This window comes from Arthrobacter sp. efr-133-TYG-104 (assembly GCF_030208915.1).
Lineage (GTDB): Bacteria > Actinomycetota > Actinomycetes > Actinomycetales > Micrococcaceae > Arthrobacter.
In genome coordinates this window covers 230,687-288,357 of sequence record NZ_JARVTA010000002.1, presented here as the reverse complement: position 1 = coordinate 288,357, position 57,671 = coordinate 230,687, and the positions used below count along the sequence as shown (strand labels likewise).

General features: G+C 62.1%; 49 protein-coding genes (2 of these 49 running past the window's edge). 30 read left to right on the top strand and 19 right to left on the bottom strand.

From position 1 onward, the window contains the following. The 3 genes from polA to rpsA all read left to right on the top strand — a co-directional run. Positions 1-1,964: the 3' portion of a DNA polymerase I gene (gene polA / locus QRN04_RS03520; RefSeq protein ID WP_284974873.1), read on the top strand. 679 nt of this gene lie to the left of the window's left edge; only the last 1,964 of its 2,643 coding nucleotides appear in the window; its start codon lies beyond the left edge, outside the window; the stop codon is at positions 1,962-1,964. Between the two features lie 165 nt (positions 1,965-2,129). Then, on the top strand, positions 2,130-3,434 hold the full coding sequence (locus QRN04_RS03515; protein ID WP_502868755.1) for a GNAT family N-acetyltransferase: 1,305 nt from the start codon (positions 2,130-2,132) through the stop codon (positions 3,432-3,434). Positions 3,435-3,635: 201 nt separating this feature from the next. Next, positions 3,636-5,117: a 30S ribosomal protein S1 gene (gene rpsA, locus QRN04_RS03510; protein ID WP_167266766.1), complete on the top strand. Its 1,482-nt coding sequence runs from the start codon at positions 3,636-3,638 to the stop codon at positions 5,115-5,117. A 129-nt stretch (positions 5,118-5,246) separates the two neighbouring features. On the opposite strand, the gene QRN04_RS03505 is transcribed toward rpsA, so the two are convergent. Continuing rightward, positions 5,247-5,723, bottom strand: coding sequence for a GNAT family N-acetyltransferase (locus QRN04_RS03505; RefSeq protein ID WP_284974763.1), 477 nt, complete (start codon positions 5,721-5,723; stop codon positions 5,247-5,249). Continuing rightward, positions 5,707-6,420, bottom strand: a complete 714-nt coding sequence (locus tag QRN04_RS03500) for an IMPACT family protein (protein ID WP_284974762.1) — start codon at positions 6,418-6,420, stop codon at positions 5,707-5,709. The genes QRN04_RS03505 and QRN04_RS03500 overlap by 17 nt, the downstream gene beginning before the upstream one ends. Positions 6,421-6,442: 22 nt before the next feature. On the opposite strand from QRN04_RS03500, the gene coaE reads away from it, so the two are divergent. From coaE to QRN04_RS03485, 3 genes are all read left to right on the top strand, one after another. Continuing rightward, the gene (gene coaE, locus QRN04_RS03495) at positions 6,443-7,681 is read left to right on the top strand and encodes a dephospho-CoA kinase (RefSeq protein WP_284974761.1); all 1,239 of its coding nucleotides are present in this window, start codon (positions 6,443-6,445) and stop codon (positions 7,679-7,681) included. 29 nt (positions 7,682-7,710) lie between these two features. After that, positions 7,711-9,810 (top strand): excinuclease ABC subunit UvrB, encoded by a 2,100-nt coding sequence (gene uvrB / locus QRN04_RS03490; RefSeq protein WP_284974760.1) that lies wholly within the window; start codon positions 7,711-7,713, stop codon positions 9,808-9,810. Positions 9,811-9,975: 165 nt separating this feature from the next. After that, the gene (locus tag QRN04_RS03485; protein ID WP_284974759.1) at positions 9,976-11,004 is read left to right on the top strand and encodes a TerC family protein; all 1,029 of its coding nucleotides are present in this window, start codon (positions 9,976-9,978) and stop codon (positions 11,002-11,004) included. A 60-nt stretch (positions 11,005-11,064) separates the two neighbouring features. Here QRN04_RS03485 and QRN04_RS03480 read toward each other — a convergent pair whose 3' ends face one another. The 4 genes from QRN04_RS03480 to QRN04_RS03465 are packed head-to-tail and all read right to left on the bottom strand — an operon-like array spanning position 11,065 to position 16,904. Then, complete coding sequence (locus QRN04_RS03480) at positions 11,065-12,423, bottom strand: alpha/beta fold hydrolase (protein WP_284974758.1); 1,359 nt, start codon at positions 12,421-12,423, stop codon at positions 11,065-11,067. Next, positions 12,416-12,943 (bottom strand): GNAT family N-acetyltransferase, encoded by a 528-nt coding sequence (locus tag QRN04_RS03475; protein WP_284974757.1) that lies wholly within the window; start codon positions 12,941-12,943, stop codon positions 12,416-12,418. Before QRN04_RS03475 ends, QRN04_RS03480 begins: the two co-directional genes overlap by 8 nt. A 48-nt stretch (positions 12,944-12,991) precedes the next feature. Then, positions 12,992-14,359, bottom strand: coding sequence for a CoA transferase (locus QRN04_RS03470; RefSeq protein ID WP_284974756.1), 1,368 nt, complete (start codon positions 14,357-14,359; stop codon positions 12,992-12,994). Positions 14,360-14,369: 10 nt separating this feature from the next. After that, positions 14,370-16,904 (bottom strand): DEAD/DEAH box helicase, encoded by a 2,535-nt coding sequence (locus tag QRN04_RS03465; RefSeq protein ID WP_284974755.1) that lies wholly within the window; start codon positions 16,902-16,904, stop codon positions 14,370-14,372. A 69-nt stretch (positions 16,905-16,973) separates the two neighbouring features. On the opposite strand from QRN04_RS03465, the gene QRN04_RS03460 reads away from it, so the two are divergent. The 14 genes from QRN04_RS03460 to secG all read left to right on the top strand — a co-directional run bounded on the left by QRN04_RS03460 (position 16,974) and on the right by secG (position 32,355). Next, the gene (locus QRN04_RS03460) at positions 16,974-17,753 is read left to right on the top strand and encodes a trans-aconitate 2-methyltransferase (protein ID WP_284974754.1); all 780 of its coding nucleotides are present in this window, start codon (positions 16,974-16,976) and stop codon (positions 17,751-17,753) included. Positions 17,754-17,892: 139 nt separating this feature from the next. Next, complete coding sequence (locus QRN04_RS03455) at positions 17,893-18,273, top strand: GntR family transcriptional regulator (protein ID WP_284974753.1); 381 nt, start codon at positions 17,893-17,895, stop codon at positions 18,271-18,273. A gap of 85 nt (positions 18,274-18,358) precedes the next feature. After that, entirely contained in the window at positions 18,359-21,286 is a 2,928-nt protein-coding gene (gene uvrA, locus QRN04_RS03450) for an excinuclease ABC subunit UvrA (protein ID WP_284974752.1), read from the top strand. Between the two features lie 112 nt (positions 21,287-21,398). Next, entirely contained in the window at positions 21,399-22,115 is a 717-nt protein-coding gene (locus QRN04_RS03445; RefSeq protein WP_284974751.1) for an HAD hydrolase-like protein, read from the top strand. Then, positions 22,102-22,770 carry a lysophospholipid acyltransferase family protein gene (locus QRN04_RS03440; RefSeq protein ID WP_284974750.1) on the top strand — a complete coding sequence of 223 codons (669 nt, stop codon included), beginning with the start codon at positions 22,102-22,104 and terminating at the stop codon, positions 22,768-22,770. Before QRN04_RS03445 ends, QRN04_RS03440 begins: the two co-directional genes overlap by 14 nt. Before the next feature lie 32 nt (positions 22,771-22,802). Beyond that, the gene (gene uvrC / locus QRN04_RS03435; protein WP_284974749.1) at positions 22,803-24,818 is read left to right on the top strand and encodes an excinuclease ABC subunit UvrC; all 2,016 of its coding nucleotides are present in this window, start codon (positions 22,803-22,805) and stop codon (positions 24,816-24,818) included. Between the two features lie 106 nt (positions 24,819-24,924). Continuing rightward, positions 24,925-25,848, top strand: a complete 924-nt coding sequence (rapZ, locus tag QRN04_RS03430) for an RNase adapter RapZ (RefSeq protein WP_284974748.1) — start codon at positions 24,925-24,927, stop codon at positions 25,846-25,848. Beyond that, positions 25,848-26,864, top strand: coding sequence for a gluconeogenesis factor YvcK family protein (locus QRN04_RS03425; protein ID WP_284974747.1), 1,017 nt, complete (start codon positions 25,848-25,850; stop codon positions 26,862-26,864). The genes rapZ and QRN04_RS03425 overlap by 1 nt, the downstream gene beginning before the upstream one ends. 9 nt (positions 26,865-26,873) lie before the next feature. Further along, positions 26,874-27,854 carry a DNA-binding protein WhiA gene (gene whiA, locus QRN04_RS03420; RefSeq protein ID WP_284974746.1) on the top strand — a complete coding sequence of 327 codons (981 nt, stop codon included), beginning with the start codon at positions 26,874-26,876 and terminating at the stop codon, positions 27,852-27,854. A 173-nt stretch (positions 27,855-28,027) separates the two neighbouring features. Continuing rightward, on the top strand, positions 28,028-28,651 hold the full coding sequence (locus QRN04_RS03415; RefSeq protein ID WP_284974745.1) for a superoxide dismutase: 624 nt from the start codon (positions 28,028-28,030) through the stop codon (positions 28,649-28,651). 270 nt (positions 28,652-28,921) lie between these two features. Continuing rightward, entirely contained in the window at positions 28,922-29,932 is a 1,011-nt protein-coding gene (gene gap, locus QRN04_RS03410; protein ID WP_284974744.1) for a type I glyceraldehyde-3-phosphate dehydrogenase, read from the top strand. Between the two features lie 9 nt (positions 29,933-29,941). Further along, positions 29,942-31,168 (top strand): phosphoglycerate kinase, encoded by a 1,227-nt coding sequence (locus QRN04_RS03405; protein ID WP_284974743.1) that lies wholly within the window; start codon positions 29,942-29,944, stop codon positions 31,166-31,168. A gap of 77 nt (positions 31,169-31,245) precedes the next feature. Further along, a complete protein-coding gene (gene tpiA, locus QRN04_RS03400) occupies positions 31,246-32,061 on the top strand; it encodes a triose-phosphate isomerase (protein WP_284974742.1) in 816 nt (271 codons plus the stop codon). A 36-nt stretch (positions 32,062-32,097) separates the two neighbouring features. Beyond that, on the top strand, positions 32,098-32,355 hold the full coding sequence (secG, locus tag QRN04_RS03395; protein WP_284974741.1) for a preprotein translocase subunit SecG: 258 nt from the start codon (positions 32,098-32,100) through the stop codon (positions 32,353-32,355). A gap of 118 nt (positions 32,356-32,473) precedes the next feature. Here the strand turns inward: secG and pgl are convergent, their stop codons facing one another. Genes pgl through tkt form a run of 6 tightly spaced genes read right to left on the bottom strand, consistent with a single transcriptional unit; the run spans position 32,474 to position 40,688 of the window. Next, positions 32,474-33,292, bottom strand: coding sequence for a 6-phosphogluconolactonase (pgl, locus tag QRN04_RS03390; RefSeq protein WP_284974740.1), 819 nt, complete (start codon positions 33,290-33,292; stop codon positions 32,474-32,476). After that, the gene (locus QRN04_RS03385) at positions 33,282-34,223 is read right to left on the bottom strand and encodes a glucose-6-phosphate dehydrogenase assembly protein OpcA (RefSeq protein WP_284974739.1); all 942 of its coding nucleotides are present in this window, start codon (positions 34,221-34,223) and stop codon (positions 33,282-33,284) included. The genes pgl and QRN04_RS03385 overlap by 11 nt, the downstream gene beginning before the upstream one ends. Further along, the gene (gene zwf, locus QRN04_RS03380) at positions 34,220-35,776 is read right to left on the bottom strand and encodes a glucose-6-phosphate dehydrogenase (RefSeq protein WP_284974738.1); all 1,557 of its coding nucleotides are present in this window, start codon (positions 35,774-35,776) and stop codon (positions 34,220-34,222) included. The genes QRN04_RS03385 and zwf overlap by 4 nt, the downstream gene beginning before the upstream one ends. A 15-nt stretch (positions 35,777-35,791) precedes the next feature. Continuing rightward, positions 35,792-37,423 (bottom strand): glucose-6-phosphate isomerase, encoded by a 1,632-nt coding sequence (locus tag QRN04_RS03375; RefSeq protein WP_284974737.1) that lies wholly within the window; start codon positions 37,421-37,423, stop codon positions 35,792-35,794. 6 nt (positions 37,424-37,429) lie between these two features. Beyond that, entirely contained in the window at positions 37,430-38,548 is a 1,119-nt protein-coding gene (gene tal / locus QRN04_RS03370) for a transaldolase (protein ID WP_284974736.1), read from the bottom strand. A gap of 22 nt (positions 38,549-38,570) precedes the next feature. Beyond that, the gene (tkt, locus tag QRN04_RS03365) at positions 38,571-40,688 is read right to left on the bottom strand and encodes a transketolase (RefSeq protein ID WP_284974872.1); all 2,118 of its coding nucleotides are present in this window, start codon (positions 40,686-40,688) and stop codon (positions 38,571-38,573) included. A 425-nt stretch (positions 40,689-41,113) separates the two neighbouring features. Here tkt and QRN04_RS03360 point away from each other — a divergent pair, with 425 nt between their 5' ends. Then, positions 41,114-42,076 (top strand): heme o synthase, encoded by a 963-nt coding sequence (locus tag QRN04_RS03360; protein WP_284974735.1) that lies wholly within the window; start codon positions 41,114-41,116, stop codon positions 42,074-42,076. A gap of 336 nt (positions 42,077-42,412) precedes the next feature. Here QRN04_RS03360 and QRN04_RS03355 read toward each other — a convergent pair whose 3' ends face one another. From QRN04_RS03355 to QRN04_RS03345, 3 genes are read right to left on the bottom strand one after another with little or no spacing between them, the layout of a single operon-like run. After that, positions 42,413-43,357 (bottom strand): COX15/CtaA family protein, encoded by a 945-nt coding sequence (locus QRN04_RS03355; protein ID WP_284974734.1) that lies wholly within the window; start codon positions 43,355-43,357, stop codon positions 42,413-42,415. 22 nt (positions 43,358-43,379) lie between these two features. Continuing rightward, positions 43,380-44,144 (bottom strand): ABC transporter permease, encoded by a 765-nt coding sequence (locus QRN04_RS03350; protein ID WP_284974733.1) that lies wholly within the window; start codon positions 44,142-44,144, stop codon positions 43,380-43,382. Further along, the gene (locus QRN04_RS03345; RefSeq protein ID WP_284974732.1) at positions 44,141-45,106 is read right to left on the bottom strand and encodes an ABC transporter ATP-binding protein; all 966 of its coding nucleotides are present in this window, start codon (positions 45,104-45,106) and stop codon (positions 44,141-44,143) included. The genes QRN04_RS03350 and QRN04_RS03345 overlap by 4 nt, the downstream gene beginning before the upstream one ends. A gap of 121 nt (positions 45,107-45,227) precedes the next feature. On the opposite strand from QRN04_RS03345, the gene QRN04_RS03340 reads away from it, so the two are divergent. Genes QRN04_RS03340 through QRN04_RS03315 form a run of 6 tightly spaced genes read left to right on the top strand, consistent with a single transcriptional unit; the run spans position 45,228 to position 50,391 of the window. Next, complete coding sequence (locus QRN04_RS03340; protein WP_284974731.1) at positions 45,228-46,049, top strand: helix-turn-helix transcriptional regulator; 822 nt, start codon at positions 45,228-45,230, stop codon at positions 46,047-46,049. Beyond that, positions 46,049-47,524, top strand: a complete 1,476-nt coding sequence (sufB, locus tag QRN04_RS03335; protein ID WP_284974730.1) for a Fe-S cluster assembly protein SufB — start codon at positions 46,049-46,051, stop codon at positions 47,522-47,524. Before QRN04_RS03340 ends, sufB begins: the two co-directional genes overlap by 1 nt. A 2-nt stretch (positions 47,525-47,526) precedes the next feature. Then, positions 47,527-48,840: a Fe-S cluster assembly protein SufD gene (sufD, locus tag QRN04_RS03330; RefSeq protein ID WP_284974729.1), complete on the top strand. Its 1,314-nt coding sequence runs from the start codon at positions 47,527-47,529 to the stop codon at positions 48,838-48,840. 20 nt (positions 48,841-48,860) lie between these two features. Continuing rightward, complete coding sequence (locus QRN04_RS03325) at positions 48,861-49,217, top strand: non-heme iron oxygenase ferredoxin subunit (protein ID WP_284974728.1); 357 nt, start codon at positions 48,861-48,863, stop codon at positions 49,215-49,217. 42 nt (positions 49,218-49,259) lie between these two features. Continuing rightward, the gene (gene sufC / locus QRN04_RS03320; protein ID WP_284974727.1) at positions 49,260-50,045 is read left to right on the top strand and encodes a Fe-S cluster assembly ATPase SufC; all 786 of its coding nucleotides are present in this window, start codon (positions 49,260-49,262) and stop codon (positions 50,043-50,045) included. Between the two features lie 13 nt (positions 50,046-50,058). Beyond that, positions 50,059-50,391, top strand: a complete 333-nt coding sequence (locus QRN04_RS03315) for a metal-sulfur cluster assembly factor (protein ID WP_284974726.1) — start codon at positions 50,059-50,061, stop codon at positions 50,389-50,391. A gap of 63 nt (positions 50,392-50,454) precedes the next feature. Here QRN04_RS03315 and ypfJ read toward each other — a convergent pair whose 3' ends face one another. Then, positions 50,455-51,360, bottom strand: coding sequence for a KPN_02809 family neutral zinc metallopeptidase (ypfJ, locus tag QRN04_RS03310; RefSeq protein ID WP_284974725.1), 906 nt, complete (start codon positions 51,358-51,360; stop codon positions 50,455-50,457). A 61-nt stretch (positions 51,361-51,421) separates the two neighbouring features. On the opposite strand from ypfJ, the gene QRN04_RS03305 reads away from it, so the two are divergent. The 3 genes from QRN04_RS03305 to QRN04_RS03295 all read left to right on the top strand — a co-directional run bounded on the left by QRN04_RS03305 (position 51,422) and on the right by QRN04_RS03295 (position 55,900). Further along, the gene (locus tag QRN04_RS03305) at positions 51,422-52,852 is read left to right on the top strand and encodes a class I adenylate-forming enzyme family protein (RefSeq protein ID WP_284974724.1); all 1,431 of its coding nucleotides are present in this window, start codon (positions 51,422-51,424) and stop codon (positions 52,850-52,852) included. Then, positions 52,836-54,053, top strand: a complete 1,218-nt coding sequence (locus QRN04_RS03300; protein ID WP_284974871.1) for a thiolase family protein — start codon at positions 52,836-52,838, stop codon at positions 54,051-54,053. The genes QRN04_RS03305 and QRN04_RS03300 overlap by 17 nt, the downstream gene beginning before the upstream one ends. Before the next feature lie 335 nt (positions 54,054-54,388). Beyond that, positions 54,389-55,900, top strand: a complete 1,512-nt coding sequence (locus QRN04_RS03295; RefSeq protein WP_284974723.1) for a right-handed parallel beta-helix repeat-containing protein — start codon at positions 54,389-54,391, stop codon at positions 55,898-55,900. Between the two features lie 109 nt (positions 55,901-56,009). On the opposite strand, the gene QRN04_RS03290 is transcribed toward QRN04_RS03295, so the two are convergent. The 3 genes in view from QRN04_RS03290 to QRN04_RS03280 are tightly spaced (at most 18 nt apart) and all read right to left on the bottom strand, a layout consistent with a single transcriptional unit that may run on beyond the window. Further along, entirely contained in the window at positions 56,010-56,639 is a 630-nt protein-coding gene (locus QRN04_RS03290; protein WP_284974722.1) for an energy-coupling factor transporter transmembrane component T family protein, read from the bottom strand. Continuing rightward, positions 56,639-57,373, bottom strand: coding sequence for an energy-coupling factor ABC transporter ATP-binding protein (locus QRN04_RS03285; RefSeq protein ID WP_284974721.1), 735 nt, complete (start codon positions 57,371-57,373; stop codon positions 56,639-56,641). The genes QRN04_RS03290 and QRN04_RS03285 overlap by 1 nt, the downstream gene beginning before the upstream one ends. 18 nt (positions 57,374-57,391) lie before the next feature. Then, a protein-coding gene (locus QRN04_RS03280; RefSeq protein ID WP_284974720.1) for a biotin transporter BioY crosses the window boundary here: on the bottom strand, positions 57,392-57,671 show its 3' end. Its footprint extends 353 nt past the window's final position; only the last 280 of its 633 coding nucleotides appear in the window; the start codon falls outside the window, past its right edge; the stop codon is at positions 57,392-57,394.

Here is a 57,671-nt window from a genome sequence, read left to right as displayed (position 1 = left end):
TCAAGCGCAACCGCAGGCTCAACCGACTACTCACAGACCTTGAACTGCCAGTGACCCTGGAAGATCTTTACCAGCCACGCCCGGACCGGCAAGCGATCGAGGAGCTTTTCGAAGAACTCGAATTCCGTACCCTCCGCGCACGGCTCTTCGACCTCTACGGTGATGACACAGCCGGTGAAGCACCTGACACCATCGCTGTTCCGGAGTTCTCTACGCTTTCGGACGCCGATGCCTTGGCGGACTTCTTCACGGCCGGTGCGGGCGTCCGCTCGGCGCTGGCGGTTCAGCTCCTTCCCGGCCGGATCGGTGACGACGCGACCGCGCTGGCGGTCGTTCGCGCGAACGGGGCCGGGCACATCGACCTCACAGGACTGGACGCCGCCGCTGAGTCGGTCTTGGCGCGATGGCTGCAGGACCCGGAGGAAGCAAAAGTCCTCCACGAATTCAAGTCTGCGCTCAAAGCCCTGCATAACCGCGGATTTGGGCTGGAAGGCGTCGTGGATGACACGTCGATCTCCGGCTACCTCATCCAGCCGGACCGCAGAAGCTACGACCTGGCCGAACTCGCCCAGGTCCACTTGAAAATCAGCGTGGCTTCAGCCTCGGCCCAGTCGGGGCAACTGGAACTCGATCTCTCCGGCGGCACTGACCTTGCCGCCGCCACCGCGCTCGTCCAGCAGGCCGCCGTCGTCCACGCACTCAGCAAGCACTTCGAGAAGGAACTGGCCGATATCAAGGCCGACGCCCTCCTGACCACGCTGGAATTGCCGGTGGCGCGCGTGTTGGCCCTCATGGAGCTCACAGGCATCTACGTGTCTCAGGAGCGGATGAACGAGCAACTCGCGGACCTCACCAAGGTGATCGAGAATGCCCAGGAACAGGCATTCGCGGCCATCGGGCATGAGGTCAACCTCGGTTCACCAAAGCAGCTGCAAACCGTCCTCTTCGAGGAATTGGGGCTGCCTAAGACCAAGAAAATCAAGTCCGGTTACACCACGGACGCAGCGTCCTTGAAGACCCTGCTGGAGAAGACCGGTCACGAATTCCTGGTCCAATTGATGGCCCACCGTGAGTCCTCCAAGTTGGCGCAAATGGTCGAAACGCTCAAGAAAGCCGTGGCCGATGATGCCCGGATCCACACCACATACGCCCAAAATATCGCTGCCACGGGTCGTATTTCTTCGAACAATCCCAACCTGCAGAACATCCCGGTGCGTAGCGAGGAAGGGCGCAGGGTCCGCGGCATCTTCATGGTCAGCGAGGGCTATGAGTGCTTGTTGTCGGCGGATTATTCACAGATTGAAATGCGCATCATGGCCCACCTCTCCGGTGATGAGGCCCTGATCCAGGCCTACCGCGACGGCGAGGACCTGCACCGTTTTGTGGGCTCACGCATTTTCAACGTGACTCCGGCCGAGGTAACCAGTGCCATGCGCTCCAAGGTCAAAGCCATGTCCTACGGGTTGGCGTACGGATTGACGTCCTTCGGCCTGTCCAAGCAGTTGGAGATCTCGGTGGACGAGGCCCGGACGCTCATGAAGGACTACTTCGACCGCTTCGGCGGCGTCCGGGATTATCTCCGCGGCGTGGTGGACCAGGCGCGCGTGGACGGGTTCACGGCTACCATCGAGGGCCGCCGTCGTTACCTGCCTGACTTGACCAGCACCAACCGCCAAGCGCGTGAGGCGGCCGAGCGCATCGCATTGAACTCACCAATCCAAGGCTCCGCGGCGGACATCATCAAGCGGGCCATGCTGGGAGTTGCCGCCGAACTGGCAGGGCAGGGATTGAAGTCCCGCATGTTGCTGCAGGTCCATGATGAACTCGTTCTCGAGGTGGCTCCCGGAGAGCGCGAAACAGTGGAGAAGCTTGTGGTGGAGCAGATGGGTGCCGCTGCCCAACTTTCGGTCCCGCTCGATGTCCAGATCGGCGTCGGTTCAAGCTGGTATGAAGCTGGCCACTAGAATCCTATGACCGTTTTCCGCCGGTCTGCCTCCGCGCGACAATAGGGGCTAAGGGCGCGCCGCCGCATGGTGGCGCGCCTTGCTGCTTCTGGCTAGGCTCGGGACGTGGCTGATCCCAAGGTAGAACTCATCTCGCACGTAACGCCGGATAACGTCCCTGTAGAGATTCCGGACCCATCCGTCCACGCCGAATACACTGTGCGGCAATTTAGGGCCGCTGGCCCGGACGGCCCCGGGTACCGCCGTTGCGCGGACTGGATGCATGCGGTCTCCCACGGATTCCACGAGCAGCGGCGCACCGATGACCATGTGGCCAGGGCTTTAGCCAGCTACAAGGTAGACGGCCGCGAATTTACCGGCGTCTACGTCAGCGGCAACGTTCCTCAACACGCCCTTGGTGCCGAGGTGCCGGTTGCCACGTACGCCACCATGCGCAAGAGCCTCAACGTTGGCTTCGGCCGGCTCGTGAAAGCCCACTTGGTAACTGCCGTGACGGTCCGGGGGACCCATCGCCGCAAAGGGATTCTCCGCGGACTGATCACGGCGGACCTTGAGGGCGCCAAGGATGAGGGTTTGGCCATCGCGGCGTTGACAGTGTCCGAGGGGTCCATTTATGGCAGGTTCGGGTTCGGCGTCGCCACGTTCGAACGCTCCATAGCGGTGGACACCGGCCCGCGTTTCCGGCTCAGGGGAGAGCCGACGGGTCGAATGGAAGTCTCCGATCCCGCTGCGCTGTTGGAGGTGGCACCTGAGGTATTCCGACGCCTCCACCAAGTGACCCCCGGGTCGGTGGACCGGCAGGAGTATTACCGGCTTACTGCTTCCGGCCAGCTCGGCGGCGACGGAAAGCCCGACGCCGGTATTCGCAGCGCCCTGCATTATGACGCTGCGGGAGCCGTGGACGGCTACGTTTCCTATCGCTTCAAGGGATGGGAGGCCAAGCCGTTCACCATGGAAATCGTGGACCTCATTGCCGCCACCGATGCGGCGTACGTGGACATTTGGCGCTTCCTCGGAAGCCTTGACCTCATAGACCAAGTGACGTGGACCGAAGCGCCCGTGGATGACCCGTTAACATGGGCGCTGGAAGATCCACGCTGTGTCGCCTCCTCCGACGTGCGCGACATGCTGTGGCTGAGGGTTCTTGATGTGAAGGCCGCCCTGGAGGCCAGGACACTTTCTGCGTCGGGAAGATTGGTGGTGGAGGTGACAGACGCGTTGGGTCTTGCCAGCGGCACCTGGGTAGTTGAGTCCGACGCCGGTGCTCCCGCCGTCGTGGAGGAAGCGTCGGGTCAGTCTCCGGAACTGACAATGGACGTAGCCGATCTTGCATCCATCTACGTGGGTGCGGTGTCGCCAGTTACCTTGGCAGCCGCGGGGCGGATCCAAGAACACAGTGCAGGCTCGGTTTTCCGGGCCCAGCAGCTGTTTGCCGTGGAGCGACCGTCACGGTGCGTCACGCACTTCTAACAGTCCAGTTTCCGTTCGCACTGCTTTTGACCCCGCTTTGCCAATGCGACTAGAATAAACGGGCGTGTACTACGTGCATGCATCCATTTGTATTAATCCACAAATCAGGATGACCCGGCGCTTTGCCGTGTTCTGCCGTCCGGACCCGGGCGGCAGCGGTTTGCCTGACCGACTTACTATCCACAACGGAGCCCCTACTACATGACCATCACCTCCACCGAGAAGCCCGGTACCCCCGTAGTCGCCATTAACGACATCGGTACCGCTGAGGACTTCCTCGCAGCTGTCGACGCGACCATCAAGTACTTCAACGACGGTGACCTCGTCGAAGGTACCGTCGTCAAGGTCGACCGCGACGAAGTTCTGCTCGACATCGGTTACAAGACCGAAGGTGTCATCCCTTCCCGCGAGCTTTCCATCAAGCACGATGTTGATCCCGGTGACGTTGTCGCCGTTGGCGATCAGGTCGAAGCTTTGGTTCTCACCAAGGAAGACAAAGAAGGCCGTCTGATCCTCTCCAAGAAGCGTGCTCAGTACGAGCGTGCCTGGGGCGACATCGAGAAGGTCAAGGAAGAAGACGGTGTCGTTACCGGTACCGTCATCGAGGTTGTCAAGGGTGGCCTCATCCTGGACATCGGCCTGCGCGGCTTCCTGCCCGCATCCCTCGTCGAGATGCGTCGTGTCCGCGACCTGGCTCCGTACATCGGTCAGCAGATCGAAGCCAAGATCATCGAGCTGGACAAGAACCGCAACAACGTTGTGCTGTCCCGCCGTGCATGGCTCGAGCAGACCCAGTCCGAGGTTCGCTCCACGTTCCTCAACAAGCTGGAAAAGGGCCAGGTTCGTCCCGGCGTCGTCTCCTCCATCGTCAACTTCGGTGCCTTCGTGGACCTGGGTGGCGTGGACGGCCTCGTTCACGTTTCCGAGCTGTCCTGGAAGCACATCGACCACCCGTCCGAGGTTGTCGAGGTTGGCCAGGAAGTCACCGTCGAGGTCCTCGAAGTGGATCTGGACCGCGAGCGTGTCTCCCTGTCGCTCAAGGCTACGCAGGAAGATCCGTGGCAGACCTTCGCCCGCACCCACGCCCTGGGCCAGGTCGTTCCGGGTAAGGTCACCAAGCTGGTTCCGTTCGGTGCGTTCGTTCGCGTCGAAGACGGCATCGAAGGCCTCGTGCACATCTCCGAGCTGGCAGTCCGCCACGTTGAGCTCGCCGAGCAGGTTGTCTCCGTTGGCGACGAACTGTTCGTCAAGGTCATCGACATCGACCTCGAGCGTCGCCGCATCTCCCTCTCCCTCAAGCAGGCTAACGAGGGCGTTGACGCTGACAGCACCGAGTTCGATCCCGCTCTGTACGGCATGGCCGCTGAGTACGACGAAGAGGGCAACTACAAGTACCCTGAGGGCTTCGACCCCGAGTCGAACGAATGGCTCGAAGGCTACGAGAACCAGCGTGCAGCTTGGGAGCAGCAGTACGCTGACGCCCAGACGCGCTGGGAAGCCCACAAGAAGCAGGTTGCCCAGCACGCTGCTGACGACGCTGCTGCTGCCACGTCCGGTGAGTCCGATTCCGGCACCACCAGCTACTCCTCGGAGCCGGCTGCTGCTGAGTCCAACACTGGCGGCGGCACCCTGGCATCTGACGAGGCGCTTGCCGCACTGCGTGAGAAGCTGACCGGCAACTAATTCCGCCCGCCCTCACGGGATGTGCTGAAAGCCGACAGAGGACCCTCGCCTTCGGGCGGGGGTCCTCTGCTTTAACCCGAGTCCGCGTCAAGGCAGGCCGTGCCTCCTCTACGGCAAACTGGGCCCGCGCTACCCAAGCATCAGCCGGGCCGTTACCTGGGTACCATTGCGGTGAAATTCGGCGCCGAGCGAGAGCAATAATGATTGAGCACCGGTATTTGACATACTGGTGGAGGCTTCCAGCACAGTGGCACCATACCCGGCTGCTTTCGCCACCACCTGCTGCGGGGCCTGGCCACCGAGACCTCGGTTTCGGAATGACCGCCCCAGCCAGATACCTGATTCGACGGCGTTGGGGCCGGTACGCTTCAATCGCACGGAGCCGGCAATTGTGCCATCGACTATGACAGCCCATGTCTTCTCTCGCGCCGGACCGTCGATTCGCGTCGCGGCGGAGTGATAAGCGGTGAACCACGCGATCCGCTCAGCATTCCACCCCGGCGCTTCACCCATCAGCGGCGTCACTTCATTGGCATCCGCATCAGCCTTTGCAAAGGCCAATAGCTGGTTCATCACGGAGCCATCCACGTCAATCAAAGTTAACATCGACCCACTCAGCTCCTTCGGGCTGGAGTTCGACCATGCCAGCAGTCAAGGACGAAACACGAGCGTGTGCGTCAGCAAGGTCCCGCGCGTCGTCGGGGAGGGCCACACGAAGGACCGCGTGGCTCGGAAGATACTCCGTTGGTGCCATCACCAAACCGGCGGCCCGCAGTTCATTTTCCAGGCGGCCGGCATCAGAATGGCGGATCTCCATGGCAGAGAGCCGCAACCGGCGGCGCCTCACCAGCGGCGCGAGATCCAAGGCGCTGGAAACTGACTCGGAGTACGCGCGAACAAGCCCGCCTGCGCCCAACAGGATGCCGCCGAAATAGCGCACCACGACGGCGGCAACGTCACTGAGGTGGCCGCCGTCGTTGGCTTCCTGGGTCCCACGGACGGCGGTTTCACGGCGAATGAGTGCCTCCAACATGGGCACGCCTGCGGTGCCGGAGGGCTCCCCGTCGTCGCTGGAGCGTTGGATCATCCGGTCAGGGCCTATGACGAATGCCGAGCAGTGATGCCGGGCGTCATGGAATTCGCGGCGCAGCTCGGCCACCAGGGAGCGGGCGCTTTCTTCAGTGGGGGAGCGCCGGAGGACCGTGATGAACCTGGAGCGACGGATATCCAGTTCGTGGCGGAAATCCGCGCCGGGAGCAAGAGTCGTGTAGCTGGTTGCCCGGCTCTCCTCCTCACTTTCCACCGCTTCAGTCTAGTGTTGAGGAGTGCTGAAGATCGGGCTTACGGGCGGTATCGCCTCAGGAAAATCGTTGGTGGCTTCCAGGTTGCAGGAACTTGGCGCGCTCCTTATCGACGCCGACCTCATTGCCCGCCGCGTGGTGGAGCGCGGAACTCCCGGACTGGAACGTGTGGTGGAGGCATTCGGCCCAAGCATCCTCACTGAGGACGGCGAGCTCGACAGGCCCAAACTGGGTGCCATCGTCTTCCGTGATCCAGCACAGCGTGAAGTGCTCAACGGCATCATCCACCCCCTCGTTCGCCAGAGCGCTGCCGCAACCATGGCCCAGGCAACCGAAAGTGACATCGTGGTTCAGGACATCCCATTGCTCGTGGAAACCGGGCAGGGCAGCAACTTCCACTTGGTGGTGGTGGTGGACGCACCTGAGGATGTCCGGGTTCAACGGATGGTGGAGTTGAGGGGGATGACACCGGAAGAAGCACATTCACGGATTGCCGCCCAGGCTACACGCCAAGAGCGCAACGAAGCTGCCGACGTCGTACTGGACAACTCGCGTGACCGGAACGATCTGCTGGCCGCGGTGGACGCGCTGTGGACGGATCGGCTCGTGCCCTTTGCCGAGAACATCAGCCGCGGCACCAGGGCCAGCAGGCAGGAGGGCCCGGTGATCGTCGAGTCGGAGGAGGGCTGGCCCCGTGCCGCCCGAAGGTTGGCAGGACGGATATTGGCCGCTGCGCCGGGAGACATCCTGGCCGTGGACCACATTGGCTCGACGGCGGTCCCGGGCTTGGCTGCGAAGGACGTCATCGACCTGCAAGTAACAGTCACAGACATGGCGACGGCGGATCACATCGCTCCGCTCGTGGCGGCGGCCGGATTCCCGAGGGTGCCAGCGGTGGACCGCGATACCCCGAAGCCCTCGGCACCTGACCCGGAACAGTGGCAGAAGCGCTTCCATGCCAATGCTGACCCCGGCAGGGCAGCCAATCTGCATGTTCGGGCGGCCGGGACGCCGGGTTGGCGATACGCTTTGTTGTTTCGCGATTGGCTGCTGGCTGAGCCCTACGCCGTCTCAGCGTATGAGGCGCATAAAAGGGACCTCGCGGACAAGCATGCCGGGGATTCCTCTACCGTTCCTTACGCTGATGCCAAGGAGCCGTGGTTTACGGAGGTGGCGTCGCCGCTCATGGATGAGTGGGCCGAACGCACGGGGTGGGAACCGCCGTCGTACTCCACTTCCGCTGAGCGCAAACGGAGCCAATAGCTGTCGGTGGGCAGGAGTAGATTGGATTCATGAGCCTCGCCCAGGAAATCAACCGTGTTGTCGCGCCCTTTGAAGTTGTCAGTGAGTACAAGCCCGCCGGCGATCAGCCTGCCGCGATTGCCGAACTGACCGAGCGGATCAACAACGGAGAGAAGGACGTCGTCCTCCTGGGTGCCACCGGTACGGGTAAGAGTGCCACCACGGCCTGGCTCATTGAACAGGTGCAACGACCCACCTTGGTCATGGTTCAAAACAAGACCCTGGCGGCTCAGCTGGCCAACGAATTCCGCGAATTGCTGCCCAATAACGCGGTGGAATACTTCGTGTCCTACTACGACTACTACCAGCCCGAAGCTTACGTCGCGCAAACGGACACGTTCATCGAGAAGGACTCCTCCATCAACGAGGAAGTGGAACGCCTCCGCCACTCCGCAACCAATGCCCTGTTGACGCGTCGCGACGTCATTGTGGTGGCCACCGTGTCCTGTATCTACGGTTTGGGAACCCCGGAAGAGTACATCGCCGGGATGGTCACCCTGCGCAAGGGTGCGGAAATGAACCGGGACGTGCTCCTGCGGAAGTTCGTCTCGATGCAGTACGCCCGCAATGACATGGACTTCCACCGCGGAACGTTCCGGGTCCGCGGCGACACCGTGGAGATCATCCCTATGTATGAGGAACTTGCCATCCGCATTGAGTTCTTCGGGGACGAGATCGAGAACATCCAAACCCTCCACCCCTTGACGGGCGAAGTGCTCCGCGATGAGGAAGAGATGTATGTTTTCCCGGCCTCGCACTATGTTGCCGGCCCCGAACGGATGGCCTGGGCCATCAAACGGATCGAGGACGAGCTGGCGGACCGATTGAAGGTCCTCGAGAGCCAGAACAAACTCGTGGAGGCTCAACGCTTACGGATGCGCACCACCTATGACCTCGAGATGATGCAGCAGATGGGTTTCTGCAACGGCATCGAGAACTATTCTTCGCATATTGATGGCCGTGGCCCGGGGACCGCCCCACACTGCCTTCTTGACTACTTCCCTGAGGACTTCCTCCTGGTGGTTGACGAGTCCCACGTGACCATCCCGCAGATCGGGGCCATGTACGAGGGCGATATGTCACGTAAGCGCAACTTGGTGGACTTTGGTTTCCGGCTCCCGTCGGCCATGGATAATCGCCCCCTGAAATGGGATGAATTCCTTGAACGGATCGGCCAGACCGTCTACCTCTCGGCGACTCCGGGAAAGTACGAGCTCGGAAAGGCGGACGGCTACGTCCAGCAGATTATCCGGCCCACGGGCTTGATTGATCCCGAGGTGGTGGTCAAGCCCACCAAGGGCCAAATCGACGACCTCCTGGGCGAGATCCGCACCCGCACCGAAAAGAATGAGCGGGTGTTGGTCACCACGTTGACCAAGAGAATGGCCGAGGACCTCACCGACTACCTGGTGGGGCATGGCGTGAAAGTGGAGTACCTGCACTCGGATGTGGACACATTGCGCCGGGTTGAGTTGCTTCGTGAGTTGCGCATGGGCGTCTTCGACGTGTTGGTCGGTATCAACCTCCTCCGGGAAGGCTTGGACTTGCCCGAGGTTTCCCTGGTGAGCATCCTCGACGCTGACAAGGAGGGCTTCCTCCGATCGTCAACGTCCTTGATCCAGACCATCGGCCGCGCGGCCCGCAACGTGTCCGGCCAGGTCCATATGTATGCCGACCGGATTACCGACTCGATGGCCCACGCCATCGAGGAGACCAACCGTCGTCGTGCCATCCAGGTCAAATACAACGCAGACCACGGCATCGACCCGCAGCCGTTGCGGAAGAAGATTGCCGACATCACGGATCAGCTGGCCAAGGAAGACGCCGACACCCAGGAATTGTTGAACAACAACCGTCTCGCCAAGGGGGCGAAGCGCGGCAAGTCAGCAGCCAAGGGTGCGGCCACTGTTCGCAAGGACGGGCTTGCCGCTGCGCCTGCCGAAGACCTGGTGGGACTGATCGAACAGCTGACGGAGCAGATGCACGGCGCCGCAGCGGAACTGCAATTCGAGGTTGCCGCCAGGATTCGGGACGAGGTTGGAGACCTCAAGCGAGAGCTACGGCAAATGCAGGCCGCCGGTCACGCCTAAGGTAAGCTTGAGCCGACGTAGGGGAGTATCCCAAGCGCTACGTCCGTCAACACGCAAGGCATGGATGCCTCGCCGGACTTAGTGGGTCGCCAGCGGTGCAGTCAACGCATCCAGCAGGCCGGAGAGACTTACACCGCTTTCCCGTACCCTGCGAAAGGCCCTGTAATGGAGCTCCCCGTCTGGTTCGAGATCGGCTCATTCGTCGTCCTCGGAATCATTTTGCTGATTGACCTTCTCCTGGTGCTCAAGCGCCCCCACGAACCTTCAATGAAGGAAGCCGGACTGTGGGTCGGTTTCTACGTTGCCTTGGCGATGATCTTCGCCGCTGCAATGTTCTACTTCACCGGCCCGGAATACGGCGGCCAGTTCATCGCCGGCTGGGTCACTGAGTACAGCCTGAGTATCGATAACCTGTTCGTCTTCATCATCATCATGGCGCGCTTCTCGGTGCCCCGGAAGTATCAGCAGGAAGTGTTGATGGTAGGCATCATCATCGCGCTGGTACTTCGCGGAATCTTTATAGCCTTGGGCGCTGTGGTCATTGTGCAGTTCAGCTGGATCTTCTACATCTTCGGAGCCTTCCTCTTGTGGACGGCCTGGAAGCAGGCGCGCGACACTGGCGAAGACGAGGAGGAGGGCGTTGAAAACCCGCTGATTGCCCGTCTCCGCCGCGTGTTGCCGATGTCCGAAAAGTTCGACGGCGGCAAGCTCCGGACCGTGGTTGGGGGCAAGAAGGTTTTCACGCCCATGCTGATCGTTTTTGTGACCATCGGCCTCACTGACCTGCTGTTCGCCGTCGACTCCATCCCGGCGATCTTTGGCCTCACTCAAAGCGCTTTCATCGTGTTCACGGCCAACATTTTCGCCCTGATGGGCTTGCGTCAGCTGTATTTCCTACTCGGCGGCCTAATGACGCGTCTCGTTTACCTCAAGCACGCCCTGTCAGTGATCTTGGCCTTCATCGGCGTCAAACTGGTCCTCCACGCGATGCATGTCAACGAGCTTCCGTTCATCAACGGAGGCCATCACATCGCGTGGGCACCTGAGATTCCGACGTATGTTTCCTTGGCGGTCATCATGGGCACCATCATCGTGGCCGTCATCGCCAGTTTGATGAGTCCAGCAGGCCGCCAGGCGGAGCTGGACGCGCGCCTGGAGGAGGATGCGAAGAAGAGTCACAGCCAAGCGGATTAGCCCGCAGGCAGCAGCGGCCGCGCACCAATGTGTGCACGGCCGCTGCTGGTCGGTCCTGGCTTATTCGGCCGACCGGACCAAGGCCAAGAGCCGCCCGAAGATACCCTCACCGTCTTCACCGATGCCGTCGTGGTGGAAGTCGCCGGTCACCCAGGGTTCCAGTCCATGGACGGCCGCTGCTGTTTCCATTGAAAGCGCATGATCCACATAGATGTCGTCTTTATAGACTGCCGCCGCAACCGGGACGGTGTTCGCGGCCAATTGACGACGGTCATACAGTGGGCCCCAGTCGTCCTTTTCGGCCAGCAGTGCAGCAACCTCGCGGAACGGAACCAAGGCTGGATCCTGCTCGAAGTACCACGGATACACCATCTCGCCGGTTAGCAGTGGTGACTCGGCGTCGGGCTGGAATTCCGCGAACTGCTCCAGCACCCGCCAGGCCGCCCACTTAGTGGCTTGGCCTTGCCCATAAATAGATTCGTGCAAAACGGCGTAGAGCGGATTTGCCGCCCGGCTGACCAGTCCCCGGACTTGCTCCAGAAATGCCTCAGACAGTCGAGGCCCGTCCGGGGTGGTGATGAAGGCATCCTCCAGCAGGTAATGCAATGCATCAACCCGGGCGTTGCCACCCAGGAATGAGCCCACCATTTGGAAGCGCTCGGGGGTCAACCGCTCGCCGCTGGCCAGGTATTCCGGGACGTCCCGAAGATGGCGCATGATGCGGTTGACCTCGTCACGGTCCTCGGGATACCAGGAAAAGTACTCGGAATTCCGCGCCGCTACCCTGCGAAAGGTTGCTTGGTACACACGGTCGGCAGCGCCGTGCAGGGGAGCAAGGCCGCCGGTGATGAGAACTTCCCGTAAACCGACGGGTGCGAAAGACAGATACGTTAGGGCGCAAAATCCGCCGAAGCTCTGCCCCAACACCGACCAAGGTGCCGAGCCCAGGGTGCGCCGGATGTGCTCGGCGTCCGCCACGATCGAGTCAGCACGAAAATGCGTCAGGTATTCCGCTTGGGCCGTGGCGTTCCCGCGCAGTCTTAGCGACTGGTACTCCACCGGCGTGGACAGGCCAGTTCCTCGCTGGTCCAGCATCAGGATACGGAACTCTTTGGCCGCGGCTTTCATCCAGCCGGACAGGGATGTAACCCTGTTCCCACGTCCGCCCGGGCCTCCCTGGAGAAACAACAACCACGGCAGGTTTTCGGCCTCTTCCGGAGTGTGCTTCGTGGATGAATATTCGCGCGCGAACACGGTGATGGTCTCGCCGTCGTTGTCCGGCCGCTCATCGCTGGCAGCTGTGTGCACCAACGGCACCGTGAAGTAGTGCTCTACCGTGCGGAGACCACGGAATTCGTGGCGGCCCCTGATCAGGTGACCTTCAACCACCTGCTCTTCGGTCAGTTGGCCTTCAGCCACGAGCGAGGGCCGCAGTGGACTGGGCCGCGGAGGTCTGGGCCGCGGAGGCGCCGTAGGATGCCAGCGCTTCACCGGTCAGCCGGAAAGTGGACCACTCATCCATGGAGTACGCGCCGAGGTTCTTGTAGAAGTTGATGGAAGGCTCGTTCCACTTAAGGACGCTCCATTCGACGCGTGCATAGCCGCGTTCGACGGCGGTGGCGGCCAAGTGCTGGAGCAGGGCCTTGCCGTGTCCTTCCCCTCGCGCATCCGGCTCCACATAGAGGTCCTCGAGGTAGATGCCGTGAACTCCCTCCCAGGTGGAGTAATTCAGGAACCACAGGGCGAAGCCCTGAACGGTCCCGGCAGAGTTCTCGGCCATGGTGGCATACACCCGGGGGTTCTCACCGAAAAGTGCGTCCGTGAGCATGGCCGGGGTGTTTTTTACCGCGTCCGGTTCCTTTTCATAGATCGCCAGATCATGGATCATGCGCAAGATCGCGGGGATGTCTTCAACGGTGGCAGGACGGATTACACTCATGCACCGAGCTTACTAGGGCAAGCCGAAGGGCAAGCCGGCCGCAACTCATCACCAAGCAAGCGCGGACGAACCGTAGCTGACCGGCGGTTTGGTAAAGGCGAGCTGGACGCCGTCGACAAGAAGGGGAGGCCCGACGAAGCGTAGACGGCCGTAGTGGCTATCCAGGAAGTGGTACTCCGGCTCCGGCATACTTTCAGCCGGGACGGGACGATCGGCCGCCGTCACGCGATAGAGTTCCTCGGCCGTACGCGCCAACGACATCCGAGCAGCGCTCCCCACCCCAGTGACAAGCCGTTCCCCCAACAGAGCCAGCACCGCAGCGGCCAAGCCGTAGCCCGTGGCGTGGTCGAGGGCTTGGACGGGCAGCGCTCCGGGCCTCCAGCCGCTTTGACCTTCCGTTCCGTACTGGGCCGCGATTCCGCAGGCTGCCTGCACCAGGCTGTCAAAACCACGGCGTCCGTCCCATGGGCCGCCACGGCCCCAGGCGCTCAATGTCGCAATCACCGTTCCGGGGTTCCGCGACATCAGGGAGTCCGGATCCAATCTGAAACGTTGCAACGCGCCGTCGCGATATCCGCTCACCACGACGTCGGCAGAGGCCGCAAGCGCCTGCACCCGTTCCACAACGCGATTGTCGCGGAAGTCAGCCACCGTGCTGCGCTTGTTGAATCCTGAATCAATGAACGCATCAGGCAGTTCGGGGATGGACGGGGGATCGATGCGGAGGACGTCTGCTCCCAATGCAGCAAGGACACGGGTAGCCGTGGGGCCGGCGATGACCCGGGTCAAGTCCAGGACTTTAAGGTGCGCCAGCGGTGTCATGGGGTCGGTTGACGGAAGCCACGACGACGGGCGATGTTCCCCGGATTTCGGTGGAGGGGTCAAACTGATCCAGGGCCCGGAGCGTGCCGCTTGGTACATCGGGCTCATGAGCCATTCGCCGCGTGTCCGCACAGCAGCGGCTACACCACCGGCCGCCACAATGGCATGCTCTGCATCCACCGCTGCCTGGGACAGCAGGGCGCGCACCACACCTTCAGGATCCGAAGCACCGAGTGCGGCCATTAGGGCGGCGGCGTGGTGCGGGTAATTGGCATGGAGCCGGATCCAGCCGTCCGAGGTTTGCCGGAATCCTGACATGGGTCCAAAGCTCTGTGACTCTCGCCCGTCAACTCGCAGGTGTGCCAGCGAATTAAAGGCAGCCGAGGCCGCTGCGGAAGAGACCGTGTACCTTTCCGCCGCGCCGGTTAGGGCGTTTAGTGCGGTTGCGGTGGCCTGCACGGCACCCAAGGCAAGACCTTCGACGTCGAGCGGTCCATCCCACCAGCGTCGCGGACCTACAACCGGCGCCGGCGGCTGCCCATCAAGGGCGGCCACCTGACGGAGACTGGCGGTGAGGTCCGGAACTGAAGCCACAGCTCTGGTCCTAGAGCCTGTTCACGTCCGTGACGCGCACTGCTGCCGTTCCGGTTTCATCGGAGGCAGCCAGGTCGATTTCCGCGGAGATTCCCCAGTCATGGTTGTGGGCCGGGTCGTCGAAGATTTGGCGGACTTTCCAGATGCCGGGTTCTTCGGTGATGATCAGGAGCCCGGGGCCCCGGGCATCGGGACCGGTGCCAATGTCGTCGTGTTCGTCGAAATAGTCGTCCAGGACTTCTTCCCAACGCTCGGCGTCCCAGCCGGACTCGGCATCCAGTTCACCCAGGGCGGCCGAATCCTCGTCAGCGAAGAGCTCCACCCTACGGAACATTTCGTTCCTGACCATCACCCGGAAAGCCCGGGCATTGGACGTCAGGGACGGCGGCAGCGGCGGCGGAGCATCGTGCGGAGTGGGGGTGAGGCCGGAAGTGAGCTCCTCCCATTCGTCCAACAGGCTGGAGTCCACTTGGCGCACCAGTTCACCCAACCACGCAATAAGGTCCTCAAGGTCCTCGCGGAGCAAGTCCTGGGGGACAGTCTGCCTGAGGGCGCGGTAGCCGTCAGCGAGGTATCGCAACACGATGCCCTCGGAGCGGGCCAAGCCGTAAAACTGGACAAACTCGCCGAAGTTCATGGCGCGCTCGTACATATCCCGGATGATCGATTTCGGTGCCAGCTCGAAGTCTCCCACCCAAGGCGCGGCTTTGCGGTAGACCTCGAACGCTTCGCCGAGTATCTCCGCCAAAGGCATAGGGTAGGTGACCTCGTCCAGCAGGGCCATGCGTTGGTCGTACTCCATGCCCTCGGCCTTCATTGCCGCCACGGCCTCGCCGCGTGCTTTCTTCTGCTGGGCCGAGAGAATCTGTCGCGGCTTCTCCAGCGTGGATTCAATGACCGAAACAACATCAAGGGCATACGACGGCGACTCCGGGTCCAGGAGCTCGAGCGCCGCCAAAGCGAAAGGCGAAAGGGGCTGGTTGAGGGCAAAGTTTGCTTGCAGGTGCACAGTCAGCCGCACAGACCGGCCCTCGGCGTCGCGCTCATCCTCCGGGATGCGTTCCACTACCCCCGCGGCCAGGAGTTCCCGGTAGATTCCCAGTGCCTTCTTCATCAGCTTCAACTGGGCCGGACGGCTTTCATGGTTCTCGGTGAGCAGGCGGCGCGCTGCGTGGAAGGGGTCTCCGGGCCGTTCCATGAGGTTCAGCAGCATGGCGTGGGAAACGGAGAAGCTGGAGGTGAGGGGATCCGGGACGGACTCCACCAGTCGCGTAAACGTAGGTTCGCCCCAGGACACAAAGCCCTCTGGCGGCTTCTTCTTGACCACTTGCCGGAGCTTCTTCTGGTCATCGCCGAACTTGGCAGTGGCCTTGGCCATGGCTTTGGTGTTTTCCACCACGTGCTCCGGCGCCTGCACCACCACCGTGCCCGCAGTGTCGTAACCCGCCCTGCCGGCACGACCGGCAATTTGGTGGAACTCACGGGAGTTGAGCACCCGGGTGCGTACGCCGTCGTACTTGCTCAATGCCGTGAGCAGCACGGTTCGGATGGGGACGTTGATGCCCACACCCAAAGTGTCGGTACCGCAAATCACTTTCAGGAGGCCGGCCTGTGCAAGCTGTTCCGCCAAGCGCCGGTACTTCGGCAGCATGCCGGCGTGATGCACGCCTATGCCGTGCCGGACCAGCCTGTTGAGGGTCTTGCCAAACCCGGCGGCGAAGCGGAAACCGGCGATCAGCTCGGCGATGCGGTCCTTTTCGTCCCGGCTGCACATGTTGATGCTCATCAGGTTCTGGGCGCGCTCGATCGCTTCGGCCTGACTGAAATGCACCACATAGACCGGAACCTGCTTGGTGGCGAGAAGTTCTTCCAACGTCTCGTGGACCGGGGTCAGGTGGTAGTAGTAATGGAGCGGAATGGGTCGTTCAGCTGAGCTGACAGTGGTGGTGGCGCGGCCCGTGAGCTCGGACAGTCCTGCTTCGAACCGGGATACGTCCCCGAGGGTGGCGGACATCAACAGGAATTGGGCCTGCGGCAGTTCCAGCAGCGGTACTTGCCACGCCCAGCCACGCTGCGGATCAGAGTAGAAATGGAATTCGTCCATGATCACAGCGCCCAATTCCGCTGCAGCGCCCTCGCGCAAGGCAATATTGGCCAGGATCTCGGCCGTGCAACAGATGATCGGCGCGTCTTGGTTCACCCCCGAGTCTCCCGTGATCATGCCAACGTTTTCCGCCCCAAAAATCTCGCAGAGGGCAAAGAACTTTTCCGACACCAATGCCTTGATCGGCGCGGTGTAGTAGCTGCGACGGCCCCGGGACATTGCTTCGAAGTGGGCGGCAATAGCTACCAGGGATTTACCCGAGCCGGTGGGGGTGGCGAGGATGACGTTGGCACCGGAAGCAAGCTCCATGATGGCCTCGTCCTGGGCAGGGTAAAGCTGCAGTCCCCGGCTTTCGGTCCATTCCACAAAACGCGTGTATATCTCGTCGGGCCCAAGGGATTCGGCATCGGCGGAACCGGGAAGCTGCTCAAGAAGTTTCATTGGTTTCCAGCTTAGTGCCCGCACGGTTTAGGCTCAGCCCAAGAGTGATGGGTGAGCGAGGGGGCTTTCGTGAAATGGGATCCGGCCGTTTACAGGCAGTTCGGCGATCATCGGGACCGGCCGTTCCATGACCTCCTTGCCCGGGTAGGGGCGGAGCGGCCGCACGCAGTGGTGGACCTCGGATGCGGAACCGGCCACCTGACTGCCACCCTGGCTGCGCGCTGGCCGGATGCCCGGATTGTTGGCGTGGATTCCTCGGAGGAGATGCTTACCAAGGCCCGCGCCGATGAGGCCGTGAACCGCTTCGTGGAGTTTCAACTGGGTGATATCTCTGAGTGGCAGCCCGATGCCGACACCGATGTGGTGGTGACCAACGCCGCGCTCCAGTGGGTACCGGGACACGAAAAGATGCTGGCGGACTGGTTGCAGGCGCTGAAGCCAGGCGCTTGGTTCGCCCTCCAGGTGCCGGGCAATTTCACCTCCCCATCGCATGTCTTGATGCGCCGGCTCGCCGAGTCCGCCCGGTGGCGAACGCGCTTGGGCGGGGTGCTGAGGCACGATGACGCTGTTGCCGCACCTTCGGAATACCTTGGCATCATGCTCGACGCCGGATGCGAGGCCGACGCTTGGGAAACCACTTACCAGCAACTGTTGCCCGGAGAGAACCCCGTCCTTGAATGGGTGCGGGGGACTGGGCTGCGGCCCGTCCTCGCTGCCTTGACGGGGGAGGAATCCGCAGAGTTCGAACAGGAATACTCAGAGCTGCTCCGGGATGCTTACCCGGCCACAGCGCACGGAACGGTTTTCCCGTTCCGGCGCATCTTCGCAGTGGCACGTAAGGGCTCATGAGCATGTCCGCTGGCAGATCCTTGTTCCAGACCGCCGTCTTGTTCCGGGCCGCCGTCGCTGGTCTAATTCTTGGCATGGATGAAGGTAGTTTCGTGCCGCCGCAGGGCGGGCCCGCGTCAAGGCTTGGCCGGGTCCCGCGATGAGCCCGGCGGACGATTTCCCGGGCACGTGGCGGCCAAACTCCAGCAGTGCAGTCGCCCTCTTTGACCAACTGAGGCTTCGCATTATCGAGCTGGTTGACTCCGGGGTGCTTGCCGTCGGCGCCAAACTGCCTCCGGTGCGGAACCTCGCCGGCGCGTTGGACGTGGCGCCGCATACGGTTGCCCGCGCCTATAAGGAATTGGAGGCTGCCGGCGTCGTCGCTACCCGGGGCCGCAATGGAACTATCGTGTGCCCGAGGGATGACCGTTGGGGCGCGCTGGCAAGTGTTGCCGCTGAATACGCTGCGGCGTCCAAAGCCCAAGGTGCCTCCTTTGCCGAAGCGGTCCAACTCCTGGCCGCGGCCTACGATGCGGACTGATCCCGGCCGATGCGGACCCGTACCCGCCAGTAGCGTGTGAGGAACGACATGGAAATTCGAAGAAGTTTTCGATTAGCATTGGTAGGTGCCCAAAGCCTTAGCTGACGATACAGCCCTCGAATCCCTCACCAGCGTTTCCGTTGTTGCCGAAACCAAGTCCTCCCGGCCGGACCTGTCCCGCCTGGTGGTCAAGGGTGCTCGGGAACACAACCTGCGCAATGTGGATCTGGATCTGCCCCGCGACGCCATGATCGTGTTTACGGGCCTCTCCGGTTCAGGTAAATCTTCCTTGGCGTTCGACACGATCTTTGCTGAAGGGCAGCGCCGGTACGTCGAATCCCTGTCCGCCTACGCGCGCCAGTTCCTGGGCCAGGTGGACAAACCGGATGTCGATTTCATCGAAGGCCTGTCGCCCGCTGTGTCGATCGACCAGAAGTCAACGAGCAAGAACCCCCGCTCCACGGTGGGAACCATCACGGAGATCTACGACTACATGCGGTTGCTCTGGGCCCGCGTCGGGCGCCCGCACTGCCCTGTGTGTGGCGAGCCGATCACCAAGCAAACTCCGCAGCAGATCGTCGACCAACTCCTGGAACTGGAGACGGGCACGCGTTTCCAGGTGCTGGCGCCCGTGGTTCGTGGGCGCAAGGGCGAATTCGTTGAGCTCTTCAAGGAGCTGACGGCCAAGGGGTACTCCCGCGCCCGCGTGGATGGGGAGCTTATCCAACTCAATGATGCTCCCAAGCTCGGAAAGCAGTTCAAGCACACCATCGAGGTTGTGGTGGACCGCTTGGTGGTCAAGGAGGGAATCAGCCAGCGGCTCACGGATTCCGTGGAAACGGCACTGGGCCTGGCAGAAGGCCGCGTCCTGGTTGAATTCGTTGATGTCGAGGCCGATGACCCGGCCCGTATCAGGGCCTTCTCGGAAAACCTGGCGTGCCCTAACGAACACCCGTTGGCCATTGACGAAATCGAGCCCCGCTCTTTCTCATTCAACAATCCCTTCGGTGCTTGTTCGGCGTGCAGTGGCATCGGGACCAAGCTGGAAGTGGACGAGGAACTTATTATCCCCAACCCCGAGCTTTCACTCGGGGAGGGCGCCATTGCGCCGTGGGCACTCGGAACAGCCACCACCGAATACTGGACCAGGCTCCTGGAGGGGCTGTCCCACGAGCTCGGCTTTTCCATGAAGACCCCGTGGGAGAAGCTCTCCAAGGATGTGCGGAATACGGTTCTTCACGGCAAGGACCACAAAGTTGTTGTCCAGTACAAGAACCGTTTTGGCCGCGAACGTAAATACAGCACCGGATTCGAAGGCGCCATCCAGTACGTGCACAGGAAGCACGGCGAAACCGATTCGGACTGGGCCCGGGACCGCTACGAAGAATACATGCGGCAGGTACCGTGCCCCGCATGCAACGGCGCGCGCCTCAACCCGGCGTCGTTGTCAGTGCTCATCAACGGCAAGTCCATCGCTGAGGTCGCAGCATTGCCTATGCGCGATTGTGCGGCCTTCCTGGGAGGCTTGACCCTTACGGACAGGGAAGCCCAGATTGCCAACCAAGTCCTGAAGGAAATTCAAGCGCGGCTTACCTTCCTTCTCGACGTCGGTTTGGAGTACCTGAACCTTGAACGGGCATCGGGAACCTTGTCCGGCGGTGAGGCACAGCGCATCCGGTTGGCTACCCAGATCGGGTCTGGACTTGTGGGTGTCCTCTACGTCCTGGACGAACCGTCCATCGGGTTGCATCAGCGCGACAACCGTCGGTTGATCGAAACCTTGACCCGGCTCCGGGACCTCGGCAATACGCTGATTGTTGTCGAGCACGATGAAGACACCATCCACGAGGCGGACTGGATCGTAGACATCGGCCCCGGTGCGGGTGAGCACGGCGGTCAAGTAGTGCACTCAGGCACGTACAAGGACCTCCTGGCCAACACGGAGTCCCTGACGGGTGACTACCTGTCCGGCCGGCGTCGAATCGAGATTCCCGCCAAGCGCCGCAAATACGACAAAAAGCGTGAGTTGAAGGTGATCGGGGCCAAGGAGAACAACCTCGACAACGTTGATGCCACGTTCCCGCTGGGGCTCTTCACCGCCGTGACGGGAGTCAGCGGCTCCGGTAAGTCCACGCTGGTCAACGAAATCCTGTACAAGGTTCTCGCCAATAAACTTAACGGTGCCAAGCAGGTAGCGGGCCGCCACCGGAGCGTTGCCGGCCTCGAACATCTGGACAAGGTAGTGCACGTCGACCAAAGCCCCATTGGACGCACCCCACGGTCCAACCCGGCGACGTACACGGGAGTCTTTGACAACATCCGCAAGCTGTTCGCTGAGACCACAGAGGCGAAGGTCCGGGGTTACTTGCCCGGTCGCTTCTCCTTCAACGTCAAGGGCGGACGCTGTGAGGCCTGTTCGGGCGACGGGACGCTGAAGATCGAGATGAACTTCCTCCCCGATGTCTACGTCCCCTGCGAAGTGTGCCACGGGGCCCGGTACAACCGCGAGACCCTTGAGGTCCACTACAAGGGAAAGACCATTGCGGACGTCCTCAATATGCCCATCGAAGAAGGCGCTGAGTTCTTTGCAGCGTTCACTCCGATTGCCCGGCACTTGAAGACCTTGGTGGACGTGGGCCTGGGTTACGTACGGCTTGGGCAGCCCGCTACCACCCTCTCCGGCGGCGAGGCGCAGCGCGTCAAGCTTGCTGCGGAACTGCAGAAGCGCTCCAATGGCCGTAGCATCTACGTTTTGGACGAGCCCACAACCGGCCTGCACTTTGAGGACATCCGGAAGTTACTGATGGTTCTCCAGGGCTTGGTGGACAAGGGCAACACGGTCATCACCATTGAACACAACCTGGACGTGATCAAGTCCGCGGACTGGATCGTGGATCTGGGACCCAACGGCGGTTCAGGCGGCGGCAAAATCGTCGCCACGGGCACCCCGGAACAAGTAGCAAAGTCAGCAGATAGCCATACGGCTACGTTCTTGGCTGAAATTCTGGGATAGGGCAGAAACGCTTCGACCTGCTTTTTGCCAAAGGAATATCTGCGGAGACCGAAGTATTCCGGTAGCGGCATGCGAGTTTCAAGCATGCCGCTACTCGTGAGAAACTAAGCCGGTGACTCAAAAAATGGTGCCCGCAATATTCGATCTGGACGGCACCCTCGTCGATCCAGCCGGCGGTATTACGGGGGGAATAGCGGCGGCCCTCGAAGAGATGGGCCTACCGGTTCCGCAGCAATCCGTTTTGAATTCCATGGTGGGGCCGAAGCTGAGCGATTCCTTGCTCCATCTGGCGAATGTGCCCGTCGAATTAGTGGATGAGATCATTGCGCGCTATCGGGTCCACTACAGGCAGTACGGAATACCCCAAAGCACGCTGTACCCCGGGGTATACGACCTCCTTGAGTCCTTTGCACGCGCTGGACGTCCGGTGGCCGTAGCCACCCAAAAGCCACAAGCATTGGCCCGGCTCGTCCTGGAGCACCACGGAATTGCCCGCTTCTTCGTGACCATCCAAGGCGCCGCGGATGACGAGTCCGTGGCCGCCAATTCGGCGCCAGGCAAAGTCGAGATAGTTGCGGCAGCATTGGCGGGCCTCAACTCCCAAACAGCGGTGATGGTGGGGGACCGGCACCAGGACGTCGCCGGAGCGATGGCGAACGGCTTGGATTGCATCGGTGTGAGCTGGGGGTTCGCCCCCGATGGTGAACTTGCGGAAGCCGGCGCGGTCGCCGTCGCCAGCAATGCGTTGGAACTGCAGCGGGCCATCGAACAATTGGACGCTGTCAGGGTGGCGGCCTTGAGCGAGGTGCACAACGATGGCAGTCTTTGATGCGATTCGGTGGACCACCCGCGGCTTGGTCTCCTCCACCTGCCGTCCCACGGTCATCGGGCTGGAGAACGTCCCCCAAGAAGGTCCGTTTATCGTCGCACCCAACCACCTCTCGTTTTTGGACAGTGTGATCGTGCAGGCCCTGATGCCGCGCCCTGTTGCGTTCTTTGCCAAGGCCGAGTACTTCACCACCAAGGGCATCAAGGGCGCCGTTATGAAGTCCTTCTTCGAGGCGGTCGGGTCCATTCCCGTTGAACGTGGTGAGCAGGCCGCCAGCGTGCAGGCGTTGAAGACTCTCCTGGATATTTTGGAGTCCGGGAAAGGGATCGGCATCTACCCCGAGGGCACCAGGTCCCGCGACGGAATCCTTTACCGCGGGCGCACTGGAGTTGGTTGGCTCGCCCTGACTACGGGGGCGCCCGTTATTCCGGTAGGCCTTATCGGCACTGAGAAGCTCCAGCCTGCCGGGAAGAACGCCGTCCGCCCGCAGCACTTCACCATGAAGGTTGGCGAACCGCTGTACTTCGAGAAGACCGGTCCCGACCACTCGTTGCCTGCCAGGCGGGAAGTAACGGACAAGATCATGGACGCCATCGCCTCGCTCAGCGGACAGGATAGGTCCACGAGCTACAACCAGAGCAAAACGGTCGACTAATGCCCCTCGCTGGGGACTACTAGACTGGAACCGTGGCAGATCCAGCAAGTTACCGACCCCAAACGGGGGAAATTCCCACCACTCCAGGCGTTTACAGGTTCCGCGATCCCCACGGCCGGGTCATCTACGTGGGAAAGGCCAAGAACCTTCGGTCACGGCTGAACTCATACTTCGCCAACCCCGCCGGTCTCCTACCTAAGACCCACGCCATGGTCCACGCTGCCAGCAGTGTTGAGTGGACGGTGGTAGGCAGCGAACTCGAATCACTCCAGCTGGAATACACCTGGATCAAAGAATTCAAGCCCCGGTTCAACGTGGTTTTCCGGGATGACAAGACGTATCCGTACCTCGCCGTCACCATGGGGGAGAAGTTCCCTCGGGTACAGGTCATGCGCGGTGAGCGGAAGAAGGGCACCAAGTATTTCGGTCCCTATACCGCCGGAGCCATCCGCGAAACCATGGACACGCTGCTACGGGTATTCCCCGTCCGCAGCTGCAGTGCAGGGGTTTTCAAGCGGGCGAACGCCAGTGGACGCCCGTGCTTGCTGGGGTATATCGACAAATGCTCTGCTCCTTGCGTTGGCCGGGTAACTCCCGAAGAGCACCGCGACCTTGCGGAGGACTTTTGCTCATTCATGGGCGGTGAGGCCAAGCGCTTCATCAGCCGGCTGGAGAAGGACATGGCCGCGGCGGTAGCGGAGCTCGACTACGAACGCGCCGCCGGCCTCCGGGATGACATCATCGCCCTGCGAAAGGTCTTCGAACGGAACGCCGTGGTTCTTGCCGAGGACACGGACGCGGACATCTTCGCTTTGCACGAGGACGAACTTGAAGCCTCTGTCCAGGTTTTCCATGTCCGTGGCGGACGGGTGCGTGGCCAACGGGGCTGGGTGGTGGAGAAGGTGGAAGATGTCACGACGCCGGAACTCATCGAGCACTTGCTGCAGCAGGTATATGGGGAAGACAGCGAAGTCCAAGGCCGTCTCCCCCGGGAAGTGCTGGTGCCTGAAAACCCGAGCAATCATGAGGAATTAATGGAGTGGCTTGGCGGGTTGCGGGGCGCCAAAGTGGACATTCGGGTGCCCCAACGCGGGGATAAGGCCGCTTTGATGTCAACGGTCAGGGATAACGCCGAGCAGGCATTGAAATTGCACAAGACCCGCCGCGCCGGTGACATCACCGTGCGTTCGGTGGCTCTGCAGGAACTGCAGGAAGCGCTGGAGCTGCCTGTTCCGTTGTTGAGGATCGAGTGCTACGACATCTCGCACGTCCAAGGAACCAATGTGGTGGCATCCATGGTGGTGGTGGAGGACGGGCTGCCCAAAAAGTCGGATTACCGGAAGTTTTCCATCACAGGGCCAGCTGCTTCAGATGACACCGCGGCCATGCACGACGTACTGACGCGTCGGTTCAGGCACTACTTGACTGACAAGGCCGCACAAGTTCCGGTCGTCTCCGGCGAAATCGTGAATCCCACGCGCGCAGGCGCCAAGAGCGCTACGGAAGTTTCGACGTCGGACCCCTCCACGCCCGCGCCGAAGGCCAAGTTTGCCTATCCGCCCAACCTGGTTGTGGTGGACGGTGGCCAACCTCAGGTAAACGCCGCGGCCCGCGCCCTTGCCGAGCTGGGGATCGATGACGTGTATCTGGTGGGCCTCGCCAAACGGCTCGAAGAGGTCTGGCTGCCCAACAGCGATTTTCCCGTCATTTTGCCGCGGACGTCACAGGGACTGTACTTGCTCCAGCGCATCCGGGATGAAGCCCACCGCTTCGCCATCACGTTCCACCGGCAAAAGCGTGGCAAGGCCATGACTGTGTCGGCTTTGGACGGTGTGCCGGGGCTCGGCGAAGCGAAACGCAAAGCTTTGATTGCCGAATTTGGGTCCCTCAAGAAGATCAAAGCAGCGTCCGTTGCCGAGCTCACTTCCGCGAAAGGCATCGGGCCTACCTTGGCCGCTGCCGTCCTCGCGCACCTAGGATCCAGTAGCGAGGCCGACGACGTTGTTCCCGCGGTCAACATGACCACCGGCGAAATCCTCGAATCTTAGCTAGGGTAAGAACCTGGCCAGTGGAGACCACCGGCCAGGGCGTCATGCCATGTCAGAAGGCGGTACAAGCTGCAAACGATCACTTCCGATGAAACGGGGACAACTGATGGATGAGGCAACGGCCGGATTCGGTGCCGAGCAGGAGGACCTCACACCAGTGAAGCCGCCGGAGGCACAGCTTTTGGTTGTGACCGGGATGTCCGGGGCAGGACGAAGCACCGCCTCTGACGCCCTGGAGGACCATGGCTGGTACGTGGTGGACAACCTGCCCCCGCAGATGCTGGGGACCTTGGCAGAGATCGTTTCCCATGCGCCAAAGTCAATTCCCAAGCTCGCCGTCGTGGTCGACGTCCGGAGCAAGGATCTCTTCACCGATATCCAAACCGCGTTGGGCGCTTTGAGCGCCAGCGGAGTCTCCTTCCGCGTGCTGTTCCTCGACGCCAATGACGAAGTCCTGGTGCGCCGGTTCGAACAGGGGCGGCGGCCGCACCCGCTGCAGGGCGGAGGCCGGATTCTCGATGGCATCGGAGTGGAGCGCGAAGTCCTCCGCGAACTGCGCGAGCATGCGGACGTTGTCTTGGACACGTCGGACTTCAACGTCCATGGACTTGCCACGGCCATCACCGAGCTTTTCAGTGACACGGGGCCGGTGACGCTGCGGCTGAACGTCATGAGCTTCGGCTTCAAGTACGGCTTACCGGTGGATGCGAACTTTGTGGCGGACGCACGTTTTATCCCGAATCCGCACTGGGTTCCGCAGCTTCGTCCGCACACAGGGCTGGATGCCGATGTCAGCGCGTACGTTCTGGGTGCTGACGGTGTCCAGGAATTCGTGGACCGCTACGTGCAGGCGCTGGAGCCCGTCCTTGACGGCTACCGCCAGGAAAATAAGCATTACGCCACCTTGGCTGTCGGCTGTACGGGCGGCAAACACCGTTCCGTGGCCGTCGCCGTCGAACTGTCCAAACGGCTCGCCCAATTTCCGCGCGTGACGGTGACCACCGCGCACCGCGACCTGGGACGCGAGTAGTGGGTGTCCTGACCGGGCCGCTGCCGCTTATCCCTCCGAAGGGCGTGCCCGGCAGCCAGCAGAAGAAGAGTCCCTCGGTGGTCGCCTTGGGCGGTGGCCACGGACTGGCTGCCTCCTTGTCTGCCCTCCGGTTGTTGACTTCCGAATTGACGGCCATCGTCACAGTAGCGGACGACGGCGGCTCTTCGGGCCGCTTGCGGGACGAGTACGGCGTCCTCCCGCCGGGGGACCTGCGGATGGCGCTGAGTGCGCTCTGTGACGATACCGACTGGGGCCGCACGTGGCGGGACGTGATGCAGCACCGGTTCGACACAGGCTCGGCCAAGGGCGGATCGTTGGACCACCACGCGATGGGCAACTTGCTCATTGTTACGCTCTGGGAGCTCTTGGGCGATGCCGTGGCGGGCCTCAAGTGGGCAGGCGCCCTGTTGGGTGCGCGCGGTCAGGTTCTCCCGATGTCCAGCGTGCCCCTGACCATTGAGGGGCACGCCCGGGTGGACCTTGGCGACGGGCGGCACGAGCTTCAGCTGGTCCGGGGCCAAGCCAAGTGCGCGGTCGCCGGAAAGCTGGAGGACGTGCGGCTGCTTCCAGAGGACGCGCCTGCCTGCACCGAAGCTTTGACGGCCATCGAATTAGCGGACTGGGTGATCCTGGGCCCGGGTTCGTGGTACACGTCGGTGCTTCCGCACCTCCTCCTGCCCGAACTTCGGCAGGCACTCGGTGACACCGCGGCCAAGCGGTGCCTGACCATGAATCTCGACGTCGAAACCAAAGAGACATCCGGCATGACTGCGGCGGATCATTTGGACGTTTTACGCCGGTATGCACCGGAGTTCAGCGTCGACGTCGTCCTGGCTGATCCTGCTGCAATCCAGGATCTCAAGGCTTTCGAAAAGGCCGCCGGGATGATCGGTGCCGAGGTGGTGTTGGGTAGAGTAGGGGCGTCGAGGCGCCGCCCCGTCCATGATCCACTGCTGTTGGCAGCGGCGTACCACGATATTTTTGGGAACAGTTAGGAACACGCGATGGCACTTACTGCGTCGGTCAAGGACGAACTGTCCCGGCTGGACATAAAAAAATCCTCGGTCCGTAAGGCTGAGGTTTCGGCAATGCTGCGGTTTGCGGGCGGCTTGCATATCATTTCGGGGCGCATCGTGATCGAGGCCGAAGTTGACCTGGCTTCCACCGCCCGCCGCCTGCGGGCGGCCATCGCCGAGGTTTACGGCCACCAGAGCGAAATCATTGTTGTCTCAGGAGGCGGACTGCGGCGGGGTAGCCGCTACATGGTGCGGGTGGTGCGTGATGGCGAGGCCTTGGCACGCCAGACAGGACTGCTGGATGGACGCGGGCGACCGGTCCGCGGGCTGCCGTCCGTGGTGGTTAACGGTTCGGCGGCCGATGCGGAGGCCGTTTGGCGCGGTGCGTTCCTGGCGCACGGCTCCCTCACTGAACCAGGGCGTTCCTCCTCCCTGGAAGTCACGTGTCCTGGTCCTGAATCGGCTCTTGCTTTGGTAGGGGCTGCGCGACGGCTCGGCATCCAAGCCAAGGCACGGGAAGTGCGCGGCGTGGACCGCGTTGTGATCCGTGACGGGGACACGATCGCAACCCTCCTGACACGGATGGGCGCCCATGACGCGCTGATGGTCTGGGAAGAGCGTCGGATGCGGAAGGAGGTGCGGGCCACTGCCAACCGCCTTGCCAATTTCGACGACGCCAACTTGCGCCGCTCTGCCCAAGCGGCTGTTGCAGCGGGCGCCAGGGTGGACCGGGCCCTTGAGATTTTGGGCGACGACGTTCCGGACCATCTCAAGTACGCCGGAGAATTGCGGGTGGCCCACAAGCAGGCCAGTTTGGACGAATTGGGACGGCTCGCCGATCCGCCGATGACCAAGGACGCCATCGCCGGCCGGATCCGGAGGCTTTTGGCCATGGCAGACAAGAGAGCAATTGATCTTGGCATCCCCGGCACGGAGGCAAATGTGACTCCGGAAATGATGGACGAGTAGGCCCCACCCATAGAATCGGAGAGGTGCGGAGGAAATACTGCGACGCCGCGGTCGGTTGTCCCCGTTGGCGGCGGAGAAGGTTTCTTCCCCAGGGTTTCCTGCCGGTTAGCCGGTTGGATGAACACAACGAGAGTTACCAACCCGGACTTCGGTCCACAACATTGGAGGATTTCGTGACAGAGTACGTTCTGCCGGAACTTGGCTACGATTACGCAGCACTTGAGCCGAACATCTCGGCAAGGATCATGGAGCTGCACCACAGCAAGCACCACGCTGCCTACGTTGCAGGCGCCAACAATGCACTTGCCCAGCTCGCAGAAGCCCGCGACAAGGGTGACTTCGCGAACATCAACCGTCTGTCCAAGGACCTTGCATTCCACACCGGTGGACACATCAACCACACGGTCTTCTGGAACAACATCTCCCCGGACGGCGGGGACAAGCCGGAAGGCGAGCTCGCAGCTGCTATCGATGACGCCTTTGGCTCCTTCGACGCATTCCGCGCACAGTTCAGCGCTGCGGCGCTGGCGCTGCAGGGATCCGGCTGGGCCTTCCTGGCATACGAACCCATTGGCGGCAACCTGGTCATCGAGCAGCTTTACGATCAGCAGGGCAATGTTGCAGTGGGCACCACTCCGTTGCTCATGCTCGACATGTGGGAGCACGCCTTCTACCTGGACTACGTCAACGTCAAGGCAGACTACGTCAAGGCTTTCTGGAACATCGCCAACTGGGCCGACGTCGCCAAGCGCTTCGAGGCTGCCCGCACCAACGCCACGGGCCTCATCGTTCTGTAGCTGGTGAGGCCGCATTCACGCAGATGTAACAAAAGTCACTATTTGCGCGAATTTGGACCGAATGCTGAAAAGCCTGCCCCCGCAGTTGCGGGGGCAGGCTTGGTTAAACGTAAGATGGATCACGGAAGGCGGTTAGCCTTCAGCAATGTGGCTGGTCGCCCTCCGATCTGATAATCACCTCTGCCCAAAGACGTGCGGGGTCTGTTAGTTGGAAATTTTTATCCGACTCACTAGGCGTGCTTGCAAGAGCACCAAGGAGATTGACACATAGTGACCACCCGAATTGGTATCAACGGCTTCGGCCGCATCGGCCGCAACTACTTCCGCGCAGCGCTGGCCCAGGGCGCAGACCTTGAGATCGTCGCCGTCAACGACCTCACCAGCCCTGAGACCCTCGCCCACCTCCTCAAGTACGACTCCGTCGGTGGCCGCTTGGCCCAGACGGTGGAAGTTACGGACGGAAACCTGGTTGTAGACGGCAAGTCCATCAAGGTTCTCGCTGAGCGCGATCCCGCAAACCTCCCTTGGGGCGAACTGGGTGTGGATATCGTCATCGAGTCCACCGGCTTCTTCACCAAGGCCGCAGCTGCGCAGAAGCACATCGACGCCGGCGCCAAAAAGGTCCTGATCTCCGCCCCCGCCAGTGGTGAAGACATCACCATCGTCATGGGCGTGAACCACGAGCTCTACGACCCCGCAGCCCACCACATCATTTCCAACGCGTCCTGCACCACCAACTGCCTGGGCCCGCTGGCCAAGGTAGTCAACGACGCCTTTGGCATCGAGCGTGGCTTGATGACCACTATTCACGCTTACACCGCTGACCAGAACTTGCAGGACGGTCCCCACGGGGACCTCCGCCGCGCTCGCGCCGCAGCAATCAACATGGTTCCCACCTCCACCGGTGCCGCCAAGGCCATCGGCCTGGTTCTCCCGGAGCTCAAGGGCAAGCTGGACGGTTACGCCATCCGGGTACCGGTCCCGACCGGTTCGGCCACCGACCTCACGGTCACGGTGTCCCGCGAAGTTTCCGTTGAGGAAGTGAACGCTGCCCTCAAGGCAGCCTCGGAGTCGGAGCAGTTCGCCGGCATCCTGAGCTACACGGATGCACCGATCGTGTCCTCCGATATCGTTGGTGACCCCGCTTCCTCCATCTTCGACTCGGGCCTGACCAAGGTCATCGGCAACCAGGTCAAGGTCGTCTCCTGGTACGACAACGAGTGGGGTTACTCCAACCGCCTCGTAGACCTCACGGAGCTCGTCGCAGCCAAGCTGGGCTAGGGTAGACACATGACATCTCACACCCTCAACGAACTCATCGCTGAAGGTGTCCGCGGGCGGTACGTTCTGGTCAGAAGTGACCTGAACGTGCCGCTCGACGGCTCTACAGTGACCGATGATGGCCGCATCAAGGCGTCCCTCCCGGTCCTTAAGAAGCTCTCGGACGCCGGTGCCCGTGTGCTCGTAACCGCCCACCTCGGACGCCCCAAGGGCTCCCCTGAGGACAAGTACTCGCTGAAGCCCGCTGTGACCCGCCTCGCTGAACTCGCCGACTTCACGGTGCACCTCGCCGCGGACACTGTCGGAGAATCCGCCAAGGAACACGCCGCCCTCCTGCAGGATGGGGATGTGCTCGTCCTTGAGAACGTGCGCTTCGACCCCCGGGAAACAAGCAAGGACGACGCCGAGCGGGGCGCCTTCGCGGACGAACTCGTGGCCCTCACGGGAGACAACGGTGCATTCGTGGACGACGCATTCGGCGCCGTTCACCGCAAGCACGCCAGCGTCTACGACGTCGCGACCCGGTTGCCGTCCTACCAGGGCGACCTCGTGCACACCGAAGTGGAAGTCCTCAGGAAGCTCACCACCGACACCCAGCGTCCCTACGTTGTGGTTCTTGGTGGTTCCAAGGTCTCCGACAAGCTGGCCGTTATCGACAACCTCCTTGGCAAGGCCGACACCATTTTGGTGGGTGGCGGCATGCTGTTCACCTTCCTGGCCGCAGCAGGCCACAAGGTAGCAGGCAGCCTGCTGGAAGAAGATCAGATCCCGGTGGTCCAGGACTACCTCGACCGCGCCTCTGCCGCCGGAACGTCTTTCGTGATCCCGACGGATGTGGTTGTCGCCAGCGCCTTTTCCGCCAGCGCGGATCACGAGGTCGTCAAGGCCGATGCTATCGAGGACAGCGCCTTCGGCGCCTCGGGCATTGGCCTGGACATTGGTCCCGATTCCGCGTCCGCATTCGCGGCACAGATCGCCGGGGCTAGGACTGTGTTCTGGAACGGGCCCATGGGCGTGTTCGAGTTCGAGGCCTTCGCCAACGGTACGCGTGCCATTGCACAGGCCTTGACCGAGACGGAAGCCTTCACCGTTGTCGGCGGTGGTGACTCCGCCGCTGCCGTGAGGACCCTTGGCTTCGAAGATTCCCAATTCGGCCACATCTCAACAGGCGGTGGCGCCAGCTTGGAATACCTTGAAGGCAAGGAACTTCCCGGGCTCAGCGTCCTGGACCGCTAGCAATTCATTGGCCGGCAGGATGCCTTCGCGTCCTGCCGGCTGCGCACACCCCTCAAAACGCATTCATTGGAGCTCATGTGACTACCTCTGCCAACGGCGCATTTGTCCGTAAGCCGTTCATCGCCGGCAACTGGAAGATGAACATGGACCACGTCCAAGGCATCACGCTGCTGCAAAAGCTCGCCTGGACGTTGTCCGATGCCAAGCATGACTACAACCGCGTTGAAGTCGCCGTATTCCCTCCATTCACCGACCTCCGCGGGGTGCAGACCCTGGTGCAGGGAGATGAGCTGAACGTTGTTTACGGAGGCCAGGACCTTTCCCAGTTCGACTCGGGAGCCTATACGGGAGACATTTCGGGGCAGTTCCTGGGCAAGCTGGGTTGCTCCTACGTCCTCGTGGGCCACAGTGAGCGCCGCACCATCCACAACGAGACGGACGAGGTCCTGAACGCCAAGGTCAAAGCCGCGTTCCGCCACGACGTCGTCCCGGTCCTTTGTGTTGGGGAGGGGCTGGAAGTCCGCCAGGCCGGTACCCACGTAGAGCACACCTTGGCCCAGTTGCGTGCCGGCGTCGATGGCCTCACAGCCGAGCAGGCGTCGGAATTGGTGGTTGCCTACGAACCCGTATGGGCCATCGGAACCGGGGAAGTCGCGGGTCCCGAGGATGCACAGGAAATGTGCAACGCCCTCCGTGCCGAGCTCGCCAAGCTTTTCGATGAGAGCGTCGCTGCCAAGACCCGCCTGCTGTACGGCGGTTCCGTCAAGGCAAACAACGCGGCCGCAATCATGGCGGAAAGTGACGTGGATGGATTGCTTGTGGGTGGCGCCAGCCTTGACGCCGCTGAGTTTGCTAACATTGTCAGGTTCGAGAGCCACCTCGTCACGGACTAGTCCGGCTCCCGTTTTCCGCTTCTTCGAAAGGCCGTCGTGGACGTTCTTCAAGTCATTCTGCAGATCCTGCTGGGTATCACCAGCCTTCTGCTGACGCTGCTCATCCTCCTGCACAAGGGGCGTGGCGGCGGTTTGTCCGACATGTTCGGTGGCGGCATGAGTTCGGGGTTGAGTTCGTCCGGTGTGGCCGAGCGAAACCTGAATCGCTTCACCATCATCCTTGGTATCACGTGGGGTGTTGTGATCATCGGACTTGGTTTGATCATGCGCTTCTCCTCGGGCGGTACCTCGTAACCACTCGGGTCAGGGGAGGTTCCTTCGGGAGCCTCCCTTTTTTCATGCAGCAAATTGTTTAAACAACGACGCTCCAGCCCGACGCCATGAGCGTCGCGGCTGGAGCGTCGCATTTTGCTTAGGCGCCAGCCGGATCCTTGCGGACCAACTGCTGGGGGACACGGGACGCAGCATTCTCGTCGATGAGCCACAGGGTCCTTGTGCGACCCACGGGACCTGCTGCCGGAACCTGGACGGGGTTGGCGCCGGCAAGCGCCAAGCCAACAGCGCCGGCCTTGTCCTCCCCGGCAACGACCATCCAGATTTCCTGCGCGGTGTTGATGGCGGGGAGCGTCAGGGAAATGCGCGACGGCGGCGGCTTGGGTGAGTTCTCCACCCCGACAACCATCCGATTCTTCTCCCGGATGCCTGCCTGCTCCGGGAAGAGCGAGGCAACGTGCGCGTCCGGGCCTACACCGAGGAGCAGCACATCGAAGCGAGGGAGTTCGCTCGGGGCGTCCGGACGATTATCGGACATGTCCGCTGCATGCTCTGCTTCCGCTGCGGCCTTCAGGTCGGCAGCATATGCGGCAGCGGCCTCCTCCGCGGTCCCGAAATCATCTGTTGAACCGGGCTGGTGCACGCGGTCCGGGTCTACCTGCAGGTGCGCCAACAGCGCCTGATGGGCCTGGTAGGTGTTCCTGTCTTCACTGTCAGCGGCGACAAATCGTTCATCTCCCCACCAGAAATTGACCTTGGACCAATCCACCGCCGGTGCTGCCGGAGAGTCTGCTACAGCTTTGAGCGTGCCGATGCCGACGGTTCCGCCGGTGAGGACAACGGTCGCCTCCCCATGCTTGTCTTGGACATCCACCAGCTTGGTGATCAGCCGCGCGGCGATGGCGGCCATGAGGACCTTGGAGTCTGGGTGGATGCTTACTCTTGGCTCAGCGTGCACTGGTCTGGACTCTCCTCTGGCTGGTAAGTGGCAGTCCCATGGTAATCACTTCGCCGAAGACTTCGTCGGGGTCGAGCCTGCGGAGTTCTTCTGCGAGGCAGTCTTTGAGGCTGCGGCGTGGAAGGGTGATCCTTTGCGCGGGCTGTCCCGGCTGCGTCAGTTCCGCTACGGACAGGCCGGGGCGGAAGAGCTGCACGTCGCCGCTTGCACGGGTCAGGCGCACCCTCCGGATGCCGGTGCCGGCCGGGTCGGCCACGATGGTCACGGGGGCTTGTAGCGCCAAGCTAAGCCACGCTGCGAGCAGAAGCGTGCTGGGAGAGTCGGAGGCGCCCTCCACGGCGACGGCGGAGACGGGATCGCCGTCGACCTGGTCGAAGACGGCCGCGAGTTGCATCCGCCAGTTGGTCAGGCGGGTCCACGCGAGGTCGGTGTCTCCTGCCTTGTAGGTGGCCCGGATGTTCTCCAACGCCAGGCGTGGGTCGGGTTCGTTGGCGGAGTCGGTGATCCGGCGGTGTGCGATGCGTCCAATGGACGTCTCACAGGCGTTTTCCGGGGCGCCGTGAGGCCACCACGCAACGATCGGCGCGTCGGGCAGCAGCAAGGCAGAGACGAGTGATTCACTTTCGTGCGCCATATGTCCGTGGCCTCGCAACACGATGACTTCCGAGGCGCCCGCGTCCCCGCCTACCCGGATTTGTGCATCGAGGCGATCCGGACCTTCAGTACCGGCGTCGGCGAGCACGATGATCCGGCAGGGGTGCTCACGGCTGGCCTCATTGGCGGCCTCGATGGCTTCCTCTTCCAGCCCGGACTTGGTGACCACGACGAGTGTCAGGACACGGCCGAGGGCTATCACACCGCCCTGTTCACGCAAGGACTGGATCTTCTTGGAGATCTTGGAAGTGGTGGTGTCCGGTAGATCTACGATCATGGCCTTCTCCAGGTTCGTCCGTCGCGGGCCAGCAGGGCATCGGCCGAGGCCGGACCCCAACTGCCGGGTGCGTAGGGTTGTGGTTGTTCATCCAAGCCCGCCCAGTATTCCTCGAACGGATCGAGGATCTTCCAGGACAACTCCACTTCCTGATGCCGTGGAAACAGCGGGGGTTCTCCCAGGAGAACATCAAGGATGAGCCGTTCGTAGGCTTCCGGGCTGGATTCGGTGAAGGAATGGCCGTACCCGAAGTCCATGGTCACGTCGCGGACCTCCATCTGCGTACCCGGTACCTTGGAACCGAAGCGGATGGTGGCGCCCTCATCCGGCTGCACGCGGATGACCACAGCGTTCTGACCGAAGTCGTCTTCCCCGTGATCACGGAACAAGAGGTTAGGTGCGCGTTTGAACACCACGGCGATTTCGGTGACGCGGCGCCCCAGTCGCTTGCCGGCACGGAGGTAGAACGGGACGCCGTTCCAGCGGCGGGTGTTGATGTCCACGCGGATGGCCGCGTAGGTCTCCGTCTTGGAGTCGGCCGGGATTCCGTCCTCGTCCAAGTAGCCGAGGACTTTTTCGCCGCCCTGCCAACCTCCGGTGAACTGACCACGTGCTGAGTGCGTGGAGAGATCGTCCGGGAGCTTCACAGCTGCAAGGACCTTTTCCTTCTCGGCCCTCAGGTCATTGGCGTTGAAAGAGATGGGCTCTTCCATGGCCGTTAACGCCAGCAACTGCAGCAAGTGGTTCTGGATCACGTCACGTGCCGCGCCGACGCCGTCGTAATACCCTGCGCGGCCACCGGTGCCAATGTCCTCGGCCATGGTGATCTGGACGTGGTCAACGTAGTTGGCATTCCACAGTGGTTCGAACAGCTGGTTCGCGAAGCGCAGCGCCAGGATGTTCTGTACTGTTTCCTTGCCGAGGTAGTGGTCGATCCTGAACACGGCATCGGCCGGGAACACCGATTCGACGATGTCGTTCAGCTGCCGGGCGGACTCGAGGTCGTGCCCGAAGGGCTTCTCGATGACCACGCGGCGCCACTGCCCGGGCTTTCCTTCGGCCAGTCCGTGTTTGGAGAGCTGACGGCAGACTTGCTCGAACGCCTTGGGTGGGATGGACAGGTAGAAGCCATGGTTGCCCCGGGTTCCGCGGGTCTCGTCCAGCTCGTCCAGAACGTCGCCCAGGCGCTCGAAAGCGTCGTCGTCGTCGAACTCGCCTTGGACGAAGCGGATGCCTGAAGCAAGCTGCTCCCAGACGCCGTCGTCGAACTTTGTCCTGGCGTTGGCCTTGACGTTCTCTTTAACCTCGGCGGCGAAATCAGCGTTGTCCCAATCCCGCCTGCCAAACCCCACCAAAGCGAAGCTCGGAGGCAGCAGGCCGCGGTTGGCGAGGTCATACACCGCGGGCATCAGTTTCTTACGGGCAAGGTCCCCGGTGACTCCAAAGAACACCAAGGACGAAGGCCCCGCAATGCGGTTCAGGCGCCGGTCCCGCGGGTCCCGGAGGGGATTGCGTGGGGAAGTGTTCTTCCGGCCGTTTTCAGATTCTGGCATGTTTGGTTCTAAGCCTTAGCTTCCGATTTCACTGGCCTGGCCGGCCAGTGCAGCGACGACTTCCTGGAGTTGGGCCACGCCAGCGGCACGCTCAGTGAGGTGCAGCCGCAGGACGGGGCGGCCATGACCCTCCAGGACTTGGGCATCTCCTGATGCTTGGGCCGCAATGAGCTGCCCGAAGGTAAACGGACGCTCCGGGATCTCAAGATCCTTGGACGAGGCGGCGGTGACCTGCAGGAAGACGCCGATGGCGGGGCCCCCCTTGTGGAACTGCCCTGTGGAGTGGAGGAACCTGGGGCCCCAACCAAACGTCACCGGACGTCCCGTCACGGCCGCGAGTTCGTCGCGGATCCCGGCAAGCGGCGCGTGGGAAATACGGTCAAGGTAGGCCTGAACGCTGAGATAGCCGTCGGAGCCCAGTTGTGCAAGGAGCGCCTGCACTGCCTCGGACACCGTCGATGCGGAACCGAGCCAGTCATCTCCGCGAACTTCCACGGCACCATCGGTGAAGGCAGCCGGAGTCGGCTCGGGGCGTGCGTCGAGCAACCCGCGGGCGGCTACCTTGGCAGCCTCGACGTCGGGCTGATCGAACGGATTGATGGCCAGGAGGCGGCCGGCAACCGCGGTTGCGAATTCCCAGAGGAACATCTGCGACGCCAGTCCACCAGCGATCGCTACTTCATTCTCGCGAAGTTCGACGTCGGCTTCCGCGCCCACGAGTCGCACCACCAAGACATCCGAGGCACCGCCGAGGGCCTCAGGCGAGTCCGGACCGGCGACTACCGGGAGCAGGCCGGTGCCGAGCTTGCCCGTGGACTCAGCAATGAGCTGTTCTGCCCAATCAGCGAATCCAACGATTCCGGAGCCGTCCTCGGCAATGACGATCTTGTTGCGCAGCGGCGTGGTCCCGCCGAGTGCACTGCCCAAGGCGAGACCGATGTTGTCTGCTGAATCCTCGTTGAGGATCTCGGCAGCTTCCTCAGCCTCGTCGAGGAACGCCTGAATATCCACCCCGGCTAGTCCGCATGGCACGAGGCCGAATGCGGTGAGTGCCGAGAAGCGCCCGCCGACATGAGGGTCAGCGTTGAACACCGCACGGTAGCCGGCCTCGCGGGAGGCTTTGTCCAAGGGAGACCCTGGATCGGTGACAATGACGATCCGGCTCTTGGCATCGATCCCGGCGTCGTTGAACGCTTTCTCGAAGACCCGCCGCTGGGAGTCGGTTTCAACCGTGGAGCCGGACTTGGACGAAACGACAATGGCCGTTTCCGCCAATCGGTCAGCCAAAGCAGCACTGACCTGTTCAGGATCCGTGCTGTCCAGGACAGTCAGCTCGACGCCGGCGGTACCGGCAATGACCTCCGGAGCCAGTGAAGAGCCTCCCATGCCGCACAGGACAATGCGGGAGACCCCCTCGGCGCGGAGGGCATCACGAAGTTCCACGATTCCGTCAACCAAAGACTGGGACACGGTTGGAGCTTCCACCCAGCCGAGTCGAATTGCTGACTCGGATTCCGCGTCAGGACCCCACAGGGTGTGGTCCTTCGCAAAAATCCGGGTAGCAATCCTGTCTTCGACCAGGCCGTCGATGTGCTGCGCGATGGCCTGCTGGGCGGCACCGCTGGCGTCGTAGCTGATTGTGCTCATAGTGGGTTAGGAAGCCTTCCGTGCGTTGACCAGTGCACCTTCGACGTCGGCGAGGAGTTCCTTCCATGCGCCGACGAACTTATCGAGGCCCTCGGTCTCGAGCAGCTTGACGACGTCGTTGTAGGAGACGCCGAGCGCTTCGAGGGCATTGAGTGTCTCGTTGGCCTCATCATAGGTGCCGGTGACCGTATCACCGGTGACTTCGCCGTGATCGAACGTGGCGTCCAGGGTCTTTTCGGGCATGGTGTTGACAACGCCGGCAGCCACGAGCTGCGTCACGTAGAGGGTGTCCGGGTAGGCGGGGTCCTTCACTCCGGTGGAGGCCCACAGGGGGCGCTGGGGGAGGGCGCCGGCCTCGGCCAGTACCGCCCAACGCTCCGTGGAGAAGAGTTCCTCGTAGACCTGGTAGGCCAGGCGGGCGTTCGCCACGCCGGCTTTGCCCTTCAAAGCCTTGGCTTCATCAGTGCCGATAGCGTCCAGCCGCTTGTCGATTTCAGTATCGACGCGGGAGACGAAGAAGGATGCAACGGAGTGGATCTTGGCGAGGTCATGGCCGTTTTCCTTGGCCTGCTCGAGACCGGTCTGGAAAGCGTTGATAACCGCGCGGTAGCGCTCCAGGGAGAAGATCAGGGTCACGTTGACGCTGATGCCCTCGGCCAAGGTTGCGGTGATTGCTTCAAGGCCCTCAAGGGTGGCAGGGATCTTGATGTGGACGTTGTCCTTGTTAACCCGTGCGTGCAGCTTCTTGGCCTCGGTAATGGTTCCGGCCGTGTCCCACGCCAGGCGGGGGTCCACCTCAATGGACACGCGTCCATCGACGCCATTCGTGGCAGCCGCGACCGGGGCGAAAAGATCGCAGGCGTCAGCAACGTCCGTGGTGGTGATCTCAAAGATCGTGTCCTCAACGCTGGCACCAGCCGCAGCCTTTTTGGCGATCGTGTCGTCGTAGTCGGTGCCAGTGGTGATGGCTGCGTGGAAGATGGACGGGTTGGTTGTTACACCCACCACGTTCTTCTCATCGATGAGTTTCTGGAGTGTACCGGTGTCGAGGCGACCACGGGAGAGATCGTCAAGCCAGATCGAAACGCCGGCGTCGGAGAGCTTCTGTGTGGGAGTGGTAGTCATGTGTTTCTCCTTTTTGGGGGTCTCAGGCCGTCAAGCCGGAGAGGGAGTCTTTGGCAGCGGCAGCAACTGCGTCTGCGGTAATGCCGAATTCCTGGAAAAGCCGCTTGTAGTCAGCCGATGCACCGAAGTGCTCCAATGAAATGGAACGGCCTGCATCTCCAACGAATTCCTTCCAGCCCAGTGCCAGGCCGGCTTCGACCGAAACCCTGGCCTTCACAGCTGCCGGGAGCACCGACTCGCGGTAGGCCTCATCCTGCCTCTTGAACCATTCGACGCAGGGCATGGACACAACGCGTGTTGGGATGCCTTCAGCCTGGAGTGCCTCGCGGGCCTGGACAGCGAGCTGCACTTCCGAGCCGGTACCGATCAGGATGACCTCGGCCTGGACGGTTGCGCCGTCCTTCGAGGCTTCAGCAAGGACATAGCCGCCCTTCGCAACGCCTGCCGCGGTGCCGAAGCTGTCGCCGTCGGCAACGCCCTCGCCGCGTGCGTAGGTGGGGATGTTCTGGCGCGTGAGCACGATGCCGGCCGGGTTCTCGTGGTTCTCAAGCATGACCTTCCACGCTGCTGAGACCTCGTTCGCGTCACCAGGACGGACCACGTCCACGCCTGGAACGGCGCGCAGCGATGCAAGCTGCTCCACGGGCTGGTGGGTTGGTCCGTCTTCGCCCAAACCGATGGAGTCGTGTGTCCAGACGTACAAGGACGGTACACCCATCAGCGCGCCGAGGCGGATCGCCGGCCGCTGGTAATCGGAGAAGATCAGGAACGTACCGGAGAAAGCCCGGGTGCGGCCGTGAAGGGAGATGCCGTTCACGATTGCCGCAGCCGCGTGCTCGCGAATACCGAAGTGCAGAACGCGGCCGTAGGGGTTGCCCTTCCATGCGGCGGTGGACCGCGAGTCAGGGATGAACGACGGCGAGCCCTCGATAGTGGTGTTGTTGGACTCGGCGAGGTCAGCCGAACCGCCCCAGAGCTCGGGCAGCAACGGTGCGATGGCGTTGAGCACCTTGCCGGAGGCTACACGCGTGGAGACCTCCTTGCCTGCCTCGAAGACGGGCAGTGCTGCGTCGATACCGACGGGAAGCTTCTTGGCCTCCACACGCTCGAGCAACGAGGCACCGTCCGGGTTCGAGGACTGCCATGCTTCGAAGGACTCCTGCCAGGCCGCGCGGGCCTCGGCGCCGCGGTCCAAGACCTTCCGCGTGTGGGAAAGGACTTCGGGGTCCACATCGAAGGACTTCTCCGGGTCGAAGCCGAGGGCGGTCTTCAGTGCGGCGACTTCCTCGGCACCAAGGGCGGAGCCATGGATCTTGCCCGTGTTCTGCTTTTTGGGAGCCGGGTAGCCAATGATCGTGCGCAAGGAAATGATGGAGGGCTTGGTGGTCTCTGCCTTGGCCGCCTGCAATGCGGAGTAGAGCTCCTGGACGTCTTCGACATAATTGCCGGTCTTGGTCCAGTCCACGCGCTGGGTGTGCCAGCCATAGGCTTCGTAACGCTTGAGGACATCCTCGGTAAACGAGATATCGGTATCGTCCTCGATGGAGATGTGGTTCTCGTCGTAGACCACCACGAGGTTGCCCAGCTCCTGGTGCCCGGCCAGCGAGGAAGCCTCGGAGGTGATGCCCTCCTGCATGTCCCCGTCGGAAGCGATGACCCAGATTGTGTGGTCGAACGGCGACTCGCCAGCGGGAGCATCGGCGTCGAACAAACCACGTTGGCGGCGCTGGGAGTAGGCGAAGCCAACAGCCGTGGCCAGACCCTGGCCCAACGGGCCGGTGGTGATTTCCACGCCGGCGGTGTGCTTGTACTCCGGGTGGCCTGGGGTCAGCGAGCCCCACGTGCGGAGAGCTTCAAGGTCCTTCAGTTCCAAACCGTAACCGGAGAGGAACAACTGGATGTAAAGCGTGAGCGAGGTGTGGCCGGGGGAGAGGACAAAACGGTCCCGACCCAGCCAGTCCGGGTTCTTCGGGTCATGACGCATCAGCTTCTGGAACAGCAGGTATGCTGCCGGAGCCAAACTCATTGCCGTTCCGGGGTGGCCGTTACCGACCTTCTCCACGGCATCGGCGGCCAACACGCGAATGGTGTCAACAGCCTTCTGGTCCAGATCCGTCCATGACAGTTGTTGCTCTTCCAAATGTGGCACGAAAACCGAGCCCCTTTCTGTGCTGACGGCAAGTTGAGGACACGGCGCGCAGGAAGCTCAGGATGGCGCCCGCTGCAATGTTTCTACCAGCCGTTCACCATTGAAACGTTGATCTCTCATCCAGACGCACGGACATCCGAGAATACGGTTTCCCGGACAGTCGACGTGTGTGCTGATCTGCTCACAGCTTAGCCCCAAATAGGCCACGGCAGTCTGGAATCCCACGTACTGGACAGAAATTTGCCTTATATGAATCACGAGGCTGGCTCGCGGGAAGTGAAGTTTCGGAAACATTCACGGTTTTTCGCGGACATCGGTGCACCTGCAGCCACGGTATGATATCTGAAGGCCGCCAGCGGTTCATGCGCCCGCATTTCAGGGACTGCCGCTGTGAGAACCCCAGAGCATAGAACAGAGTGACTGCCGCTGTGAGCACAACCGATACGCCCCTTAACGCCTCCCCGGCCCGGGGAGGCATGGGAATGTCCCGCAAGTTCAAGGCGTATCTGGCTCTCACGAAACCGCGCGTCATCGAGCTGCTCCTGGTCAGCACCCTGCCCACCATGATTTTCGCCCAGCGCGGGTTCCCTTCCATCGGCCTGATCCTCGCGACGCTGGTCGGAGGTGCATTCGCCGCTGGAAGTGCCGGTGTTTTCAACTGCTACATTGACCGCGACATCGACAAACTGATGCACCGCACCGAGAAGCGCCCTCTCGTCACGGGTGAGGTCACCCCCCGGGAAGCGCTGGTGTTCGCTTGGGTCTTGGGGGCCGCATCGATCGCCATCTTGTGGTTCGGCGCCAATCCGCTGTCCGCATGGCTTGGGCTCGCTGCGATTGTTTTCTACGTGGTCATTTACACGATGATCCTCAAGCGCCGCACTGCCCAGAACATCGTGTGGGGCGGGGCCGCAGGTTGCTTCCCTGTTCTGATTGCGTGGGCCGCGGTGACCAACACCGTTCAGTGGCCGGCTTTCGTTCTGTTCATGGTCATCTTCCTGTGGACGCCCCCGCACTACTGGCCCTTGTCCATGCGTTACGGCGAGGACTACCGCAACGCCAACGTGCCTATGCTTGGGGCGATCGCCGGTGCCAAGGTGGTCTCGGTCCAGGTGGTCCTGTATGCATGGGCCATGGTTGCCTGCTCGCTGTTGTTGATCCCGGTGGGTGGCGCGGGGTGGGTGTACAGCATCGTGGCCGTCTTAGCCGGTGCATGGTTCCTGTACGAAAGCCACGCCTTGTACAAGAGGGCCCAAGGCGGCGACATGTCCAACAAGGGCGCCATGAAGGTTTTCCACGGCTCCATCAGCTACCTGACACTTCTGTTCATTGCCTTGGCGGTGGACCCGTTCATCGGGTTCCCTATCATCGGCGGCTAGCCACTCCAGCAGCTTTCCAGACAACGGCTCGACGCCGGTACTCAAGCGAGTTCCGGCGTCGAGCCTTTTCGTTCACTGACAACGAAACCCGCCCGTCTCAACCGCGAACCGCCAAGGCCACCTAGTCGGACTCCGACAGCACCTAATTCGAAGCCCGCAGCACAGCTGTCGGCATCGCAGCGACCGTGTCGTACAAGGTGGCTAAAGGTTGGTGGCCGGTGATTCCCGGGTACGCAACCCTCCTGGGCATCGGTGCGGGCCTGTTGCGCGGCACGTTGTCGGCGGCCTAGGCGGCGGTGGCGGCGTCCCGGCCGATCCCGCCCAGTTGATCCGCCGCTAGCGGCGCGGGCTATCCGTCGCGAGGTCAGCAGCGTTCGTGGACGCAATCATCAAGAGTGCAGCGCCCAGCATGTGGGTGCCCACGAGCAGGGCAGGAATCCCGTTGTAGTACTGGGTGAAGCCAATGACGGCCTGCAGGACCGTGACAGTGAGCAACAGGTAGGTCGCGGTGCGGAACGGGCCGGTGATCCTGCGCCGAAGCACGAGGTACACCGCGAAAAGGCTTCCTGCGGTAATGAGGTAGGCAGGAATCGCATGCAGATGCGAGACGAAGTCCCAGTCGAGGTCATTGCGGGGCGCATTGGCGTCCCCGGCATGCGGGCCGGCGCCAGTCACGATGACGCCGAGCATCACGGCGATGGCGGAACAAACAGCCACGGCCACCATGACCGGCCGCGCCGCACCGGGCAAATCAACGAGCAACCGGTTCTTGAACCGCCCCGTCCGGCCGTAGGCCCGATTGACCAGGAGCGTAGAGATGACCACCAGGGCCATCGACACCAGGAAGTGCAGGCCCACCACCCAAGGGTTGAGATTGGACAACACCGTAATCCCGCCGATGATCGCTTGGGCAGGGATGCTGGCCAAGAGCCCAAGGGCGAGGAGGAAAAGGTCCCGGCGCTCCTTGCGGAGCTTCCACAAGTACACCAACAGGAAGACGGCGACGGCGGCCAGCGCGAAGGTCAGTAGCCTGTTGCCGAATTCGATGAAGCCGTGAATGCCCATCTCAGGGGTGTTGACCAGGGAATTGTTGGTACAACGGGGCCAGGTAGGGCAGCCCAAGCCTGAGGACGTGAGGCGCACTGCCCCTCCTGTCACCACAAGCACGGTTTGTCCTATCAGTGACAGCAGGGCCAGGCGCCGGACGGCAGTATTGACTTCCGTGGGCAGTTTGGACGCTAGCCGCTGAACGGTTCTAGGGAATCGCGATGCCGTGGTCACAGTTTTCTCAATTCTGAAATCGTTAGTTCCACTTGAACCAGCGGATGGCTGCGGCGCCGGCGAGCACCGTCCACAGCAGCAGGGTGAGTACGGCGGACAGGGGTGCTGCGCCGGAGAGGAAGGAATCCCGGAGAGCCAGGCCCAACGCCCCGGACGGCAGGAAGTGGACAATGTCCTGCGTTAGGGGTGGAAGCCGCTCGGCGGGCACCACGATGCCGCCCAGTGCCCCTAAGAGAATCCACAGAAGGTTGGTGATCGCGAGTGTTGCCTCCGGCCTGACAGTTCCAGCAACGAGCAACCCCAGCGCGGTGAACGCGGCTGCGCCGAGCACCAACACGCACATACCTGGAAGCCAGCCGTCCAGGCGCGGGTGCCAGCCCAGCATGCCTGCAACAGTTCCCACGATCACAACCTGCAGGAAGAGCACCACGAGGACCGCAAGAATTTTGCCCGCAATGAGGCCGCCCCTGCCGAGTGGGGTGGTAGACAGGAAACGGAGGACGCCATAGCGCCGATCAAATCCGGTGGCGATGCCCTGTCCCGTGAAAGCTGTGGACATTGCGCAAAGCGCGAGGATTCCGGGAGTGGCGATGTCAACCCGTGAGGCACCCAGCCCGTCCAGCAGCGGCGTCACCGCAAGGCCTACCAGCGCCATCAGGGGCAGGACAATGGCCAGGATCAACTGCTCGCCATTGCGCAGCATGGCGACGGTTTCGTATCGGCCTTGCTGGAGGATTCTTTGCAGAAGTGAAGCGGGCCCGGCGTTTGGAGAAAGTAGCTTGCTCATCGGAGGTCCCTTCCGGAAATGTCCAGGAACACGTCTTCAAGGCTGCGGGCCTCAAGGCGCAGTGATGCGGGCATGATGTTCCGTTCGGCCAGCGATGCCATCAATGCCGCCAGGTCAGTTGGCGTCAGGACGCCCTTCAGCGAGTAGCTTCCCGGGCGGGACTCGGCCACCTCAAGGCCGGCCCTGAGTACTGTGGAGAAGTCCAGCCCGGCTACGGCGTCGAAATACAGCGTGCGATCGGTGACGCCCGTGTCTGCGGAGTGGTCGTGCTGCAGGAGCTCGGCCACCGTTCCCTCGGCAACGTTGTGTCCGCCGTCGATGATGTAGACATAATCGGCGAGGCGTTCGGCGTCGTCCATCAAATGGGTGGTGAGGACGATGCCCATGCCGGAGTCGCGAAGCTCGGCGATCAGGTCAAACACCATCTGCCGCGACTGCGGGTCCAGACCGGCGCTGGGTTCGTCGAGAAACAGGATCTCGGGATTTCCTACCAGGGCGGCGGCCAGGGCCAACCGCTGCTTCTGTCCACCGGAGAGCCGGCGGACGCTGGTTTTGCTGAATTGGGAGATGCCGAGCCGGTCAACCAAGGCATCGACGTCCATTGGGCGTTGGTACATTCCCGCCACGTGGCGCAGCAGGGGAATGGGACGGGCCGACGGCGGGAGGCCGCCGTCCTGGAGCATGACCCCAACTCGGGATCGGAGTTCAGCTCCAGCGGTGTCAGGATCGGCGCCAAGAAGGGAAATGGAACCGCCGGTCCGCTTTTGGACGCCTTGGGCGCATTCAAGCGTGGTGGTTTTGCCAGCACCGTTGGCTCCCAAAAGCGCTGTCACTTGGCCGCGCTCGGCCACCAAGGACAGCCCACTGACCACCCGCAGCATTTTGCCGTCAAGGGAAGCCAGGGGTCCAACATCCTTAATGAGTCCGTCAATGGTGAGGACAGGGGATTCGGGGGATCGCACCAAAGTATTCTACGCGAAGTAGTAGGGTCACATTGTGCGGACAGGCTCTGCACGGAGCAAGGTCAGTCTTGCCTTACTGGAGCTCGGAAACAAATTACGACATGATTGTGTTGTGTATTCCATGAGCAGTCCACTATCCATGCCCTCCAAGCGGCATGCTGCAGCACCGGAGGCAGCTGTGTCTTCGCCCGTGCTGCCGGACGCAGAAGAACGCACTAAAGACCGCGTCCTGAGTGCCGTGCTTGAAAATGGCCCCGTGAGCGCCGCTGAACTCGGAGATCTTCTCGGATTTACACCGGCCGCTGTCCGCCGTCACCTCGATCACCTTGAACGCAGCGGTGTCATCGAGGTCAAGCGAGTGGCCAGGGCGGGTTCGGGCGCCGGTCGGCCGGCCAGGCGATACGTACTCAGTTCCCGGGGACAGTCCAAACTCGGTGACGACTACCTGAACATTGCCAGCTCGGCCCTCAGGCGGCTGCAGGACATTGCCGGCACGGAAGCCGTCCGGGAGTACGCCGAAGAGCGGTTTGCTGAGCTGGAACAGCGCTACGCGCCGGAGGTGGAGGCTGCAGGGGAAGACATCACATCCCGCGCCAACGCGTTGTCCCAAGCGCTCAGCCGGGATGGCTACGTCGCCTCTGCCCACTCCATAGAGGCCAAAGCCCCGCTGCCCGCAGCATTGTCCAGCGTCCAGCTATGCCAGGGCCACTGTCCCATCCAGCAGCTGGCCGCTGAGTTTCCGGTGTTCTGCGACGCTGAGACAAAGGCGTTTTCCCGGCTGGTCGGAGTAGACGTCCGCCGGCTCTCCACGCTCGCCCAAGGCGGCCACGTGTGCACCACCCATATACCTACCGGGCGCTTGGCTGCCAGGGTGCCCCTCGGCACCGCCGTGCAGCCCAGCAGCCCGTACCAGGAATCCAACAACCAGCAAGAAAGGCCGTAATGACGGGTCAAATAGCTGAAGGAACAGCAGCGCAAGCGATTGCTGACGGCACCGTGATCTCGGAGATTCTGGAGAAGAATCCCGAGCTGCACGGTATCGGAAACTACGAGTACGGTTGGGCGGACAAGAACGACGTCGGGGCAAATGCCCGGCGTGGCCTCAACGAGGACGTCGTTCGTGACATCTCCTCGAAGAAGAGCGAGCCCGAGTGGATGCTCGATTTGCGCCTCAAGGGCCTGAAGTACTTTGACCGGAAGCCCATGCCCACGTGGGGCGCGGACCTTTCCGGCATTGATTTCGACAACATCAAGTACTTCGTGCGTTCCACCGAGAAGCAGGCAGCAACGTGGGAAGACCTGCCGGAGGACATCCGGAACACGTACGAGAAGCTTGGCATTCCGGAAGCTGAGCGCAGCCGCTTGGTCTCGGGTGTCGCAGCGCAGTACGAATCGGAGGTCGTGTACCACCAGATCCGCGAGGACCTCGAAGCCCAGGGCGTCATCTTCCTGGACACCGACACCGCTTTGAGGGAACACCCGGAGATCTTCCAGGAGTACTTCGGCACCATCATTCCGGTTGGTGACAACAAGTTCGCGTCCTTGAACACGGCCGTGTGGTCCGGCGGCTCGTTCGTGTACGTGCCCAAGGGTGTACACGTGGACATCCCGCTGCAGGCCTACTTCCGTATCAACACCGAGAACATGGGCCAGTTCGAACGTACGCTGATCATCGCCGATGAAGATTCCTACGTTCACTACATCGAGGGCTGCACGGCTCCGATCTACACCTCCGACTCCTTGCACTCGGCCGTTGTGGAAATCATTGTGAAGAAGGGCGCCCGCGTCCGCTACACCACCATCCAGAACTGGTCCACCAACGTGTACAACCTGGTGACCAAGCGCGCCATCTGCGAAGAGGGCGCCACCATGGAGTGGATCGATGGAAACATCGGTTCCAAGGTGACCATGAAGTACCCGGCCGTCTACCTGGTGGGAGAACACGCCAAGGGTGAGACCTTGTCCATCGCTTTCGCCGGTGAGGGCCAGCACCAGGACACGGGTTCAAAGATGGTGCACATCGCGCCGAACACCAAGAGCTCCATCATTTCCAAGTCAGTGGCCCGCGGCGGTGGCCGCGCGGCCTACCGTGGTTTGGTCCAGGTCCGCGAAGGCGCCAAGCACTCGGCCAACACCGTGCGCTGTGACGCCCTCCTGGTGGACACCATCTCCCGGTCGGACACATATCCCTACATCGATATCCGCGAGGATGACGTCGTCATGGGTCACGAGGCGACTGTTTCCCGCGTCAGTGAAGAGCAGCTCTTCTATCTGATGTCCCGCGGCATGCCTGAGGACGAGGCCATGGCCATGATCGTGCGCGGCTTCATCGAGCCGATCGCCCGTGAGCTTCCCATGGAATACGCCCTTGAGTTGAACCGCTTGATTGAATTGCAGATGGAAGGGTCCGTCGGTTAACAATGACTGATATCACTACTGAAAAGGCGCGCATCGGCGCCCCCTCAGCACAGCCGTTTATCAACGGCTTCACCGAGGAAGGCGAGAACCTTTCGCCCGTAAACACCGGAACGAACACCAGCACGACGTCGGAGCAGCCTTCGGCTGGCCCGCTCGCTGGCGCTTCCGCCAAGAGCCATTCGCACGGGGGCGGAGTCGGCGTACCCGATAGCTCCCGTGCGGGCCGCCTCACCTCCTACAAAGTGGCTGACTTCAAGCCGCTGAACGGCCTTGAGGAAGACTGGCGCTTCACACCGCTGAAGCGCTTGCGGGGCCTCCACACCGAGGTCCTCAACGGCGCAGCTCCGGCTGTCAGTGTCACGGCACCGGCCGGCGTCGTGGTTGAAACCGTTGGCCGGGATGACAAGCGGATCGGGCAGGCAGCGATCCCGGAGGACCGCGTTTCCGCTAACGCGTGGGAAAACTTCGCAGAAGCCACCGTGGTCACCATTCCGGCCGAGTTGCAGGCTGAGGGCGAGGTTACTGTCTTGGTGACCGGTACCCTCGAGTCGCCGGCCGCTCAGCACATTGTGATCGTGGCGGAGCGCTTCTCCAAGGCCGTCGTTGTCCTGGACCACCAGGGCACGGCTGTGCTTTCGCAGAACGTTGAAATCCTCGTCGAAGACGGTGCCGAACTCACGGTTGTTTCCTTGCAGGAATGGGCTGACAACGCCGTCCATGCATCGGCCCAGCAAGCCAAGATCGGCCGCGATGCCAAGTTCAAGCACATCGTGGTGAGCTTGGGTGGGGACCTTGTCCGCATCACGCCGTCCACCCGCTTTACTGCGCCGGGGGCCGACGTCGAAATGTTTGGCCTGTACTTCGCTGATGCAGGGCAGCACCTGGAGCAGCGGCTCTTCGTTGACCACGCGGTGGCCAACTGCAAGTCACGCGTTCTCTACAAGGGTGCCCTTCAAGGCCGCAACGCGCACACTGTGTGGGTAGGCGACGTCCTGATCCGCAAGGAAGCCGAAGGCACAGACACCTACGAGGCCAACCGGAACCTGGTGCTGACCGATGGCGCGCGCGCTGACTCGGTGCCCAACCTCGAAATCGAAACCGGTCTGATTGAGGGCGCGGGCCATGCCAGTGCCACCGGCCGGTTCGACGACGAGCACCTGTTCTACCTGATGGCCCGCGGCATTCCCGAAAAGGTTGCGCGACGTTTGGTGGTCCGTGGCTTCCTCAACGAAATCATCCAGCAGATCAAGGTTCCGGCCATCGAAGATCGCCTCACCGCAGCCGTAGAGCGCGAGCTCGCCGCGACGGACAACTGAAACAGTCAGGTATAAGGACAATGAGCGAAGAATCCAAGGGCGAGCTGGTATGCAACGCCAATGACATCCAGGTCAAGCAGGCGCTGCGAGTTCTCATCGGTGACTACCCCGTAGCGATCGTGAAGGACTCCATGGGTGAAATCCATGCGATCGCCGATACCTGCTCGCACGCGGACATCTCACTGTCCGAAGGTGAGGTTGAAGGCTGCGCCATCGAATGCTGGGGACACGGTTCACAGTTCGATCTGCGCAGCGGGCAACCCCTCCAGCTCCCTGCCTTTGACCCCGTCGCCGTTTTTGCCGTCACTCTTGATGGCGACGACGTCTATGTGGATGTCACCAACGTTGTGAACGGCGCCTCGGTAGATCACTACTGAGCGCCCAGTACCGCCAGACTTACGAACGGAAGAAAGAAGAGCATGTCTACTCTTGAAATCAAGGATCTGCACGTCAGCATCGAGACGGAGCAGGGCACCAAGGAAATCCTGAAGGGCGTCAGCCTGACCATCAGGACCGGCGAGACCCACGCCATCATGGGGCCCAACGGCTCCGGCAAGTCCACCTTGGCCTCCACCATCGCCGGACACCCCCGTTACAACGTCACCAGCGGAACCATCACGTTGGACGGCGAAGACGTCCTCGCGATGAGCGTCGACCAGCGCGCCCGCGCAGGCGTTTTCCTGGCCATGCAGTACCCGGTGGAAGTTCCCGGCGTCACCATGACCAACTTCCTGCGCACCGCCAAGACCGCCATCGACGGCGAAGCGCCTGCACTGCGTACCTGGACCAAGGATGTCAAAGCTGCCATGCAGCAGCTCCGCATTGACGCCGACTTTGCCCAGCGCAACGTCAACGAAGGCTTCTCCGGTGGCGAGAAGAAGCGTGTTGAGATCCTTCAGCTCGAGCTCTTCAAGCCCAAGTTCGCCATCCTCGATGAGACCGACTCCGGCCTCGACGTCGACGCACTCAAGGTCGTCTCCGAAGGCGTCAACCGAGCACATGCAGAGGGCAACATGGGCACTCTGCTCATCACCCACTACACCCGGATCTTGCGCTACATCAAGCCGGAATTCGTCCACGTTTTCGTTGACGGCAAGGTTGTTGAAGAGGGCGGCCCCGAGCTTGCGGACCGCCTTGAAGAAGAGGGCTACGACCGTTACGCCCCGGGTGCGGGCGTAGCTGTTGCCCCTGCTGTGCAGGCCTAGTTAGGATCCCCTTATGACCGAAATCAAAGCCGCGCGCACCAACCTCGAGGATGTCGAGGAAGCGCTCAAGGACGTGATTGACCCTGAATTGGGGGTCAACGTTGTGGACTTGGGCCTTCTTTACGGGCTGAAATACTCCGAGGAGGATGGTGCTCTCCTGATCGACATGACGCTGACTACGGCGGCTTGCCCCCTTACCGATGTGCTTGAAGAGCAAGTGGGCAAATCGTTGGACGGCGTGGTCGATGAGTGGCGACTGAATTGGGTGTGGATGCCGCCTTGGGGTCCCGAGCGGATTACCGACGACGGCAAGGACCAGATGCGGGCCCTCGGCTTCAACATCTGATGACTTCACAAAAAATGGTTCCAGGCATCATGCCTGGAACCATTTTTTGTGCCTCCCCGCAGGCTACGGCGTTGCCACACCGAAGGTATCGCATTTATTGATGTCACCGGTGGTGTAGCCCTGATAGAACCACTTCTGCCGCTGTGCACTGGAGCCGTGGGTCCAGGACTCGGGGGAGACCTTGCCTGTTGCGGCCTTCTGGATACGGTCATCGCCGACGGCGGACGCGGCGGACAGTGCGTCCTTCACGTCTTGTTGGGTCACCGGATCCAGGAAAGGCTTCCCGGTTGCCGGATCCTTCTGGGTTGCGGCATGCTCAACCCAAATCCCGGCGAAGCAATCGGCTTGGAGTTCCACGCGGACGCTGCCGGATGCCGGTCCTTGCGGGTCTTGCTGTGCCTTGTCCAAAGTGCCAATGAGGCTTTGAACGTGGTGCCCGAACTCATGGGCAACAACGTACTCTTGGGCGAGCGGTCCGCCCGAGGACCCGAATCGCGTGACCAGTTCATCGAAGAAACCAGGATCGAAATACGCGGTTGAGTCAGCCGGGCAGTAGAACGGACCGACATCCGTGGTGGCCTGCCCGCAGCCAGTGGTGGTGGCTTGGCTGAAGATGACAGCCTTCGGCCGCGGATACTTCACCTTGTAGTCAGCCAGATAGGCGGGCCAGAAGGCGTTCAGGCTGTTGACGGTTCCCGTGATCCTACAGTCCAGCCTCTTATCGGCATCCGCCCCGGTTTTACACTGTTGCAGTGCCGAACCGGAGCTACCGGCGTCGAGGGCAGGTGGCTGGCTTCCCGTTCCTGACAGGTCTCCGAGGATATTCGTGTTGAAGCCCAGTAAGGCAAGGATGATGACGACGATCCCGCCGCCAATCCCACCACCGATCTTGGTTCCACGGCCCATTCCGCCGCCACGACGGTCTTCCACTTGGGAGGGATCAAGTTGTGCACCGTCATTGAAGCTCATACAGCCACAATAGACGTCACTTTCAGTGTTGAATGCCCGGGGCTACCGTAAAATCGACACGATGCCATTCTTGAACAAACTCCAACTCTGGGCTGACGAGCACCCCTACGACACCGCCGTCGTTGTGGGGAACGCCCGGCGCACTTGGGCTGACCTGCGCGATGCCGCCTCTGTGCTTGCCATCGATGCCAAGGCCACCACAATCCTGGCCGAGCGGAATTCCGTGGACTTCATTGAACGCTACGTCGCCGCCGTTTCGGGTGAACGGCGGTGCGCTGTCCTGGACCCGGAATGGCCCGAGGCACTGATTGACGAAGTCAGCCTTCGATTGGTGGACGCCCCGGCCACTGTCCGGAAAAAGCCGGGCGGCGCAGAGCCCACCGGTCTGCCAGCAGGCACCTTGATGGATGGCGACCCATCCACCACTTTTCTGGTGGGCCTGACATCCGGAACCACGGCGATGCCCAAAGCCTTCACGCGGTCACGACGCTCCTGGCAAGTCTCTTTCGATGCATCGATCGCGTTCTTCGGGCTAACCCGACAGGACCGCACATTAGCCCCCGGCCCCCTGTCCGCGAGCCTGAACCTTTACGCGTTGTCGGAGTGTCTTTATGCCGGGGCCGCGTTCCATACGTTGGAGTCCTTCGACGTGGGAGATGCGCACGCGGCCATCAGCCATGATGGGATCACCCGTTTGGTGTTGGTGCCCACCATGCTCAGGTTGCTCAGTGAGCGGGGGCTGGCAGGGGGAGTGGATGCCTCCGGCGTCCGCAGCATCATATGCGCTGGCTCCAAGCTGGACGCGCGGACCTTGGAAGCGGCACGCCGCTGGGCACCCAACGCCGCCATCTTCGAGTACTACGGCGCATCCGAACTCAGTTTCGTTTCGGGAACCGAGCTCCCGGCCGGCAGGCCCCTCGACGCCGGAGGAACCGGTATCGGTTCGCCGTTCCCCGGTGTTGAGTTGAAGATTCTCGACGACGCCGGCCGGCCACTTTTGGACGGTGAACACGGAAACATCTGCGTCCGGAGCGGTATGGTCAGCAACGGGTACTTGTGGGGAGACGACGGTCACGCCCTTCGTTGCCTCGATGGCTGGTACACAGTGGGAGACCAGGGATTTGTGAAGAACGGCATCCTCAATATGCTGGGGCGCCAGTCGGACATGATCATCACCGCCGGAAAAAACGTCTATCCCCATGAAGTGGAACTGGCCCTTGCCTCGGTTCCAGGCATCGACACCGCAATCGCTGCAGGTGCGCCCGATGACATCCGCGGCCAAAAGGTAGTTGCCGGCGTCGTCCCCGCATATGGTGCGGTTACGGCCACACAACTGAGGACGGGGTTGGACGGCCTGCTGCCTAGGGACAAGCGGCCGGTCCAGTACTACGTGCTCTCCGAGCTGCCCATGACAGACCGGGGCAAGATCAGCCGCAACGTCCTCTTGGACTGGATCAAGAACCACGACCCCAGGGCTGTCCCACTTGGCTAGCACACCTTCCTCCGATATCGCGGACGACCCGTCGCGGCAACCGGTCATCATCGCTGCCTTGCGCACCCCCATCTGCCGCGCGAATGGCCAACTGAAGCACCTCCGGGCACCGGAACTCCTGACGCCCGTCCTGCGGGCGTTAGTTGATACCACGGGGGTGGACCCTGCCCAAGTAGACGACGTGATTATTGGGAACGCTGTGGGCGGTGGCGGGAACCTCGCACGATTTGCGGCGCTTGCAGCAGGCCTGCCGGTCACCGTCCCCGGCGTTACCGTCGACCGGCAGTGCGGTTCGGGGCTCGATGCTATTGCCTTGGCAGCCCGCTTGGTTGCCGGTGGCGGCGATCCGCTGTTCCTGGCCGGCGGAGTTGAAAGCATCAGCACGGCTCCAGCGCGCGCCTACCGAAATCCGGACGGGAGCCTCGACTTCTACGCGAGGGCCAATTTCGTTCCCCAAAGCTTCGGGGATCCTGACATGGGCGTTGCGGCTGAGAACGTTGCCGAGGAATTCAACATCACCCGGGAGCGGCAGGACGAGTTCGCGCTTCGGAGCCACCGACGGGCCATTGACGCCTCGTCCGCGGGTCGCTTTGCAGGGGAAATCGTACCCCTGCTATCGCCGGTAGCGGGCCGTCTTGTGGATGCGGACGACGGCCCCAGGCCGTCGCTGACTTCAGCACTTATGGTGCGGTTTCCGCCGTCGTTTGTCCCCGGTGGGACAGTCACCGCAGGTAACTCATGCTTCGACGCGGACGCCGCGGCCGCCGTCGTGATCACTTCCCTCAAGCGGGCACGTGAGCTTGGGGCGGCGGAGGGAATGATGGTGCTCGGTTGCGATACCAAGGGCGTGGACCCGAAGCTCCTGGGAATAGGCGCCGCGCATGCAGCCGAACGGCTTCTGGCGACACACCGGATTTCGGGCGCGGACGTCGACGTCTGCGAATTCAACGAAGCTTTTGCCTCCCAGACCATAGCCTGCCTGCAACACCTTGGTATTGATCCTGCTCGGGCCAACCTGGAGGGCGGCGCTTTGGCGTTGGGCCACGGTTACGGAGCGTCCGGCGCCGTGTTGGTGACCAGACTTCTGGCACAAGCGCGGAGCCGAAACGACGAGTCCGGCGAACTGGCCCTGGGATTGGCGATGATCAGCAGCGCGGGAGGCATGGGTACCGCGGCTTTGCTGCAATATGCGCTCTTTTAGCGCTCCTGCCCGGCGATGCCAGGGACTGATCGAAATCTGCGCGGCGACCGCTGCAAGTGACGACCTGCCCGGTCCTATTCAGCCCAAAACACACGTGGCCCGAAAGCCGGGGGAAAGAGATTTGGTGCCCTGCTAGCGGTGCGCAGAATGACGGCCCCCGACACGGTGCAAGCCTGCCGCATTCGCTGGGTTCGCCGACGTAGAATTGGCCCCGCGTGTGGAGGTTGTGGTTTAGTGGGACGGACATACGCCCAAAAAACCCGGAAATCCGGCGCGCCAAGACAAACTTGGCCGGGCCCCCAGCGGTCCTCCGTGCATCGAACGAAGGCTTATTCATGCTTCCACGTCATTCAACCACCTCCTCTTTCCTGATTCCATCCGTAACGCGGACAGCGCCGCGTACGTTTGGCGGGGGAGGTGTGCTTGCTGCCGCCCTCATTGTTTCCATGCTTAGTAGTGTTCCGTCGGCACAGGCCGCGACCCCCGCCTCACCCTCCTCGACGGCGGTCCCGGATCTGACAGTGAAAGGCTTGACGCTCAGGAGCTCGTTCCAGCCCAGTGGCAAGTTGACCGTGGCGGTAAATGCCCCGATCGGAGCGACGGTGAAGTTCAAGATGGACGGTAAGTATCTCGGGCAGGACAACATGTGGCCCTACAATTGGACTGTGGATGCCACACCTGGGAACCACGAGCTTGAAGCCCGCTGGGATCTGAACGGGCAGTATAAAACCGAAGCATCGTTCACCGCCGATACTGCTGCCGGACGTGGACAGACCGCAGTCTCAGCACCGGCGCCCGCCTCCGGCACGGCCCCCAGCTCCGGCACCGCGCCCGCCTCCGGCACCGCGCCCGCCTCCGGCACCGCGCCCACCTCCGGCACCGCGCCCACATCCGGCACCGCGCCCACATCCGGCTCCGCGCCCACCTCCGCTGGCAGCACACCGGCCCCCGTTGCTTCGACCACGGGGCAAGTGAACGTTTCAACTTCGAGCGAGTTGGTTGCGGCCTTGTCCAGTGCCCAGCCCGGGCAGACAATCCATCTGAACGATGGCACGTATGTCGGGAACTTTGACGCATCAGCGTCGGGTACGGCGTCCGCTCCCATCACACTTACCGGGTCGCGTGCCGCGGTCCTTACCACCGGGAACGTCGGATCCGGCTATGGCCTTCATGTCACCGGAAGCCAGTGGCGGATCTCCGGAATCGCCGTCACGCAGTCCGCCAAGGGAATCGTCCTGGACGGCTCGCAAGGCACCGTCATCAGCAATGTCGACGTCGGAAATATCGGCAGTGAGGCCGTGCATTTCCGCAAAAACAGCAGCGACAGCGCCATCGTCGATTCGACAATCCACGACACGGGTCTGACACAGCCGGGGTATGGGGAAGGCATTTACGCCGGTAGCGCCGCAAGTAACTGGGCCTCCACCATGGGTTCATCCTCGGTACCGGACCGCTCGGACCGGGTGATGGTCAAGAACAACCGAATATCAAACACGCCGGCAGAGGGCGTCGATATCAAAGAAGGCACCACAGGCGGCTCGATTGTAGGAAACGTGTTTTCCAACGCCGGTTACTCGGGTGTCAACTCGGCCGACTCCTGGGTGGACGTCAAGGGAAACGGTTACACCGTCACCGGAAACAGCGGCTCGAAGACGAAACTCGACGCCTTCCAGATCCACAGTGCGGTGCCCGGCTGGGGCCGCGACAACCACTTTTCCGGTAATTCTGTGGTGGATGGGGTGCCGGGCTATGAAGTCTGGGTCCAGTCCGCGGCCCTCGGGACCATCGTCTCATGCGAAAGCAGTGCCGCGAAGCTAGGCCTGACGAATATCGCCTGCGCGCCCTAACCGCGTCCGCGCCCCCGAAAGTCCTCGCGTGGCTTGCGGGGCCTGGCCGAAGAGGCTGGTCACCACGGCCGGATACGCCGTTATGAGACGGTCCTTCTGCTTCGCGCTTTCATTCACGGTCCTCCGGTTCGCCGAGTCCCCGGGCTGTCAGTGCATCCCCAGTCTGCCGGGCGTACGCCACCGTGCTGATGAACACAGGTAGGACAAGAGCCCTGGGATTGCGGTCGAGTCCCCGCGCGCGCGCTGAATCCCGTACGTCGGCGAAGGCACCAGCAATATAGGGGATGCTTCGAAGCATCACTGCGATGGTCAGCGCGAAGCGTTCGGGATCAGCGCCAAGCCTTCGGAACGGCTTGGCCAAGGACGCCACGCCGTCCAAGAGATCCTGCATGGGGGTGGTCGCTGTGAGTACGGCAGCGGCGACAACGCAGACCAAGACGTTCAACACGATTCGGGCTGCCGTGGGTCCGCCCAGCTGCCACCATTGGAACAGCCCGATGGCCAAGAGGACGGGCGTAACTGTCCAGACTGCACGCAGAAGCCGCCGGATGCCGGCCCCGGCGGCAAGGAACAAGGCGCAGATCACCAGGAAAACCAGCAGGGACACCCGCCAGTCGACGATGAGGAACGACGCCATTCCGCAGGCAGCCACCATGATGAACTTCAGCCACAGGGGAGCCCGGTGGACCAACGAGTGACCACGCACATAGTTGCCCATCAGGTAACCGTGGCCCCTCATCACTGCCTCCCGCCGAGCCGACCATTGGCCAAGGACGACGCACACAGCCGCCGGTAATGCCCGACGGCGGCGACCGCGCCGCCGTCGAAAACTATCTGTCCCGAATCCACCACCAGCACCCGATCCATGTCCAGCACCAGGTCGAGGTCGTGGGTGGACATGACCACCTGTTGTTCCAGCCCAGCGATCGTGGTCCGCAGCAGTTCCCGGTTCCTGAGGTCGAGCAGGGTGGACGGCTCGTCGAGGACCAGCACGGCAGGATCAACAGCCAGGACTACAGCCAGGGCCAGCAATTGCCGCTCACCTCCGGAGAGCTCGTAAATGCTTTGGTCGGCGAGGCCCAGGAGCCCGAACCGGTCGAGGACGGCTTCGGCGCGGGCTGTCCTTTCCTTGCGGCTCTTCACCGTCCGGCGCAGCGAAAGCTCGACGTCCTCGCGCCCTGTCGGCATCACCAATTGGGACAAGGGGTCGGTGAACACGAATCCGACGTTCCCACGGACCCGGCGCCCAGCGGAAACAGTGTCCTGACCGTGAACCATCACGGTGCCCTCACTCGGTTCAACCAAGCCGTTCAAAAGCCGGAGCAAAGTGGACTTCCCGGAACCGTTGGCGCCGATCACACCGATGCGTCGCTCGGGCAGGTCAAGCGTTACCTCGTGGAGAAGGGTTTTTGGAGCATCACCGCCGTCCACGGCGACCCGCACGGAGACGCGGTCCATACAAATGGAGTCCATGGGGTAATTGTTCCAGCTCTACTTGACCCGGCGCAGCAAGACGTCCGGGAACGCCTTGTGGATGGACACAGCGATGATCACTGCCAAGACGTTCTTCAGGATGTCACCGGGGTAGAAGGGAAGATCGGCCAGGACAGCCTTGCTGAAGTCCAGTTTCGCGTTGACCATCATGCCCAGCACTCCCAATCCGTGGATGATCAGGACGCTGCTGATCATCGTTGCCACGAACAGCCACGGCGCGCGAACCTTGGACGTGCGGCGAATGACCAGAGTGGCCAAGTAACCGGTGGCCGCTGCT

What these genes read in the sequence shown, in the direction of transcription:
- QRN04_RS03340 (WP_284974731.1), top strand. Translation starts at nt 45,228, where the DNA reads ATGAGCAGTCCACTATCCATGCCCTCCAAGCGGCATGCTGCAGCACCG.
- QRN04_RS03285 (WP_284974721.1), bottom strand. Translation starts at nt 57,373, where the DNA reads ATGGACTCCATTTGTATGGACCGCGTCTCCGTGCGGGTCGCCGTGGAC.
- whiA (WP_284974746.1), top strand. Translation starts at nt 26,874, where the DNA reads ATGGCACTTACTGCGTCGGTCAAGGACGAACTGTCCCGGCTGGACATA.
- QRN04_RS03375 (WP_284974737.1), bottom strand. Translation starts at nt 37,423, where the DNA reads ATGAGCACAATCAGCTACGACGCCAGCGGTGCCGCCCAGCAGGCCATC.
- QRN04_RS03385 (WP_284974739.1), bottom strand. Translation starts at nt 34,223, where the DNA reads ATGATCGTAGATCTACCGGACACCACCACTTCCAAGATCTCCAAGAAG.
- QRN04_RS03325 (WP_284974728.1), top strand. Translation starts at nt 48,861, where the DNA reads ATGAGCGAAGAATCCAAGGGCGAGCTGGTATGCAACGCCAATGACATC.
- QRN04_RS03505 (WP_284974763.1), bottom strand. Translation starts at nt 5,723, where the DNA reads ATGTTAACTTTGATTGACGTGGATGGCTCCGTGATGAACCAGCTATTG.
- tal (WP_284974736.1), bottom strand. Translation starts at nt 38,548, where the DNA reads ATGACTACCACTCCCACACAGAAGCTCTCCGACGCCGGCGTTTCGATC.
- QRN04_RS03405 (WP_284974743.1), top strand. Translation starts at nt 29,942, where the DNA reads ATGACATCTCACACCCTCAACGAACTCATCGCTGAAGGTGTCCGCGGG.
- QRN04_RS03440 (WP_284974750.1), top strand. Translation starts at nt 22,102, where the DNA reads ATGGCAGTCTTTGATGCGATTCGGTGGACCACCCGCGGCTTGGTCTCC.
- zwf (WP_284974738.1), bottom strand. Translation starts at nt 35,776, where the DNA reads ATGCCAGAATCTGAAAACGGCCGGAAGAACACTTCCCCACGCAATCCC.
- QRN04_RS03455 (WP_284974753.1), top strand. Translation starts at nt 17,893, where the DNA reads ATGAGCCCGGCGGACGATTTCCCGGGCACGTGGCGGCCAAACTCCAGC.
- rapZ (WP_284974748.1), top strand. Translation starts at nt 24,925, where the DNA reads ATGGATGAGGCAACGGCCGGATTCGGTGCCGAGCAGGAGGACCTCACA.
- QRN04_RS03465 (WP_284974755.1), bottom strand. Translation starts at nt 16,904, where the DNA reads ATGAAACTTCTTGAGCAGCTTCCCGGTTCCGCCGATGCCGAATCCCTT.
- sufB (WP_284974730.1), top strand. Translation starts at nt 46,049, where the DNA reads ATGACGGGTCAAATAGCTGAAGGAACAGCAGCGCAAGCGATTGCTGAC.
- QRN04_RS03290 (WP_284974722.1), bottom strand. Translation starts at nt 56,639, where the DNA reads ATGAGGGGCCACGGTTACCTGATGGGCAACTATGTGCGTGGTCACTCG.
- sufD (WP_284974729.1), top strand. Translation starts at nt 47,527, where the DNA reads ATGACTGATATCACTACTGAAAAGGCGCGCATCGGCGCCCCCTCAGCA.
- ypfJ (WP_284974725.1), bottom strand. Translation starts at nt 51,360, where the DNA reads ATGAGCTTCAATGACGGTGCACAACTTGATCCCTCCCAAGTGGAAGAC.
- QRN04_RS03305 (WP_284974724.1), top strand. Translation starts at nt 51,422, where the DNA reads ATGCCATTCTTGAACAAACTCCAACTCTGGGCTGACGAGCACCCCTAC.
- QRN04_RS03475 (WP_284974757.1), bottom strand. Translation starts at nt 12,943, where the DNA reads ATGAGTGTAATCCGTCCTGCCACCGTTGAAGACATCCCCGCGATCTTG.
- QRN04_RS03350 (WP_284974733.1), bottom strand. Translation starts at nt 44,144, where the DNA reads ATGAGCAAGCTACTTTCTCCAAACGCCGGGCCCGCTTCACTTCTGCAA.
- QRN04_RS03485 (WP_284974759.1), top strand. Translation starts at nt 9,976, where the DNA reads ATGGAGCTCCCCGTCTGGTTCGAGATCGGCTCATTCGTCGTCCTCGGA.
- uvrB (WP_284974760.1), top strand. Translation starts at nt 7,711, where the DNA reads ATGAGCCTCGCCCAGGAAATCAACCGTGTTGTCGCGCCCTTTGAAGTT.
- QRN04_RS03295 (WP_284974723.1), top strand. Translation starts at nt 54,389, where the DNA reads ATGCTTCCACGTCATTCAACCACCTCCTCTTTCCTGATTCCATCCGTA.
- QRN04_RS03315 (WP_284974726.1), top strand. Translation starts at nt 50,059, where the DNA reads ATGACCGAAATCAAAGCCGCGCGCACCAACCTCGAGGATGTCGAGGAA.
- rpsA (WP_167266766.1), top strand. Translation starts at nt 3,636, where the DNA reads ATGACCATCACCTCCACCGAGAAGCCCGGTACCCCCGTAGTCGCCATT.
- sufC (WP_284974727.1), top strand. Translation starts at nt 49,260, where the DNA reads ATGTCTACTCTTGAAATCAAGGATCTGCACGTCAGCATCGAGACGGAG.